This is a genomic window from Streptomyces sp. NPDC052773 (genome assembly GCF_044547145.1).
Taxonomy (GTDB): Bacteria; Actinomycetota; Actinomycetes; order Streptomycetales; family Streptomycetaceae; genus Streptomyces.
The window spans coordinates 107,957-164,992 of sequence record NZ_JBITZX010000014.1 but is presented as its reverse complement, the minus strand read 5'-3'; the positions used below and the strand labels follow the sequence as shown (position 1 = coordinate 164,992).

The window sequence follows — 57,036 nt, the reverse complement described above, 5'->3', positions numbered from 1 at the left end:
CTGACGGTCAGCCATGCCTTCCACTCGCTGCTGATGGACCCGATGCTGGAGGAGTTCCGGCAGATCGCCGCCGGGCTGACGTACAACACCCCCCGTATCGGTGTCGTCTCGAACGTGACCGGCAAGCTGGCCACGGCCGAGGAGCTGACCTCCCCGGACTACTGGGTGCGGCACGTGCGTGACGCCGTCCGGTTCGCCGACGGGGTGGGCACGCTGCACGAACTCGGTGTGACCACCTTCCTGGAGGCGGGTCCCGACGGGGTCCTCACCGCCCTCGCCCAGGAGATCCTGGACGGTGCCGACATCCGGCTCGCCACGCTGCTGCGGCGCGGCCGGGACGAGGCGGAGACGCTGCTGTCGGCGCTCGGCACGGTGTACGCGGCCGGCCGCGCGGTGGACTGGAAGGCGCTGTTCGACGGCGCCGGCGCGCGCCGGGTGGAGCTGCCGACGTACGCCTTCCAGCGCGAGTGGTACTGGCCGCAGGTCTGGGGCGGAACCGGTGACGCCGCCTCCCTCGGGCTCACCGGCGCCGACCACCCGCTGGTCGGGGCGTGGGTGGCGCTGCCCGAGTCGGGCGGGGTGCTGGCGACCGGACTGCTGTCGGCGCGCACCCAGCCGTGGCTCGCCGACCATGTCGTCGGCGGCACGGTCCTGGTGCCCGGCGCGGCCCTGGTCGAGCTGGTGGTGCGGGCCGGTGACGAGGCCGGCAGCAGCGCGGTCGAGGAACTGGTCATCGAGGCTCCGCTGGTCCTGCCCGAGAAGGGCGGGGTCCGCATCCAGGTGTCGGTGGGCGCGCTCGACGAGCTGGGCCGGCGCGCGGTCGCCGTCCACTCCGCGCCGCAGGACGCCGGCCCGGAGGCCGCGTGGACGCGGCACGTCAGCGGCTTCCTCGGCGAGCAGACGCGGGACGCCGGGTTCGACTTCGGCAGCTGGCCGCCCGCCCAGGCCGAACCCGTCGACCTGGACGGCTTCTACGACCGTCAGCTCGCCGCCGGATACGGCTACGGCCCCGCCTTCCAGGGCGTCCAGGCCGTGTGGACCAGGGGCGACGAGGTGTACGCCGAGGTCGTACTGCCCGAGGGCCAGTCCCCGGACGGCTTCGGCATCCACCCGGCGCTGCTCGACGCGGCCCTCCAGACGACCAGCTTCCTGGGCGCCACGGAGGACGGCGTGACGAAGCTGCCGTTCGCCTGGAACCAGGTCGCCCTGTACGCGTCCGGCGCCTCCGCCCTCCGCGTCCGCGCGGTCCGGTCCGGCGGCGACGGTCTCGCGCTCGACCTCGCCGACCACACCGGCGCCCCGGTGGCCGCGATCGGCACGCTGGCCATGCGGGAGATCTCCGCCGACCAGCTCGGCGTGGCGGCCGACCCGGCCCACGACGCCCTGTACCGCGTCGACTGGACCCCGGTGATGCTGCCGACGCGGACCACGCCGACACCGGTCGAGGTCGCCGACGCGTCCGCCGTCCGGGCGCTGGCCGAGTCCGCGTCGGTGCCGGAGACGCTGGTCCTGGACGTCTCGGACACGGGCCGCGACGGCACGGCCGCCCACGAGGCGGTCGCCCGGACGCTGGCCGTGCTCCAGGCCTGGCTCGGCGAGCCCCGCTTCGACGGCTCCCGGCTCGCGGTCCGCACCGGCGGCGCCGTGCGGGACGTGACCGACCCGGCCGGTACCGCGGTGTGGGGTCTGGTGCGCACCGCCCAGTCGGAGAACCCGGGCCGGATCGTCCTCGTCGACACCGACGAGGCGTCCGCCGCGCTGCTGCCGGCCGCCCTCGCCACCGGCGAGCCGCAGCTGGCGCTGCGCGACGGCGAGGCCACCGCGCCGCGCCTGGCCCGCGAGACGCCCGCCTCCGCCACCGGCCTCGACCCCGAGGGCACGGTGCTGATCACCGGCGGCACGGGCACCCTGGGCTCCCTCCTGGCCCGCCACCTCGTCACCGAGCACGGCGTACGGCACCTGCTGCTCACCAGCCGCCGGGGTCCGGCGGCGGAGGGTGCGGCCGAACTCCGCTCGGAATTGGCCGAGTTGGGCGCCGAGGCCCGTATCGAGGCCTGCGACGCCGCGGACCGTACGGCCCTGGAGACGCTGCTCGCGTCCGTCGAGCACCCGCTGACGGCGGTCGTCCACACGGCCGGTGTCCTCGACGACGGCGTGATCACGGCGCTCACCCCCGAGCGGCTGGCCACGGTGCTGCGGCCCAAGGTGGACGCGGCGTGGAACCTGCACGAGCTGACCCAGGACCTGGACCTCGCCGCCTTCGTGCTCTACTCCTCGGCCGCCGGCGTCCTCGGCAACCCGGGCCAGGGCAACTACGCCGCCGCCAACGCCTTCCTCGACGGTCTCGCGACGCTGCGCCGGGACGCCGGACTGCCCGGCACCGCGCTCGCCTGGGGCCTGTGGGCCGAGGCGACCGGCATGACCGCCCACCTCGACGGCGACGACCGCGACCGCGGCAAGCGCGGCGGGATGCTCGGCCTGCCCGGCACGGAGGGCCTGGCCCTGTTCGACGCCGCGCTGGGCTCCGCCGAGGCCCTGCTCGTGCCCGCCAAGCTCGACCTCGCCGCACTGCGCGGCCAGGCCGCGGGCGGCGGCACCGTCCCGCCGATCCTGCACGGACTGGTCCGGCCCCCGGCCCGCCGCAGCGCCAAGTCGGCGGCGGCACCGGTGGGCGAGACCCTCGCCCAGCGGCTCGCCGGCCGCACCCCGCAGGAGCAGCGCCGGCTGCTGCTCGACGTGGTGCGGGTGCAGGTCGCCGGGGTGCTCGGGGTGGCCAACCCGGCCACGATCGACACCGGCCGGGCCTTCAAGGACGCGGGCTTCGACTCGCTCACCGCGGTCGAGTTCCGCAACCGGCTCACCGAGGCCACCGGCGTCCGGCTGCCCGCCACCCTCGTCTTCGACCACCCGACCCCCACGGCACTCGTCGAGCTGCTGCTCGAAGAACTGGAGCCGGAGATGGAGCAGACCGACGACGGACTCTCCGTCCTCACCGAACTCGACCGCCTGGAGCGGGCCATGTCCGCCCGCCCCGCCGGCGCCGCCGACGACCTGGTCGCCCAGGCCCACCTGGTCGCCCAGCGGCTGAAGGCGCTCACCGCGCAGTGGGAGAGCCGGCACCCCGCCCCGCAGGAGACGGAGCAGGACCAGGTCGACCTGGACACCGCCTCCGACGACGAGATGTTCGCCCTCCTCGACAACGAGCTCGGTCTGTCCTGAGCGGACGACGACACCGATTCTTCGAAAGGACACAGAGGCAGACATGAGCAACAGCACCGGAAACCCGGCGGGTTCCGCGAGCGGCCCCGGAACCACCGAGGAAAAGCTCCGCGGGTACCTGAAGAAGGCCCTCACCGACCTGCGCCGCGCCAACGGCCGGGTCCGCGAGATCGAGGACGAGCGGCACGAGCCGATCGCGATCGTCGCCATGGGATGCAGGCTGCCCGGCGGCGTCACCGGCCCCGACGACCTGTGGCGGCTGGTCGCGAACGGCACCGACGCCATCTCCGAGTTCCCCGACAACCGCGGCTGGGACCTCGACACCCTCTTCGACGACGACCCCGACCACACCGGCACCTCCTACGCCCGGCACGGCGGATTCCTGCACGACGCGGGTGAGTTCGACGCCGCCTTCTTCGGGATCTCCCCGCGCGAGGCCCTGGCGATGAACCCGCAGCAGCGGATCCTCCTGGAGACCTCCTGGGAGACCTTCGAGCGGGCCGGTATCGACCCGACCTCGCTGGGCGGTCAGAGCATCGGCATCTTCACCGGCGTCATGTACCACGACTACGCCCCCACCGGACGGCACATCCCGCCGGCCGTCGAGGGCATGCTGGGCATCGGCAACTCCGGCAGCGCGACGGCGGGCCGCGTCTCCTACACCCTCGGCCTCGAGGGCCCCGCGGTGACCGTGGAGACGGCCTGCTCGTCCTCGCTCGTCGCCATCCACCTCGCCGCCCAGTCCCTGCGCAACGGCGAGTGCACCATGGCCCTCGCCGGCGGTGTCGCCGTCATGGCCACCCCGGACGGCTTCGTCGAGTTCTCCCGCCAGCGGGGCCTCGCCAAGGACGGCCGCGCCAAGGCCTTCGCCGCCTCCGCCGACGGCACCAACTGGTCCGAGGGCGCCGGACTGCTCCTCCTGGAGCGGCTGTCGGACGCCCGCCGCAACGGCCACCCGGTGCTCGCCGTCGTCCGCGGCTCCGCCGTGAACCAGGACGGCGCGTCCAACGGCCTCACCGCCCCCAACGGCCCCTCCCAGCAGCGCGTCATCAAGGCCGCCCTCGCCGGCGCCCGGCTCACCCCGGCCGACGTGGACACCGTGGAGGCCCACGGCACGGGCACCACCCTCGGCGACCCGATCGAGGCCCAGGCCGTCATCGCGACGTACGGCCGCAACCGGCCCGAGGACCGCCCCCTCTGGCTCGGCTCGCTGAAGTCGAACATCGGGCACGCCCAGGCCGCCGCCGGAGTCGCGGGCGTCATCAAGATGGTGATGGCGCTGCGCAACGAGGAGCTGCCGAAGACCCTCCACATCGACGAGCCGACGCCGAAGGTCGACTGGTCGGCGGGCGCGGTGGAGCTGCTGACGGAGGCCCGTCCCTGGCCGCAGGAGGAAGGGCGGGCCCGCCGCGCGGGCATCTCCTCCTTCGGCGTGAGCGGCACCAACGCCCACGTCGTCATCGAGGAGGCCCCGCCCGCCGAGGTAACGCCCGACGAGCGGCCCACGGTCACCGGCCCGCTGCCGATCGCCGTCTCCGGCCGCTCGGCACGCGCCCTGCGCGCCCAGGCGGCCCGCCTGGCCGACCATCTCACCGAGGACCCGGCGGCCGACCTGCGGGACGTGGCCTGGTCGCTGCTCACCGCCCGCGCCGCCCTCGAACACCGGGCGGTCGTGGCCGCCGCCGACCGCGACGAGGCCGTCACCGGCCTGCGCGCCCTCGCGGAGGGCCGGGACACCTCCTCCGCCGCGGGCGGCGGCCGGCTGGCGGTCCTGTTCACCGGCCAGGGCTCGCAACGGTTCGGCATGGGCCGGGAGTTGTACGACACGTATCCCGTCTTCGCGGAGGCGTATGACGCGGTGGTGGCGGAGCTGGACCGGCATCTGCGGAAGCCTCTGAAGGAGGTGGACGCGGAGGAGTTGAACCGGACGGAGTTCACTCAGCCGGCGTTGTTCGCGATCGAGGTGGCTCTCTACCGCCTTGCGGAGTCGTGGGGTGTGAAGCCGGACTTCGTCGCCGGTCACTCGATCGGTGAGCTGGCTGCCGCGCATGTGGCGGGGGTGTGGAGCCTGGAGGACGCGGCCAGGCTGGTGGCGGCGCGGGGCCGGCTGATGCAGGCCCTTCCCGCCGGGGGCGCGATGATCGCCGTGCAGGCGACGGAGTCCGAGGTGCTGCCGTTGCTGACCGAGGAGGTCGGTATCGCTGCCATCAACGGGCCGACGTCGGTGGTGGTTTCGGGTGAGGAGGCCGCCGCCGAGGCGGTTGCGGCCGTCTTCGAGGCGCAGGGCCGTAAGACCAAGCGCCTGACGGTCAGCCATGCCTTCCACTCCCTGCTGATGGACCCGATGCTGGACGACTTCCGGCAGATCGCCGCCGGGCTGACGTACAACACCCCCCGTATCGGCGTCGTCTCAAACGTCACCGGCAAGCTCGCGACCGCCGACGAGCTGACCTCACCGGACTACTGGGTGCGGCACGTCCGCCAGGCTGTCCGCTTCGCCGATGCGATACCCGCGCTCCAGGAGCAGGGCGTCACCGGGTTCCTCGAACTGGGCCCGGGCGGGGTGCTCACCGCGATGGGGCAGGAGTGCGTGACGGAGGACGCGGAGGCGCTGTTCGTGCCGTTCCTGCGGTCGGGTGTCGCCGAGCCGCACAGCGCGGTGGCGGCCCTCGGCCGGCTGTACGCCGCCGGGCTGCCGGCCGAGCCGGGCGCGCTGGCCGCGGGCGGGCGCCGGGTGGAGCTGCCGACGTACGCCTTCCAGCGCGACTGGTACTGGCTGCGCCCGCTGGAGACCCGCTCCGACGCGGCCTCGCTGGGTCTGACCGCCGCCGAGCACGCCGTCCTGGGCGCCTCGGTGGAGCTGCCGGACTCGGGCGGGGTGCTGGCCACCGGGGTGCTGTCGGTGCGGACGCACCCGTGGCTCGCCGACCACGCCGTCGGCGGCACCCTGCTGGTGCCGGGCGCCGCGCTGATCGAGCTGGTCGTGCGGGCCGGTGACGAGGCCGGGGCCGGTGCGGTCGACGAACTCGTCATGGAGGCGCCGCTGGTGCTGACCGAGCGGCAGGGCGTCCGTGTCCAGGTCGTCGTCGGCGGCCCGGCGGCGGACGGACGGCGGCCGGTCAGCCTGTACGCCACCCCGCAGGACGCCAGCCCGGAGACCCCGTGGACCCGGCACGTCAGCGGCTTCCTCAGCGAGCAGCCGCAGCCCCCGGCGTTCGACCTCTCCGTCTGGCCGCCCGCGCAGGCCGAACCGGTCGACCTGGACGGCTTCTACGAGGGCAAGGCCGCGGCGGGTTACGGCTACGGCCCCGCCTTCCAGGGCGTACGGCGGGTCTGGCGGCGCGGCGAGGAGCTGTACGCTGAGGTCGAGCTGCCCGAGGGCCAGTCCCCGGAGGGCTTCGGCATCCACCCGGCGCTGCTCGACGCCGCCCTGCAGGCGACCGGTTTCCTCGGCGGGACGGACGGGGAGACCCGGCTGCCGTTCGCCTGGAACCAGGTCGCCCTGTACGCCTCCGGCGCCTCCGCCCTGCGCCTGCGGGCGGTCCCGGCGGACGGCGACGGCATCACCCTGGAGCTGGCCGACCACACCGGCGCCCCGGTCGCCGCCGTCGGCGGCCTGGTGACCCGGCCGCTCTCCCCGGACGCCTTCGCGCAGGGCCGCGTCCTCGCCCAGGACGCGCTGTTCCGCGTCGAGCGGATCCCCGTCACGGTTCCGTCCGACGCCCCGTCCTTCGCCGAACTCGCAGCCGGTGCCGGGGAGTTCGTTGCGGCGGTGCGGGCCGGTGCCGAGGTGCCCGCCGTCGTGATCGCCGACCTCACCCGCGCGGAGGCCGCCGAGGGCCCGGAGCGGGCGCGTGAACTCGCCGCCCGCGCCCTGGACCTGGTGCAGACGTGGTCCGCCGTCCCCGAACTGGCGTCCGCGCGGCTCGTGCTGCGCACCCGCGGCGCCGTCGCCGGTGTCACCGACCCGGCCGCCGCGTCCGTGTGGGGTCTGGTGCGGTCCGCGCAGTCCGAGAATCCCGGGCAGTACGTCCTCGTCGACGCCGACGACAAGGCGACACCCGCCGAGATCGCCGCCGCGGCGGCCGGAACGGACGAACCCCAGCTGGTCGTCCGGGACTCGGCGGTCACCGCACTCCGCCTGACCCGCGCCGACGCCTCCCCGGCGGGCGACCTCACCGGCCTCGACCCCGAGGGCACGGTGCTGATCACCGGCGGCACGGGCACCCTGGGCTCCCTCCTGGCCCGCCACCTGGTCACCGAGCACGGCGTACGGCACCTGCTGCTGACCAGCCGCCGGGGCGCGGCGGCGGAAGGTGCCACCGAACTCCGCGCCGAACTGGCCGAGTCGGGCGCCGAGGTGCGGATCGAGGCGTGCGACGCGGCCGACCGTACGGCGCTGGAGGCGCTGCTGGCGTCCGTCGAGCACCCGCTGACGGCGGTCGTCCACACGGCCGGTGTCCTCGACGACGGAGTCGTCTCCGCGCTCACCCCCGAGCGGCTGGACACGGTCTTCCGCCCGAAGGTCGACGCGGCCTGGAACCTGCACGAGCTGACGCGGGACCTGAACCTGTCCGCGTTCGTGCTGTACTCCTCCATCGCCGGCACGGTCGGCAGCGCCGGCCAGGGCAACTACGCCGCCGCCAACGCCTTCCTCGACGCGCTCGCCGAGCGGCGCCGCGGCGAGGGGCTGCCCGCCGTCTCCCTCGCCTGGGGAGTCTGGGAGCAGGACGGCGGGATGCAGGACTCCCTCGCCCGCAGCGACCGGGAGCGGATGGCCCGCAGCGGGATGCGCCCGCTGACCGGCGCCGACGGCATGGCCGTCTTCGACGCCGCGCTGCACGGCCCGGAGGCGGTCCTGGTCGCCGCCCGGTTCGACTTCCCGGCCCTGCGCGGCCGTACGTCCCAGGCGGCCACGCCCGCCCTGCTGCGCGGTCTGGTGCGTCCGGCCCGCCGGGCGGCGCAGGCCGCGTCCGCCCCGGCCGCCGCCGAGTCGTTCGCGGAGCGGCTGGCCGCGCTGCCCGCCGAGGAGCGCCGGCAGGCCCTGCTGGAGCTGGTCGGCGAACAGGCCGCCGCGGTCCTCGGACTGGCGGGCGCGGACCAGGTGGAGGACGACCAGGCCTTCAAGGACCTGGGCTTCGACTCGCTGACCGCGGTCGAACTGCGCAACCAGCTCGCCGCCCGCACCGGCGTCCGGCTGCCGGTGACGCTCGTCTTCGACCACCCGACACCGGCCGCGCTGGCCCGGCGCCTCGACGAGGAACTGGCCCCGGCGCCCGCCCCGCAGGCCGAGGAAGCCCCTGCGACGGAGGCGGCGGAAGACGACCTGATCGCCGGCATGGACGTGGAGAGCCTCGTCGCCCGTGCCCTCAGCGGTGCGACCAACTGATTCGGTCTCGGACCGGGAGAGAAGATCATGACTGTTTCCGACGAAAAGCTCGTCGAGGCCCTGCGCGCCTCCCTCACCGAGAACGAGCGGCTGAAGCGGGAGAACGAGCGGATCACCGCCGCCGCCCAGGAACCCATCGCGATCGTGGGCATGTCCTGCCGGCTGCCCGGCGGGATCGGCTCGCCCGAGGAGCTGTGGTCGCTGGTGGCCGGCGGACGCGACGCCGTCTCCGGCTTCCCCACCGACCGCGGCTGGGACCTGGACAACCTCTACCACCCGGAGCCCGGCCACCCCGGCACCACCTATGTGAAGGAGGCCGGGGTCCTGCACGGCGCCGGTGCCTTCGACGCGGGCTTCTTCGGCCTCTCCGACCGGGAGGCCCTGGGCACCGACCCGCAGCAGCGGATCCTGCTGGAGCTGGTCTGGGAGGCGTTCGAGCGCGCCGGGATCGACCCGCACACCGTGCGCGGCAGCGACACGGGCGTCTTCGCGGGCCTCATGTACCACGACTACGCCAACGGGGTGCGCAAGCTGCCCGAGGGCGTCGACAGCTTCCTCGGCCTCGGCAAGTCCGGCAGCGTGCTGTCCGGCCGGGTCTCCTACCTGTACGACCTGACCGGGCCGTCCGTGACGGTCGACACGGCCTGCTCGTCCTCCCTCGTCACCCTGCACATGGCCGTGCAGGCGCTGCGCGGCGGCGAGTGCTCGATGGCGCTCGCGGGCGGTGTCGCGGTGATGGCCACGCCGGACGCCTACGTAGGGTTCGCCGCCCAGCGCGCGCTCGCCCCCGACGGACGTATCAAGGCGTTCTCGTCGTCCGCCGACGGCACCAACTGGGCCGAGGGCGCGGGCGTCCTGGTCCTGGAGCGGCTGTCGGACGCGCGCCGCAACGGCCACCGGGTGCTCGCGGTGGTGCGCGGCTCCGCCGTCAACCAGGACGGCGCGTCCAACGGGCTGACCGCGCCCAACGGCCCCTCGCAGGAACGCGTCATCAAGGCCGCTCTGGCCAGTGCCCGGCTGACCCCGGCCGACGTGGACACCGTGGAGGCCCACGGCACGGGCACCACCCTCGGCGACCCGATCGAGGCGCAGGCGCTGCTCGCGACGTACGGCCGCGACCGGCCGAAGGACCGGCCGCTGTGGCTGGGCTCGCTGAAGTCGAACATCGGGCACGCGCAGGCCGCCGCCGGTGTCGCGGGTGTCATCAAGATGGTGATGGCGCTGCGCAACGAGCAGCTGCCGAAGACGCTGCACGTCGAGGAGCCGACGCCGAAGGTCGACTGGTCGGCGGGTGCGGTGGAGCTGCTGACCGAGGCGCGGCCGTGGCCGCGTGAGGAGGGCCGTCCGCGCCGGGCCGGGGTCTCCTCGTTCGGCATCAGCGGCACCAACGCGCACGTCCTGATCGAGGAGGCCGACCCCGCGGACGAGGCCCCGGCCGAGCCCGCGACCGGCACCGGCCGCCCCGTCGCCTGGGTGCTGTCGGCCAAGTCCGCCGAGGCGCTGCGTGCCCAGGCCGCCCGCCTGGACGCCTTCCTCGCCGACGCGGGCGACGACGTCACCCCGTACGCCGTCGGCCGCTCCCTGGCGCTGACCCGCACCGCCTTCGACGAGCGGGCCGTGGTCGTCGGCGCCGGCCGGGACGCGCTGCGCGAGAAGGTCCGCGCCCTCGCCGACGGCGACGCCTCGGCGCCCGGCGTCGCGCGCGGCAGCCGTACGAAGGGACGGTCGGCGGTGCTGTTCACCGGGCAGGGTTCGCAACGGCCCGGCATGTGGCGGGAGTTGTACGACACCTTCCCCGTGTTCGCGGAGGCCTTCGACGCGGTGGTGGCGGAGCTGGACCGGCATCTGCCGAAGCCGCTGAAGGAGGTGGACGCGGACGAGCTGAACCGCACCGAGTTCACCCAGCCCGCCCTCTTCGCCGTCGAGGTGGCCCTCTACCGCCTCTACGAGGCGTGGGGCGTGCGCCCGCAGGCCCTCGCCGGGCACTCGGTCGGCGAGCTGGTCGCCGCGCACGTGGCGGGGGTGTGGAGCCTGGAGGACGCGGCGCGTCTGGTGGCGGCCCGGGGCCGGCTGATGCAGGCCCTGCCGGCCGGTGGCGCCATGGTCGCCGTGCAGGCCACCGAGGAGGAGGTGCTGCCGCTGCTCACCGACGGCGTCGGTATCGCCGCCGTCAACGGGCCGAAGTCCGTGGTGGTGTCCGGCGTCGAGGCGGAGGCCGAGGCGATCGGCGAGCGGCTGCGCGCCCAGGGCCGCCGCGTGAAGCGGCTCACCGTCAGCCACGCCTTCCACTCGCCGCTGATGGACCCGATGCTGGACGAGTTCCGGAAGGTCGCCGCCGGCCTCGCCTACCAGCCGCCGCGCCTGCCGGTCGTCTCCAACGTCACCGGCAGGATCGCCACACCGGCCGAGCTGACCACCCCCGACTACTGGGTGCGGCACGTCCGCGCCGCCGTCCGGTTCGCCGACGGCGTGCGCGCCCTGCACGACCACGGCACCACCACCTTCCTCGAGGTCGGCCCCGGCGCGGTGCTCTCCGCGCTCGGACCCGCCTGCCTGGGCGACGCCGCCGACGGTGTCGCCTTCATCCCCGCCCAGCGCGTCGACGCCCCCGACGCGCACACCGCGCTGGCCGCGGCGGGCGGGCTGTTCACCCGGGGCGTCCCCATCGACTGGACGGCGCTGTTCCCCGAGGAGGCGCGTCGGGTGGAGCTCCCGACGTACGCCTTCCAGCGCCGCGACTACTGGCTGGAGGCCGGCACCGTCATGACCGAAACCATCACCGCCGTCGAGGAAGCGACCGAGACGACCACGCCCGGCGCCGAGCCCGAGGAGGCGGCGCTGGCGGAGACCCGGCGGCGCCTGCTGGAGCGGCTGGCCGGACTGAACGCGGCCGAACAGACCGACGCCCTGATCGAACTGATCACCGCGGAGGCCGAGATCGCCCGCACCCAGCAGAACCCGGACGAGACCTTCGACGACGAACTCGACGGCGACAGCCCCTTCTTCGAGGTCGGCTTCAACTCCCTCAGCGCCGTCGAACTGCGCAACCGGCTCGTCGAGGCCACCGGCATCTCCCTGAGCCCCATGCTGCTGTTCGACTACCCGACCCCGGCCTACGTCGCCGAGTACCTGGTCGAGCAGCTCGCGGCCGAGACCGCGAACGGGGGTGCCTGAGATGACGCAGCCGCGCACCCACGCGGACGTCCTGATCGTCGGCTACGGGCCGGTCGGCCAGCTCCTCTCGCTGCTGCTGGCCGACCGGGGCCGCACCGTCACCGTCGTCGAACGCTGGCCGCAGGCCTACCCGATGCCGCGGGCCGTCGCCTTCGACGGCGAGGGCGCCCGCACCCTGTCCGCCGCCGGCATCGGCGGACTCGTCGACCGGATCGGCGAACCCTCCGGCGAGTACCTGTGGCAGAACGCCGACGGCCAGGTGCTGCTGCACATCGACGGCTCGGAGCGCAAACTCGCCGGCTGGCCGGAGTCCACCTCGATGTACCAGCCCGCGCTGGAAGCCGAGATGGAGGCGCGCGGCGCCCGGCTGGACAACATCACCGTGCACCGCGGCCACGAGGTCACCGCCCTCACCGAGGACGGCCACACCGTCGAGGTGACCGCCGTCGACCGGGACGGCAACGCCCGGCTGTTCACCGCGTCCTGGGTGGTCGGCTGCGACGGCGCCAACAGCTTCGTCCGCCGCGCCCTCGGCGCCGATCTGTCCGACCTCGGCTTCTCCCACGACTGGCTGGTCTGCGACGTCGTCCACCACGACGGCCGCACCTTCGAGCCCAACAACCTCCAGATCTGCGACCCGGCCCGGCCGCGCACCTCGGTCTCGGCCGGACCCGGCAACCGCCGCTACGAGTTCATGCGGGTCGCGGGCGAGACCATCGAGGGCCTGAACACCCCCGAGGCGTCCTGGGAACTGCTGAAGCTGTTCGACGCCACCCCCGAGAACTCCACGCTGCGCCGCCACCACGTGTACACCTTCAAGGCGGGCTACGCCGACCGCTGGCACGGCGGCCGGCTGGTGCTCGCGGGTGACGCCGCCCACCTCATGCCGCCGTTCGCCGGGCAGGGCATGTCCTCCGGGTTCCGGGACGCGGGCGCGCTCGCCTGGCGGCTGGACGCGCTGCTGTCCGGGGTGGCCGGGCCGCAGGTCCTCGACGACTACCAGGAGGAGCGCCGCACCCACGTCAAGTGGGCCATCACCATGTCGGTCAACCTCGGCCGGATCATCTGCCAGACCGACCCCAAGGCCGCCGCCGACCGCGACCTGGTGATGAAGGCCGCAGCCGAACGCGCCGCCGCCCGCGGCGAGACCCAGCAGCGCTCCCCGCTCCAGCCGCTCGCCAAGGGCTTCCTGAACCGCGCGGCGAACGGCAGGCCCGCCCGCCCGGCCGGCTCGCTCTCCCCGCAGGCCCGGGTCGCCCGGGGCGCGCGGACCGCGCTGTTCGACGATGGCGTCGGCCTCGGTTTCGTCCTGCTCACCGCCGAGGACCCGGCCGTCCTGCTCGGCGACGGCGAACGGGAGGTGCTGGACCGGCTCGGCGCGCACACCGTCCGCGTGCTGCCCGCCGGCACCGACCCGGAGACCGCCGGCCCGGGCGAGGTCGTCGACGTGGACGACGTCTACCTGCCGTACCTCACCGCAGCCGGCGCGACCACCGTGCTGATCCGGCCCGACTACTACGTCTACGGCGCCGCCACCGGCCCCGACGACGTACGCGCCCTGATCCACGAGGCGCACTCCGCGCTCACGGCCCCCCTGGCGGCGGCGACCGCCTGAGCCCCGAGACTCCCGAAACTCCGAAGGGAGGCGAGTCCGGCCGCCGAGCCCGGAGCGAGACACCCGGAGCGAGACGCCGGAGTGAGACAACCGGTGTGAGACGCCGGAGTGAGACACCCGGTGTCAGACGCCGGAGTGAGACACCCGGAACCGGAAGCCCGCGCAGACACCCTGCGCGGGCTTCCCGCATGTCCGCCCGTCCGCCCGTCCGCCCGTCCGCGTGACCGCGTGACCGCGTGTCTGCATGTCCGCGTGCCCGTATGTCCCCTTCTGTCCGTGGCGCGTTCCGTTCCGTCGCGAGCCGTCCTCGAGCGGTTCTCGAGCGGTCGTCGAACGCCCGGCGTCAGCCTCCCCGTGCGCCCCGGGCGCCCGGCCGACGACCGCCGGGCGCCCGTCCCGCACCGCCTGCCCCGGCACCGCCCGCGCACCGCCCCTCGCACCGACGAAAGGGACTCGTGTGACGACGTACTCCACCGAACCACCGCTCGGCATCGCCGAGTTCACCGCGCTCACCCCGGACGAACGGGTCCGTGCCGCGCGGTGCGGCCGGGGCACGGCCGGACCCGCCGAGACCGCGCGGATCCTGCTGATGCTGGGCCGCCCGCGCACCTGCGTCCCCGGGCTGCTGGCCTTCTCCCTCGGCTGGACCGTGGCCGGCCCCGCCTTCGACGGGCGGTATGTGCTCGGGCTCGCCCTCACCCTCGCCTACGGGCTGCTCGCCAACCTCTACAACGCCCACACCGACCTGGAGGAGGACAGCCGCAACCTGCCCGGCCGCGTCTGGCTGCTGCTGCGCGCCGGGGACCGCCGCGTGGTCGCCGCCGGACACCTGCTCAGCCTGACGATCCTGGCCAGCGCGCCGCTCTACGGGGCGGACTACCTCGTCGCGGCGGTGCTCGCCCTGATCGGCGCCCACCAGTACTCGTATCCGCCGCTGCGTCTCAAGGCCCGCCCCGTCGCCGGCCTGTTCGCCTTCAGCCTCGCCGTGATCGGGCCGTTCGCGCTCGGCTACCGCGCAGGACCGCACGGCGGGCGCGCCCCCGGCGGCGAGGTGTGGGCGCTCGCCGCCTTCCTGACCGTCTGGTTCGTCGCCAAGGGCATGGTCAAGAACCTCCCCGACCACGACGGCGACCGCGCGGCCGGCCTGCGCACCTCGGCCACCGTCTTCCCCGACCGCGCCGCCGCGGCCCGCGCCGCCACCGCAACCACCCTCGTCGGCTATCTGAGCCTGCCGCTGCTGGTGCTCGGCGGCGCGCTGCCCGCGCTCACGCTGCTCGCCCTGCCCTGGGCGGTCCTCGCGTACGCGCAGTGCCGCGCCATGGCCAAGGCGCCGGACGCGGCCACCGCCAACCAGGTCCTCAAGCGGGACATGCTGCTGTCCACCGCGTTCCTGGCCACCCTCCTGGTGCTGAACGAGCCCGGCTGGGCCACCGGCTTCGCCGTCGCCCTGGGCGCGGCCGTGCTGCTGGGCAGCGACCGCGTCGCCCTGGACTCCCGCCGCTCGGAGGACGTCCGCAACCGGCCGGCCGACGGCCCGGCCCCGACCACCCCCCGGAAGGAGAGCGCGGCATGATCCGCAGCCGCATCCCCGGACCGCGCACCCCGGCCGCGTACGCCCGCGCCCTGCGTGAGTTCCAGCGGTCCCTGCCGCACGGGCTCACCCACCTGGCGCGCACCTACGGCGACGTGTGCGCCTTCGGCTTCGGCCCCGCCCGTACGGTCTTCCTGTTCGGCCCGGCCGCCAACGAGCGGGTCCTCGGCGACCCGGACACCTTCGTGTTCACCGGCGCCTACGACATGCTGCTCCCCATCGCCGGCGACACCGCCCTCGTGGTCACCGACGGGGCGCCGCACGACCGGGTCCGGCGGGCCGCCCGCCCCGCGTTCGGGCGCGCCGCCGTCGAACGCGCCACCCGGCTCATCGTCGACCAGGTCGACGCCGCCGCGCGCGCCTGGACCCCGGGCCGCCGGATCGACGTCTACCAGGAGCTGCGCGAGGCCGTCCGGACCGCGATGATCCGCGCCTTCTGCGGCCCCGAACTCGCCCGCCGCCGCCCCGAACTGACCGCCCACCTCGACCGGATCCACGACCTGATGGACTACCCGCTGCCACGCCAGCTCCTCGCCTGGAAGCTGCCCGGCCGGGCCCGGCGGCGGGCGCTCGACGGGGTCGCGGGCGTGGAGTCCCTGGTGTACGCGGAGATCGCGCGCCGCCGCCGCGAGACGGCGCCCGGACAGACCCCGGACGGGGACGATCTGATCGGTGTGATGCTGCGCGCCCGCGCCGACGACGGCTCCGCGATGACCGACCAGGAGATCCGGGACATGGTGGTCAGCGCCCTGATCGCGGGCTACGACCCGGTCAGCTCCGGCGTCGGCTGGGCCGTCTACCACCTGGTGTCCGAGCCGGGCGTGTGGGAGACGGCCCGCGAGGAGACCGCCCGTGTCCTCGGCGACCGCCCCGCCACCCCGGCGGACGCCCGCCGCCTGCACTACCTGGGCCGGGTCGTGTACGAGTCGATGCGGCTGCACCCGCCGGTGACGATGAGCCCGCGCCGCGCCCTGCGCGCCTTCACCCACGACGGTCACACCGTGCCCGCCGGCAGCCTCGTCGCCGTCTCCCAGTACGTCACCCACCGGCTGCCGCACCTGTGGCCGGACCCGGACGCCTTCCGCCCCGAGCGCTGGGACCGCGAGCAGCCCGGCCACCGGATGCCCACCCCCTTCGAGTACTTCCCCTACGGATACGGCACCCGGCGCTGCATCGGCAGCGGCCTCGCCGCGCTCGTCGTACCCGCCGTGCTGTCCCGCCTGGTCCAGAGCACCTCGCTGGAACTCCTCACCACCGACCCGCAGCCCGCCGGCATCCCCGCCCTGTTCCCCCGGGACGGTCTGATCGCCCGGGTCACCACCCGCACCCCGGCGGTGCACTCGTGACCGCCGCGGCGGGGCCGGACACGGGCGCGTTGTCCGCCGTCCCGCTGCCGGACGCCGGACAGGCCGGCGAGGCGCTGCGGATGCGGCACCTGATCTACGGCCAGCTGCGCTCCCGCGCGGTGTGCGCGATGGCCGAGCTGGGCCTCGCCGACCTGCTCGCCGCCGAGGGCCCCCTGACCGCCGACACGCTCGCCGGACGCACCGGCGCGCACCCGGAGTCACTGGCCCGGCTGCTGCGCGCCCTCGCGGCGTTCGGGGTCCTCGAGGCGGACGGCGGGGAACCGGCGCGGTACGCGCTGACCCCCCTCGGCGCCACCCTCCGCTCCGACGCGCCCGGCTCCGCGCTGCCCACCGCGCTGCTCGCGCTCGCCGCCACCGGCCCCGCCTGGCAGCGGCTGCCCGAGGTGGTGCGGGACGGCCGCCCCGCGTACGGCGCCGCACACGGCCGTGACTTCTTCGCCCACCTCGACGAGGACCCCTGGCTGCGCACGGTCTTCGACCGCTCCCAGGAGACCGGCCTCGCCCTCGAACTGCGCGGAGTCCTCGACGCCCTGGACCTCACCGGCACGCGCGTCGTGGTCGACGTGGGCGGCGGCGACGGCGCCCTGCTCGCCGGGCTGCTGTCCGCCCGGCCCCGGCTGCGGGGCGTGCTGGTGGACCGGCCGGCCGCGCTGCCCGCCGCCCGCGCCCGGTTCGCCGCGGCCGGCCTCGGGGAGCGCTGCGAGGCCGTCGAAGGGGACTTCTTCGGCACCCTCCCGTCCGGCGGCGACCTCTACGTCCTGCGGCACATCCTGCACGACTGGGACGACGACGCTTGCGTCCGCCTGCTGCGCTCCTGCCGCGCGGCGATGGCGCCCGGCGCCCGGCTGGCCCTGGTGGACCACATGACCGACCCCGCCGACGGTCCCGAACGCGCCGAGTGGGGCGCCCTGATGGACCTGTACATGATGACGCTGTTCGGCGGTGGCCGGGAGCGCGGCCGGGCGGAGACCGAGGCCCTGCTGCGCCGGGCCGGGTTCACGGTCACCGCCGTGACCCGGCTGCCGGGCGGCTCGGCGGTCGTGGAGGCCCGCCCGGCCGCCGCCGGCGAGGGCGCCCTGGACGCCGTACTGCACTGGATGAGCGGCTATCTCGGCAACCCGCACCCGGAGCTGGGCCGCCCCGGCGCGGTCTGCCCGTTCGTCGAGCCCGCGCTGCGCGCCGGCACGGTCCGCACCCGGGTGGTGACCGGGGTGGCCCCCGCCCGCGCGCGGGAGGAACTGCGCGCCCTGGTCGGGGAGATCGCCGACGACCTGGAGACCGCCGAGTGGGCGCACTCCAACCGCACCCTGCACACGGTCGTCGCCGTCCTGCCCGAACTGCCGCGCCCCCTGTGGCCGCTGCTGGACGAGGTGCAGGCCGAGCTGAAGGCACGCCTCGCCCGGCGGGGCATGATGCTGGGCCAGTTCCACCCGGACTGCCCGGAACCGGCCGCCCGCAACCCGCGCTTCCGGGTCTCCCGCTCCCCGCTGCCGCTGCTGGCGATCCGCCGCATGGCCCTGCACGACGTGCTCTTCCTGCACCGGGACCCCGCGCTGTTCGCGGAGTACCGGCGCCGGTTCGGCGACCGCTACGCACGCGGCACCGCCGTCGATCCGCTGTTCCGACAGGTGTACGAGGAGGCCGCACAGGCCATGTCCGAGGGAAGTGGGGCAAGGTGAGGGACTTCGACGAGCGCTTCGAGGCCTACATGCTGGGCCATACCAGCGAGGCGAGCCGCTGGATGCACGTCGCCGGGATGGCGGCGGCCCTGGGCGCCGCGGCGGTCGCCGCCCGGCGGCGCCGCGCCCGTGACCTGTGGGCCGTACCGGGGCTGTTCTTCTCGTTCGCCTGGACCGGCCACCTGGTCTTCGAACGGAACCTGCCGGTCGGGGTGACCGATCCGGTGGCCGCGTTCTCCGGGGACCTGAAGATGATCTGGATGATGGCGACCGGCCGGAACGCGGAGCTGAGGGAACTGGTGGACCGGCTGCTCGCCGAACAGGAGAAGGCGGCGGCACCGGCCCGGTCCCTCAACGCCGTGCCCGGTCCGCGGACGGACCGCCGGGCCTCCGCCTGACCCGGACGCCGAAGGGCCGTCCCGGTCGCCGCAGCGACCGGGGCGGCCCCGAGCCGTGCCGGGTGCTCACTCCTCCCTGGGCATCCCCGCCAGCACGTCCAGGATCACCGACTCCGGTATCCCGCCGACCAGTTCGGGCCCGTCCGGACCGGACAGCACGAAGGCCAGCCCGGTCATCGCCTTCTTGTCCAGCCGCATCAGCTCCAGCAGCTCGGCGTCCGCCGGACCGGCCGGCAACCGGTACGGAAGCCCGTACGACCGCACCACCTCCAGATGTTCGGCGACCTTCGCCTCGTCGATCCGCCCCAGCGCCCCGGCCAGCCGCCCGGCGAACACGGTGCCGATCGCCACCGCCTCGCCGTGCCGCAGCGCGAAGTCGGTGGCCCGCTCCAGCGCGTGCCCGAGGGTGTGCCCGTAGTTCAGGATGTGCCGGATCGAGTCGTCCCGTTCGTCCGCGGCGACGATCTTCGCCTTGCACGCCACGCTCGCCGCGATCTGCTCCACCAGCGGAAGCCCGCGCAGATCACCGGTGCCGATGAAGTGCGCGCGGGCGATCTCCCCGTACCCGTTGCGCCACTCGCGCTCGGGGAGGGTGGCCAGGAAGTCGGTGTCGCAGAGCACCGCCGTCGGCTGCCAGTACTGCCCGACGAGGTTCTTGCCCTGCGGCAGGTTCACCGCCGTCTTGCCGCCGACGCTGGCGTCCACCTGGGCCAGCAGCGTCGTCGGCAGATGGATCACCGGCAGCCCGCGGTGGTACAGCGACGCGGCCAGCCCCACGGAGTCGGTCGTGGTGCCGCCGCCCACGGACACCACCGCGTCCGCGCGGGTCAGCCCGTACTCGGCGAAGGCCCGGCACATCCGGTCGACGGTGGCGAGCCGCTTGTCCTCCTCACCGTCCCGCGCCTGGAGGTGCAGCGCGGGCACCCCCGGATCCGGCAGCATGTCGCGCGGCCGGGCGGAGACCACGGCCACCTTCCGGGCACCGAGCTCGGCGACGACCCCGGCCAGCAGGTGGCGTACGCCCGGACCGATGTGGACGGGGTAGGAACGCTCGCCCAGTGCCACGTCGATCCGGTGTGCGGAACGCGTGTCCGCGGTCGTGACAGCAGTCATCTAGGAGTCCTTTCGGTCGTGGGGGAGATCGTGGAGCAGGTCGTGGGGGAGGTCCGGTACGCCTGTGAAGAAACGGTTCTTCGTCGGGTTCGCGGGGTTCGCGGGGTCCACGGGGTTCACGCCGACTGGAGCGCCGTCGCACCGGCCAGCGTCACCGGGACCGGCGTGCCCGCCGCGAGCGCGGTGCGCACCGCCCGCGCCGCACGGGCCCCGGTACGGGCGGCGACCCCCAGCCGGTCATGGGTGAGCAGAACGTGGTCGTAAAGGAGGAAGTTGACCGGGACCCCGTCCTCGCGGCCCGCCGCGATCAGATCGCGGACCTCCGTGACGTAGGCGTCCCACAGCCCCTCGCCGCCCGGCAGCCGCCCGCAGACCGGGGCCAGCGCCCACGCGTCCGCCTGCGCCGCCAGCTCCACCCGGTCCGCCGGGGCGAGCACGTCGGTGCCGAACTGCCAGAAGTGAAAGAGGAACGCGGCCCGCTCCTTCTCGGCGGTCAGCGCGCTCAGCCGCCACAGGTGCGCGGCGGCCAGCCACTGCCGCCGCTCCTCGTCCAGCCGGTTCCCGCGCAGCAGCTCCAACGCGAACGTGCTGGACACGGTGGCCAGCCGGTCGGCGAGCCGCAGCGTGCGGGGCGTGCGGTACTTGGCCGTCTCGGGAAGGTGCGCACCCGTGATCATCGGCCAGTTGTGCTCGGAGGTCTGGGCACGCAGCCGGCGCTCCAGCTCCTTCAGCACCGGCTCGGTCGAGTGGAACCACAACCCGAGGTCGGGGCCGGTGACCGGACCCGGGCGGCCGAACCGCCACAGCGCGTCCGGGTCCTCGGCGCGCAGATGGGCGACCAGATCGGCGGTCATCGTGGAGAGCACCCGCGCGGTGTGCTCCTCCGGGCGGCTGCGCATCGGGTTGGGGAGCCGGACGAAGAGCCATTGACGGTTCATCGCGGAAATCACCTCACGCGAGTCAGGGGGAAAAGGGCGGATTGCGGCTGAGATTAGGGTCCGCGCGGGGCCCTAACCCGGCGACGGGGCAGGCCGGTCCGCCCGCGCGGAAAGATAGGGAGGAGTTAGGGGGAGGGCAGGGTGGTGACACCCCGAGAGCACGGGTCCCGGGGGTCCGTGCTGGAGGGGCGATGGAGGCCGGGTTACCGGCGGATGGGTCGCGATCCGGACACTCGCCGCCATGAGTGGCATCACGGGTTTCCTCGGCATCGACGTCGGTGGCACCAAGGTCGCCGTCCGGGTGGAGGGCGCGGGCGCCGACCCGTACCGCACCACCTTCCGCTGGTCCGCCCACGGCGGCGTGGCCGACGACATGGCGGCCCTCGCCCGCACCCTCGCCGAGGTACGGCGCCACTGGCCCGGGCCGCTGCGCGCGGCGGGCGTGGCCATGCCGGCCACCCTGGACGCCGCGGGCCGCGTCACCACCTGGCCCAACCGGCCCTCCTGGGCGGGCCTCGACCTCGCCGCGGAACTTCGGGCGATGCTGCCCGGCACGGAGGTGGCCTGCGCCGACGACGGCGATCTCGCGGCGCTCGCCGAGGCGCGGGCGGCGGGCCTCGACGACCTCCTCTACCTCGGTATCGGCACCGGGATCGGCGGGGGAGCGGTGGTCGGCGGGAAGCTGTTCCCCGGGTCCGCACGCGGATCGTTCGAGATCGGGCACCTCGTCGTCGACCGCTGCGGCGCACGCTGCGACTGCGGCCGGGTCGGCTGCGTGCAGTCCCGGGCCTCCGGGCCGGCGATCCTGCGCCGCGCGGCCGAGCTGCGGGACGCGCCGGTCGAGCCCGGCGAGCTGCGCGAGGCCTGGTCGCGGCAGGAGTCGTGGGCCGTGGTCGCCGTCGACGAGGCGTGCGCGGTGCTCGCCGCGGCGGTGGTCGGCACCGCGGAGCTGCTGCATCCCTCGGCCGTCGTGGTCGGGGGCGGTTTCGGTGATGCCTTCCCCGAGGTGACGGCGCTGGTCGAACGGCACGCGCGGGCGCTCGCCCGTCCCGGCCGGCCGGCCCCGCCGCACCTGCCCGCCCGGCTCGGCGGCCTGTCCTCCCTGCACGGCGCCCTGCACCTGGCACGGACTCTGCCGATCCCCGTGTCCGCGACCTGATGGCACGTCAACTTGTCTTCGCTCGCCCAGAATTCCCTGTCCGACCTGCGGTTTCCTCCACCCCGGCCGACCCCGGACACCCAGTGGGTGCGGGATTCCCGGCGAGTGGACCGGGACCCGGATAGTGGTCACTGCTCAGGCCATGGATGCGAACCGCCCACCTGGCCCGCCTTCCGAAATCCCTTGCGTCCCAACGAACTTCCTTAGGAGTGCCGTGCACACCAGACGAACGATTCTCCGGGCCGGAGCCGGTGCGGGACTGGCGCTCACGGCATCCGCCGTCGCCGCCGGCGGTGTGACCGCGGCGCAGGCCTCGGCCGCCGGCGCCGCGGACTTCGGTGGTCTCGGCTCGCGGTTGCAGGGCGACCTCGTCCTCCCCGGAGACAGCCGCTACGCCCTCGCCAAGCAGAACCAGTTCGCGGAGTTCGACGCGGTCAACCCGACGGCCGTCGCCTACTGCGAGACCCCCGCCGACGTCCAGGCCTGCGTCAACTTCGCCCGCGAGAACGGCATATCCGTGCGCACCCGCAGCGGCGGCCACAACTACCGGGGCTGGTCCACCGGCGAGGGCCTGGTCGTCGACGTCTCCCGGCTGCGCCACGCGACCGTCGGCTCCACGACCGTCCGGGTCGGCCCGGGTCTGCAGTCCATCGACGCGTTGCACGCCCTCGCCCCGCACGGCAAGCAGGTCATCGCGGGCACCTGTCCGACGGTGTGCCCCGGCGGCTTCCTCTCCGGCGGCGGCATCGGCTACCAGACCCGCAAGTTCGGCATGGGCAGCGACCGGCTCCGCTCGGTCCAGCTGGTCCTCGCCGACGGCCGTCTGGTACGCGCCTCGGCCAACCAGTACTCCGACCTCTTCTGGGGTCTGCGCGGCGGTGGCGGCGGCAACTTCGGCATCGTCACCGAGTTCGAGGTCGCCCCGATCGCCGCCCCGACCATGGTGTTCTTCAACACCACCTGGTCGTGGGACAAGGCCGAGGAGGTGTTCGCCGCCTGGCAGACCTGGCAGCTGACCAGCTCCGTGAACCTCGGCTCCGCCCTGATCTTCATGCTCCCCGACGCCGCCCCCGGCGCCGTCCCGGAGATCATTGTCACGGGTGGCTACCACGGCCCCGAGTCCGAGGCGATCGCCGCGCTGGACCAGCTGACCGCCCTGGTCGGCGCCCAGCCCACCAGCCGCTTCCACAGCGACCTGCCCTACCACGAGGCGATGAAGACCGCCTACGGCTGCGGTGACCTCACCCAGGACCAGTGCCACCGCGAGGGCACCGGCCCGGACGCCCTGCTGCACCGCACCGGCTGGCTGCGCGAGGCGTACCGGTTCTTCGACCGGCCGTTCTCCGCGAGCGACCTGAACCGCATCATCACCGCCTGGGACGGCGACCGGGTGGCCGGCCAGCGCCGCTTCCTGCACTGCATGGCGGTCGGCGGCAACGCCAACCGGATCTCGCCCACGGCGACCGCGTTCCCGCACCGCACCGCGAACTTCATCGTCGGCTTCACCACCCAGCTCGACCAGCCGACCAACCCGGACGCGGAGGCCGCCGCCGAGGCGCTCGTCGCGAAGGGCGCGGCGCTGCTGGACCCGCTGGGCACCGGCGCCTACGTCAACTTCCCCGGCTCCGACCTGCCGGACTGGGCCACCCAGTACTACGGCGACAACTACCTGCGGCTGAAGGACGTCAAGCGCCGCTACGACCCGGCCAACTTCTTCCGCCACCCGCGCAGCATCGGCAGCACCTCGCAGTGACGTACCCATCCGACGGAACCGAGGGGAATCCATCATGAGCAAGTCGACCGGGCGCGGCACCGCGGTGGTGATCGGCGCCGGCATCGCGGGCCTGTCCGCGGCCAAGGCCCTGTCCGACGCGTTCCAGCAGGTCGTGGTCGTCGACCGGGACGAGCTGCCCCAGTCGGGCGAGCCGCGCCGCGGGGTGCCGCAGGGCCAGCACTCGCACGTGCTGCTGGTGGCCGGCCAGCGGGCCCTGGGGGAGCTGTTCCCCGGCCTGATGGACGAGCTGACCGAGCGCGGCGCGGTGATCTTCGACTCGGGTGAGGACCTGCACCTGTACCGGCTGGGCGCCGCCTGGGAGCCGGTCCACAGCGGGCAGCCGTTCGTGTCGATGACCCGGCCGCTGCTGGAGTACACGCTGCGTCAGCGGGTCGAGGCCCTGCCCAACGTGACGATCCGTCCGGGCACCTCGGTCTCCGGGCTCGCCGGCGCCGACGGCCGGGTCACCGGCGTCCTGCTGGACGGCGACGAGCGGCTGGCCGCCGACCTCGTGGTGGACTCCACCGGCCGCGGCAGCCGCAGCGACCGCTGGCTGTCCGCGCTGGGCTTCCCCACCCCCGAGGTGGAGGAGGTCAAGGTCAACGTCGGCTACGTCAGCCGGCTCTACCGGGCCAAGCCCGGCGACCTGCCGGTGCAGGCGGCGTTCGTGCAGCCCACCCCGCCCGCCGAGAAGCGCATCGGCGCCGCCCTGCTGGTCGAGGGCGACCGCTGGCTGGTGTCGGTCGGCGGCTGGCACCGCGACTACCCGAGCGCCGACGAGGACGGCTTCCGCCGGCACGCGGAGAGCCTCCCGGACCCGATCATCGCCAAGCTGATCACCCAGGCGGAACCGCTCACCGAGCCGGTCGCCTTCCAGTACCCGGCGAACCGCCGCCGCCACTTCGAGCAGCTGGAGACGGTCCCGAGCGGCTACCTCGCCCTCGGCGACTCCATCTGCAGCTTCAACCCCCTCTACGGGCAGGGCATGACCTGCGCCGCCCAGGAGGCACTGGCCCTCGGCAAGCTGCTCGACGAGCACGAGGGCGTCACGGCCGAACTGTCCAAGGCGTTCTACCAGGCCGCCGCGGGAGTGCTGTTCGTACCGTGGCAGGCCGCCATCGGCGGGGACTTCGACTACCCCGAGACGGCCGGCCGACGGCCCTCCGCCGCCGAGCTGTTCGGCCGCTACTCCATCCAGGTGCAGCTGGCCGCGCAGGTCTCCGGCGAGGTCAGAAAGCTCGTCCTCGCGGTGCAGCACCTGCTGGAGCCGCCGATGGCCCTGTGGGCGCCGTCGGTGATCGCCGAGGCGGTCCGCGCCGCCCGGCACGCCCCCGAGGGCACCGAGCCGGAGTTCGGGTACGGCGCCCACGGCCGCCCGCTGTGGACGGCGTACGACCGCGACGCCGAGACGATACGCGCCGCACTGCGCGCGGCGGGCTGCCGTGAGTTCAGCGACCGGCAGACCGGCTTCGCCGTCGAGGGCGGCGAGCCGATCCTGGTCGCCTGCCTCGACGGTGACCTGATCGCGGCCGGGGAGCTCGACCGCTACGCCGAGGCCATCGGCGCGGCCGGTTTCACCGCCACCCCGGACGCCGACGACCCGACCCTGCTGCGCGCGGTGCCCTCCCGGGCTCCGGGTGATGCGGGCTGACAGCCGCCGGACGCGGGCGGCCACCGGCTCACGCCGGACCGCCCGCCGGCTCTCCCTGGTCCTGCTCCGCCACCTGCGCCGCGTCGTATGCGGCGCGGGAGGCGCTGATCGCGGCGCGGTTGCGTTCCGCCCAGTCCATCAACGTGAGGAAGGCGTCATGCAGTTCACGGGCGCTGTCGGTCACGCTGTAGACGACCTTCGCCGGCACGGTGGGGTAGACGGTACGCACCAGCAGGCCGTCGCGTTCCAGGCTGCGCAGCGTCAGGGTGAGCATCCGGCGGCTGATGCCCGGGATGGAACGTTCGAGCTCGGTGAAGCGGACCGGCTTCTCGGCCGCCGCGAGGATGATCTGGATGCTCCACTTGCCGCTGATGCGGTCCAGCACCTCGCGCACGGCACACGGCTCCCCGACATTTTCGAGCTCCACGTCCGGGCTGACCTCGACGGTTACACCGCTGTTCCGTTGGGACATGAAAGTGCCTCCTTCCCTGGTCAGCCATCGTTACAGATGATGAGTCCAGTAACAAGCCGTAACCCGGGCTCACGAACAGGGACCTAGATAAACCCCCCTCAGAAAGGAAAACGGCATATGTCTGCCGAAGCTCTCGCCCGGCCCGGAGGACGGCCGGGGCCGAAGATGGCGCTGCTGGCGTTCTGCATGCTCATCTTCTCCATCGACTACAACATCGTGTACGTGGCGCTGCCCGAGATCGGCCGCGAGGTCGGCTTCTCCGCGCAGTCCCTGCAGTGGGTCGTCAGCGCCTACTCCGTCGGCCTCGGCGGCGCCCTGCTGCTCGGCGGCCGGGCGGTCGACCGGCTCGGCGCCCGCCGGATGCTGATCCTCTCCCTCGGCCTGTACGGGGTCGCCTCGATCGCCGGCGGTCTCGCCACCGACCCGGGCCTGCTCGTCGCCGCGCGCGTCGTCCAGGGCCTCGGCGGCGCCCTGCTCTTCCCGGCCACCCTCTCGCTGATCAACACCAGCTTCGAGGAGGGCCCGGTCCGCAACAAGGCGTACGCGGTCTGGGGCACGGCCGGCGCGTCCGGCGCCATCATCGGCTCCCTCGTCGGTGGTCTGCTCACCAACTACCTGGGCTGGGCCTGGGTGTTCTTCGTCAACGTGCCGCTGTGCGTGCTCGCCGTCGTCGGCTGCTACGCCTGGCTGGCGCCCGACGCCATCAGCGGTGACTCCCGCAAGTTCGACATCCCCGGCGCGCTGCTCGCCACCGCCGCGTCGACCCTGCTGGTCTTCGGCCTGATCAACGGCCCGGAGGCGGGCTGGGGCTCCACCCAGACCCTGACCACGATCGCGCTCGGCCTGGTCCTCGGTGCCGCGTTCTTCGTCATCGAGGCCAAGACCAACGACCCGCTGGCCCCGCCGCGCCTGTTCGGCTACCGCGGTCTGCTCACCGCGATCCTGATCATCTTCGTCTTCCAGGGCGCCATCAACACCCTGCACTACCTGTTCTTCATCCAGCTCCAGGACGTCCTCGGCTACAGCCCGCTGGAGGCCGGCCTCGCCTTCCTGCCGATGAGCGCGGTCGCCATGCTCGGCTCCAGCAAGCTGCTGCCGGCCGTCGTCAAGCGCTGGGGCGTCCGCGGGGCGCTGTTCTCCGGCCTGATCGGTGTCGGCGCCTCGATGATCGTCCTGTCGCTGACGATGTCCACCAACGCCAGCTTCTGGCCGCTGCTCCCCGGTGTCCTGCTGTGGGGTCTGTTCGCCGGCATGATCTACCCGGCGATGTTCATGGCCGCCGGTTCGGACGCCGCGCCGGACGAGCAGGGTGTCGCCTCCGGCCTCACCCAGACCTCGGCCCAGATCGGCGGCGCGGTCGGCATGGCCCTGCTCATCGCGGTCGCCAACGCCGGCCTGGACCTGAGCGAGGGCGCCTCCAACCCGATCGGCGACGTGGTCGACGGCCTCCAGCTGTCCGCCCTGGTCGGCGGTATCGCCGCCATCGCCGGTGCCTTCCTGGCCTTCCGCATCAAGTCCCAGAAGGCCGCGGAGCAGGCCGCCCCGGACGCCGTCACCGAGGCGACCCCGGAGCGCGAAACCGCCCACTCCGCGTAACCCACCCCGAACAGCCCGCCACCGACGCCTCCCCCGTCGTCGGTGGCGGGCCCTTTTCCCACCTGGCAAAGCATCGAGGGCCCCTCCCCGGAGGGGCCCTCCGCGTGTACGGGGACGGTTGCCGCGGTACGGCGGCGAGGGGGGGAGGACGCGGTAGGGCGTCGATGGGGACCGGTGTCGTAGCCCCCCGAGCGGGCCCCCGGCTGCCCCGGGCCCGCCGGGCGCCTGGCGCCCCAGGGCACCGGCACAGGTAACCGACGGCGGCCCGGGCAACGCCCGCGGGCACCGGCCGCCGCACCGGCGCAGGACCGCACGCGGCGCCTGACACCAGCCGTGCCCGCGGCACCGGCACCGGCACCGGCACCGGCGCCGAAGCTGCGGCACGGGCCTCTCGCGGCACCCGCCACGGCCCTGCTCGCGGCACCAGCTCCAGCATGGGCACCGCACGTGGCACCGGCATCGGCACGGACACCGCACGCAGCACCGACTCGGGCACCGCACGCAGCACCGACTCGGGCACCGGCACCGGCGGCGCCCCGCGCCCGAGCGGCGGACAGGGCGCGGCGGGCCCGCAGGGGCCGCCCCTGCCGGCTGCCGCCCCCTGCCGTACGACGACGTGCCGGCGGAGGCCTTCGCCGGCGCCCGCATGCGACGGTGCCCCACCCGGTCGGACCGGGTGGGGCACCGTCGTAGGGGGAGGGGGATCAGCCCTCGGGCACCAGGATCGTCTGGACCGCGTTCTCGTAGTCCGCCGGCTTCACCAGGACGCGGATCTCCTGCTTGCCGTCGACCACCTTGATCATGCGCTTGCCGATCAGGGTCAGCTGGCCGTTCTCCAGGGCGCGGCCCTTGATGAGGGTGACCGCGGAGTTCAGCTCGCGGGCGTACGCGCGCAGGCTGGGCTCGCCGCGCCACTCGGAGAGGTCGCGGGTGACGTCGTGGAAGCGGTAGATGACCTCCCAGGCGCCCTCCGCGGGGCGGCGGCCGAGGACCCACCAGTCGCCGTCCCGGTCGAGGCGGTACCCGCAGCCGTACTGCTCCTGCACCCCTTCGGCCAGCCGCAGCGGCTCGATGAACGACGGACCGGCGAACCCGACGTCCACCAGCCACCGCTCCTCGCCGAACCGCACGACGTGGAACATGTGCTCCAGCTCGGGGCCGAAGTCCCCGTTCGCCATCCGCACCCCGGCCGACATGATGGCCACGTCGAAGCCGAGCCGGCCCAGCAGCGTGCGGAACAGTCCGCTGATCTCGTGGCAGACCCCGCCCCGGCCCCCGGTGATGACCGCGGCGAACGTCGCGTCGACGTCGATGTCGACGTACTCCCAGATGTCCAGCCCCCGCTCGGAGTTGAGCGCGTTGTCGAACGGCACCCGCATCAGGTGCAGCTTGTGCAGCGTCCGCAGCAGCTCCGGAGTGGGTTCCAGCGGACCGTCGTAACCCAGTTTCTTCAGATAGGCGTCGACGTCGAACATGGTGGGCCTCCTTGGCTCGGCCTTGTCGATCAGTGGTGGAGGTGATGGTGGAGAGGGAGGTGGAGGTGGGGTGCGGGTGGAGGTGCGGGTGGTGGAGGTGGAGGTGCGGGTGGTGGAGGTGCGGGTGGTGGAGCGGGAGGGGGAGCGGGCCGGGTCAGCCCGCCTTCGAGGCGTTCGGCCACAGATCCGACGGCAGGTCCTGACGTCGCTGGATCTTCAACTTCCGGTAGACGCGGGTCAGATGCTGTTCCACCGTGCTCGGCGTGACGAAGAGCTTCGCCGCGATCTCCCGGTTGGTGTAACCCATGACCGCGAGCGAGGCGACCCGCATCTCCGAGCCGGTCAGCTCGTCGATGCGGGTGCGGTGGTGGTCCGGCATCGGCTCGGCACCGACCGGCGCGGAGCCCTCCGCCCCGGCCAGCAGCTCCTGGGTGAGCGGCTGCGCCTCGCACGCCTTGGCGACGTGCAGGCTCTGCCGGAACAGCATCCGCGCCCGGCGCTGCTCGCCCAGCGCGTTGTACAGCCGGCTCATGTCGGCCAGCACCCGCGCCTGTTCGAACCGGTCCCCGGCCGACTCCAGCAGCTCCAGCGCCTCGGCCAGCAGCTGGAGCCCCCGCCCGGGCGGGCAGGTCGCGGCGTACAGCCGCAGCGCGATGCCACGGGTACGGCCGCCGCTCGCGCCGGGCCGGGTCAGCTGCTCGTGGATGAGCTGCTTGGCCCGGTCGGTGTTGCCCAGCCGGATGCACGCCTCGGCGGCCCCGGCCCGCCACGGCACCGGCCCCAGCGCCTGGATGCCCCACTTGCGCTGAAGCTCCCCGCAGGACAGGAAGTCGCCGAGGGCGGCACGGTGGTGGTTGGTGGCCAGATGGTGCACGCCGCGCGCCTGGAGGAACGGCAGCCCGTACCAGCTCTCGTACATCGCCGTCGGCACCGCCTGCGACAGATGGCGCAGCGCCTCGTCGTAGCGGCCCATGCGGGTGGTGGCCACGATCAGGCTGGACAGCGGCAGCCCGATGGCCACCCCCCACGCCTTCGCGGGCAGCAGTGCCAGCGCCGCACGGGCCCGCTCGACCGCCGTGGTGAGGTCGCCCTGGCGGACCGCGACCTCGGCGCGCACCGCGAGGAAGACGGCCTGCCAGGCCGGAGTGGCGCGCTCGGCGGCGTCCAGCGCGAGCCGCTCGCACCACTCGGCGGCACTGTCGGCGCGGTCGCCGTGCAGCAGCGTGAGCAGCGCGAGGACGGCGGCCTCCTCGGACCAGTACGCGGACCGGCTCAGCCGCAGGTCCCACAGGCCCTGTTCGGCCCGCTCGACCGCCTCGGGGTGGTCGCGCACCAGCTGTCCGGCGAGTGCGGCGGCCCGCCCCAGCCACGGTTCGCTGCGCAGCATCGCCACCACCGCGCCCTCGCCCATCCGCCCGGCACCGGAACGGCGCGGTCCGGGAACGGCGGGGCGTGCGGGGCGGGCCAGCGGCGGGTGCGCCCAGGACAGCCACTGCTCCAGGTCGGCCACCTCGCCGGAGGCGTCGGCGCGGCCGGCCGGGCCGCTGCGGATGCGCTCCAGCGCGTCCACGGCCTCCTCGGTCCGCCCGTGCCACAGCAACTGCCGTACCAGCAGCGCCGATTCGGGGAACCGCAGTCGTCCGGCCCGGTCCGCTGCGATCAGCTGCGGCAGATGCCGGGCGGCGGCGGCCGGGTCGGACTGGAACTCGGTGTGGGCGAGCCGGGCCAGGATCTCGGCCCGCTCGGCGAGGTCGCCGCTGGAGCGCTGGGCGAGTTCCAGGCAGGCGGCGGCCGCGGCGGGCCGGTCGGCCAGCAGCTCGTGGTCGGCGGCCTCCACCAGGACCCGTACGGCCCAGGGTTCGTCCGCGCGGCCCGCCTGAAGCAGATGCCGGGCCACCCGGCCGGGCTGCGCCCCGGAGTCGTAGAGCAGCCGGGCGGCCCGCCGGTGCAGGGCGGACAGTTCGCGCGGGGCGAGGTCGTCGAGGACCGCCTGGCGCACCGCCGGGTGGCGGAAGCGGCCCTCCTCGCAGAGCAGCCCGCAGGCGGTCATGGCGCGCGCGGTCGCCTCGACGGGCACCCCGGCGAGCGCGGCGATGGTGGCGTCGTCGGCCTCGGCGTCCAGTACGGCCAGGGCGCGGGCCAGCGCCAGAGCGCCCTCGTCGCCGCGGTGCAGGCAGCTCAGCAGCGCCAGGCTGTAGGAGTGGCCGGCGCTCTCGTCGCCGTCGGATCCCTCCCAGTCGTCGGCGAGGGCGCCGAGCAGCAGTGGGTTGCCGCCGGTGGCGGTGTGGAAGTACGGGGTGAGGCGCCGCGCGGTCTCCGGTCCGAGGCGCGGGGTGAGGAAGGCGGTGATCCCGGCCTCGCCGAGCGGGCCGACGCGCAGCCGGGTCAGCCCGGTCTCGCGCAGCAGCTCGGCGCGGAGCGGCAGGCTGGCGGACGGGACGTCGGTGTTGTCGGTGAGCAGGATGACGATCCGCGCCGAGCGCAGCCGGCGGGAGAGGTGGAGCAGGAGGCGCAGAGACGGTTCGTCGGCGTGCTGGACGTCGTCGACGGCGATGAGCAGAGGCACTTCGGCGGAACGTTCCAGCAGGGCGGCGCACAGATCGTCGGCGGACTGCGCGTCGGGGCCGGGACCGCCAGGGGTGCCGTAGCCGGGGATCCCGGCGTAGCGGCACAGCTGGTGCATCACGCCGAGGGCGTGGGTGCGTTCGGGCCGGGCGCAGATCGCGTGCAGCAGCCGGAACCCGGCGGCCTCCGCGCGGTCCGCGACGGCGTGCAGCAGTTCGGTCTTCCCGGTGGCGGACGGACCGTCGACCAGGACCATCCGCCCTCTTCCGGCGAGCGCGGCTTCCTGGACGCGGAGCAGCCGTTCCAGATGTTCCTCACGTTCGACAAGCATGCCTGATCCCCCATTGGTGGTTGCCGCTTCGCGGCGCGATCCACTATCCGCAGGGGTGTGCCATCGGCCGGGAATCGCCCATCCACTCGAACGCAAAAGCCCATGAACGCACGCTCGAAGAGGGTGGTCCGGACCATGCGGGATGGCGTGAAAACGAGGGGCGCGCGGGCGCGCGAGGGGCGCCCGGCCGGTGAAGGGGGAGTCACCGGCCGGGCGCCCTGGCCCGCCGCGAAGTGCGCTCGATCCGTGCCGGGTTCAGCCGACCACCTCCGCCACCGTCGGGCACAGGGCCAGCAGGTCCGCGGGCCGGAACAGGGTCGCGTCCGGCGCCGCGCCCAGCAGCTCGACCGTGTCGCACTCACCCCACAGCGCTGCCACCGCGTCGACCCCCGCACCGCGCGCCGCCTGGATGTCGGTGACCGCGTCACCCACCATCAGCGCGTCCTCCGCCCGCGCGCCGAGCAGGTCCAGGGCGTGCAGCACGATGTCGGGAGCCGGCTTGGCGCGGGCCACCTCGTCGGAGCCGATGACGTGGTCGAAGTGGTGGATGACACCGAGCTTGTCGAGCAGGTGCCGGGCCCGGTCGCCGGCCTTGCCGGTGGCGATCGCGGTACGGAAGCCGCGCTGCCGCAGCTCCTCGAGCATCCCGGTCACGCCGTCGAACATCGGCACCCGGTCGGCGAGCCGGTAGCTCTCCCGGACGAACGGCTGCTCCATCTCCAGCGGCAGCCCCATGATCCTCATGATGTCCGGGAAATATCGGCCCAGATGGCGCTCGTACTCGTCGAACGGCGCCTGCCCGTCCCCGACGACTTCCGCGTAGGCGATGGTGAACGCCTCCCGCATCACGGGGAAACTGTCGACGATCACTCCGTCGAGATCGAAGACGACCACGCTCTTGGGCTGCTGGAACGGGCCGGTGGATGTGCCGGTGACGGTTCCGGAGGACAAGGCGGTACCAGTGTTCACGGGGATCTCCCTGAAGGTGTGCGCAGGCAGCTCGGGCTGCGGTGTCAGACCGCCGCCGCGACCGGCCGCGCGGGGGCGGACCGGGCCCGGCGGGCGGAGCCGTAGAGGCGTTCGATGACGGCGATGGTGCGCGCCGCGTCAGCGACGGCCCGTCCCCGCTGCGCGGGATCGGCGAGCAGGTCCGGCAGGCCGTCGAGCTGACGGTCGTACTCCGCGCCGATGGGCTCCTCGTCGAACGGCACCGGCTCGGTCGTGCCCGCCCGGGTCAGCAGCAGCTCGGAGCCGCCCGCCCGGTTGGGGCTGAAGCCGAAGGTGCACCGCAGCGACACCGCGCCCGCGCTGCCCTCGACCCGGATCGTGGTGGTGTCCAGCGCCTCGTGCGAGGCCCAGCTGGCGCGCAGCGCCACGGAGACGCCGCCCGGGGTGACGAGGAAGCCGCGCGCGGTGTCCTCGACGTCCCCGCCGCCCTCCCCGGCCGGCTCGCGCCCGCGCCAGGAGGTGCCGTGCGAGGCCGCGTTGATGAAGTCGCCGGAGACGGTGCCGAGGGCCTCGTCGTAGCCGACGGGGCCGAGCAGGGTGCCGACCGTGTCCAGCAGATGCCAGCCGAGGTCGACCAGGGCGCCGCCGCCGGCCAGGCTGCTGCGGGTGAACCAGCCGCCGGTGTCCGGGACGCCCTTGGCCCGGACCCAGGCGACCTCGACGTGCCGCACCTCGCCCACCTCGCGGTCCACCGCGGCGGCCAGCGCCGCCACGTCCGCGCGGTGCCGGGCCGCGCTGCCCGCCAGCAGCACCGCCCCGCCCTCGCGTTCGGCCGCCGCCAGCTCCTCGGCCTCGGCCGAGCTGAGGCAGACCGGCTTCTCCAGGAAGACGTTCACGCCCCGGCGCAGCAGTCCCGCCGCGACGGGGGTGTGCAGATGGTTGGGTACGGCGACCACGGCGAGGTCGGCGATCTCCGCGGTGAGGTCACCGACGTCGGCGAGGACCCGCACCCGGGGTCCGGCCGCCGCCGCTGCCTCCTGGGCCGTGGGGGCGGGGTCCACCACGGCGGTCACCCGGTAGCGGGGGTGGCGGGCCAGCCGGGACAGCCAGATCTCCCGGCCCGCCCAGCCGAGCCCCACCACGGCCACGCGGACGGGGGGCGTCACAGCGTGGCCAGGGTGTCGGCGACGATGTCCGCGATCACGTGCATCTGCTCCTCCTCGGCGAGCAGGGTCCGGTGGTGCAGCCAGATCGTGTCCGCGTACACCGCCTCGGTGTTGGGGCAGCGGGCGGCGATCGACTCCAGCGACTCCTCGGGCGCGGCGTACTCCCAGAAGCCGTCGGAGCGGTAGATCGCGCGGAAGGCGGCGAAGGCCGGCAGCCCGCGCTCGATCAGGGCGTCGACCAGCTCGTTGCGGCGCTCGGCGCTCATGCCCGGCATCCGGAACATCGCCATGTAGTGCGGGTTGCGGGTGACGCGCTCGTCGATGACCTGCGGCTGTACGCCGTCGATCTCGCCCAGCAGCCGCGACAGCACCGGCCAGTTGCGCTCCCGGGTGTCGATCTGGCCGCCGAGCCGGGCCAGCTGGGCGCGCAGCACGCTCGCCGAGAACTCGTTCATCCGGAAGTTGGAGCCGGAGGTCTTGTGGTAGTACAGCCGGTCCGTGCTGGGCCGGCCGCAGCTGTGCCGCAGGAACGCGGTCTCGCGCTGCTCGGCGTCCTCGAAGGTGACCAGACCGCCTTCGCCGGCCGTCATCAGCTTGCCGTTCTGGAAGCTGAACGCGGCGACCGCGCCCAGCTCGCCGACCTTCCTGCCGTCCCACTCGGCGCCGTGCGCGTGCGCGGCGTCCTGGATCAGCGGCACGCCGCTGTCCGCGGAGAGCTTGGCGAGGGCGTCCATGTCGCAGATCTGGCCGGCCATGTGGACCGGCATGATCGCGGCGGTGCGCGGGGTGATGGCGTTCGCGGCGGCGGTCGGGTCGATGTTGAAGGTGCCCGGGTCGATGTCGACGGGCACGGCCACGGCGCCGAGCCGCTGGGCGGCCTGCGACGAGGAGATGAAGGTGAACGCGGGCACGATGACCTCGGTGCCCGGGCCCACGCCCAGCACCTGGAGGGCCAGCTCCAGGGCGTGCGTGCCGTTGGTGACGGCCAGGGCGTGCGGGGTGCCGTGGTAGGCGCCGAACTCCTCCTCGAAGGTGTCGACCTCGCTGCCGCCCATGCGCCACCACTGGCCCTGCTCCAGGGCGCGGATGAGACCGACGCGTTCCTCGTCCCCGTACTGGGGCCACACGGGGAAGTTCGGCTTGGGCCGGGAATCCTGGGTCATTTTGTTTTCCGCTCCTTGTGGTCCTGCTGGGTCCGTACCCGCTGTCGAAAGCGAATGTAGGGCCTGAAAGCAGCACCAGTCATCCCCCTACCGGAACCCCTAACGCACCCTGCGAATGCACCTGCTGAAGCCCTCTCAATTACCGGCACGGGAAGCGTGCAATAGCCTTTTTCTTGGTGGAGTCACCTTGGAGGCGAGATGAGCGAACTGCTGCTGTTGAACGGTCCGAACCTGGGCATACTCGGGCATCGTGAGCCCGAGATCTACGGCACCGAGACCCTGGCCGACATCGCCGATTCGATCGCCGATGAGATCGCGGAGCGAGGCTGGAAAGTCAAGCAGGTGCAGCATGACGTGGAAGGAGAGCTGGTACGAGCCATTCAGGAAAGCTATGACACGGTCGGGGCCATTGTGAATCCCGGCGCCCTGATGATCGCGGGCTGGAGTCTGCGCGACGCGCTGGCGAATTACCCGCGGCCGTGGATCGAGGTCCACATTTCGAATATCTGGGCGCGGGAATCCTTCCGGCACGAATCCGTGATCGCCCCGATCGCGTCCGGCCTCATCGCCGGACTCGGCGCCGACGGCTACCGGCTGGCCGCCCGCGCGCTGATGGCGAAGACCCCGGCCGGCGTCCGATGACCGGCACCGCGCTCACCGAGGGCCGCCCGTCCGCGGGCGGCCCCCCGGCGGATCCCGAGGCCTGGATCCGCCGCTTCGTCCCGGCCCCCGAGGCGCCGGTACGACTGGTCTGCCTGCCGCACGCCGGCGGCTCGGCGGCGTTCTACCACCCGGTCGCCCGCGCGCTGGCCCCCGGCGTCGACGTCCTGGCGATCCAGTACCCCGGCCGCCAGGACCGCCGTCACGAACCCGGCATCACCCGGCTCGACCGCCTGGCCGACCTGGTCGCCGAGGTGCTGGCACCCTGGACCGACCGCCCGCTCGTCCTGTTCGGGCACAGCATGGGCGCTCTGCTCGGCTACGAGGTCACCGCCCGGCTGGAGGCCGCCGGCACCCCGCCCCGGGCACTGATCGCCTCCGCGCGGCGCGCCCCCTCGCGCTACCGCGACGAGTCCGTCCACCGCCGCCCCGACGTGGGTGTGGTCGAGGAACTGCGGCTGCTGGGCGGCGTCGAGCGGGCCTTCCTCGAGGACCCCGAACTGCGCGCGATGATCCTCCCGGCCATCCGCAGCGACTACGAGGCGATCGAGACCTACCGCCACCCGCCGCGCCCCCCGCTGCGGACCCCCGTCACCGTCCTCACCGGGGACACCGACCCCCAGGTCACCCCCGAGGAGGCCGCCGCCTGGGCCGCCCACACCAGCGCCGCCTTCACCCGGCACACCTTCACGGGCGGCCACTTCTACCTCACCGAGCACATCCCCGAGGTCCTCGACCTCATCCGCGCGGCCACCGGCCGACGGGACTGAGAGCCGGCCCCGCGGGCCGAGGGTGAGACGGAGCACCCCCGCGGGCCACCGAGCGGGGCGGACCGGGCACGACACCGGGTCCGCCCCGCTCTCCGTGTGCGGGGATGCCGCACGAACGGCGCGCCGAAGTCGCCCCCACTCTCTGTCGCGCACCGTGTCGCTGTTGGGCCGAACGGGTGACTTGGCGTAAGAATTGGCTGGTGCAGGCGATGAGTGCGAGTCAGATCGGGGGGAGCCGGTGAACAGTCACGGTCACGACGTCACCGATGAACAATGGGAAGGGCTCGCCCAGGTCGTGCCGCTCAGGGGCCGCGACGCGTGGCCGTCCGCGGTGAACCACCGCACCCTGCCCGAGGCGGAGACGGAGACGCGCCGCCGGTTCGTGGTGCTGCGGGTCAACGTCTTCGCGGACGCCCGTGAGGTCGCCGAGACCCTCATGTCCGGGATCCCCGTCCTCCTCGACCTCACCGGCGCGGAGACCGAGGTCGCCAAGCGCGTCCTCGACTTCAGCACCGGCGTCGTCTTCGGCCTCGCCAGCGGCATGCACCGCGTCGACCGCAACGTCTTCCTCCTCACCCCACCCGGCACCGAGGTCCAGGGCCTGATGGAGGGCGCGAGCCTCCCCGGCGTCTGAGCACGGACGGACACCACCCGATCGCCCGATCGTAGGAAGCCCCCCAAGCGGAACGGTTCACCCGAGAACCGGGGCCCTACGGTCCGCATATGGCTGTCTCTTCCGGGGCGTCCGCGCCCGGCACCCGCGCCCCGTCCTCAGAGGAACCCGGCGCACCGGGCCACCCGTGCCGCCCGCTCCGTCCCCACCTGACCGAGCTGCGGCTGTCCGCCTTCGCCGGGCATCGGCGGGCCGGGTTTCCGTTGGGGCCGGTGACGTTGTTCGCCGGGCCCAGCGGGGCGGGCAAGACGAGTGCGCTGCGGGCGTACGAGGCGCTGGCCCGGCTCGCGGGGGGTGTGCCGCTGCGTGAGGCGTTCCGGGAACCGGCGGCCTGTGTGCCCGAGCGGGCGCGGCCCGACGCGCAGGCGCGGCGCGGGTTCCGGATCGGCTGTACGGCCGACGGGCCCGAGGGACCGGTCCGGCTCGACCTCGCCGTCCAGGCCGAGCCGGAGCTGCGGATCGTGGGGGAGCGGTTGACCGGGCGCGGCGTGGTGCTGCTGGAGACCGCCCTGCGCGACCCGGCCCGGCGCGCGGTCCAGGCCGCCTGGCACACGGCCGGCCCGGCCCGCGTCACCCGCGCCCCGCTGCCCGACGACCGGCTCGGCACCGCTTTGCTGCCGCTGCGCGTCGCGGGCACGACCGACGGGCAGCGCCATGTGCTGGCCGCCGCCGAGCAGATGGTCGTCGCCCTGCGGTCCGTCTTCGCCTGCGATCCGCAGCCCGACCGGATGCGCGCCCCCGTGCCGGCCGGCTCCGGACGGCTGCTCGGCGGCTGCGACAACCTCGCCGACGTGCTGTTGCGCACCCGCGCCGAGTGCGCGCGGCGGCACGGCCGGTTCGTCCAGGAGGTGGCCGCCGGCTGCGCCGGACCCGTCGTGGACGTGCTCGCCGAACCGACCGGACACGGCACCGTGCGCGCCCTGCTCGACCGGGGCGACGGCTTCCGCACCGACTTCGCCCGGCTGGGCGACGGTGAACTGCGCTACATCGCCCTGGCGCTGGTGCTCCTCACCGGACCCGGCGTCCTGGAGGTCGACCCGCCCGGCGAGGTGCCCGCCGCGCTCCAGGCGCTGACCGTGCTCGCCGACGGCCTCGACCGGCAGGTGGACCCGGCGCAGCGGCGCGCGCTGCTGCGGCTCGCGGTGCGCTCCGCGCAGGACGGGCACATCCGCCTGCTCGGCGCGGTGAGCGACGCGTCCTGGGCGGCCGGGCAGCACGGGGTGACGGTGGTACATCTGAAGACGTGACCTCCCAAGAACCGCACGAGTCCCAGGAATCCCCGCGCGAGCCCCAGGGGTCCCCGCGCCAGTCCCAGGGATCCCCGCACCAGTCCCAGGAATCCCCGCAAGAGCCGCAAGAACCCCCGAGCGAGCCGCTGGACGTGGCCGGGCTGCAACGCCGGCTCGCCGAGTTCGCCGCGGCCCGCGACTGGCAGCCGTACCACACCCCCAAGAACCTGGTGGCCGCGCTCAGCGTGGAGGCCTCCGAACTGGTCGAGATCTTCCAGTGGTCGACGCCGGAGGAGTCGATGCGCGTGATGGCCGACCCGGACACCGCGCACCGGGTCAGGGACGAAGTCGCCGACGTCCTCGCCTATCTGCTCCGGCTGTGCGACGTGCTCGGCATCGACCCGCTCGCCGCGCTGGACGCGAAGATCGACCGCAACGAGCGCAGGTTCCCCGCACCGGAATGACCTGATCCGGTATCACTCTCCGGAGTCAAACTCTGTGGCGAATCCGAATTGTTGTCCACAGATTTCCGTCTTCCTCTGGCCTTTTGCCTCCCTGACCCTCACTCTGGGTAGTGAACCAGTGGAGGTTGGGCGGACGCGCCGTCGGCGCGTCGGGACAGACGGGGACAGCGCATGGACGCGGTGCGGCTCATCCTGACGAGCAGGCGCGCCCTCGCGGCGAGCGGCGAGGTGCCGAAGATCATGACGGAGGTGTGGCAGGCCCAGGCGCTGGCGCAGGCGATCGGCAGCCGCCTCGCCGTCTTCGGCCCGCCCGAACTACGCGGCGAGGCCCTGGGGTTGACGGAACTCGCGGGCCGCGGCTGCGGGGTCCTGGAGACCCCGGACCTCGCCCCGGGCGAACTGCGCGCGGCCCAGCTCACCGAACTGGGCGACGCCCGGCGGGCGCTGACCCACCTCGCCGGGCTGCTCGGCGAGGTCGGCATCGCCCTCGTCGGCATCGCCTGCGCGGCGCCCGACGAGGCGACGTACTGGCAGTGCATGGAAGCCATCGACGCGGCGGACGAGTCCCGGGACCGGGTCCGCGAGCTGCTGCGCAGACTGGCGGACAGAGAACAGGCGATACCCCAGCGGGAGGCGGGCTGAGCCCCGCGCTCCCGCGAATCGGCTCCCGCCGCCGGGTGCGGTCGGGCCCGCTCGCCATGGTGCTCCACGCTCTTTCGCGGGTGCGGGTGCGGGTGCGGGTGCGGGCAGTGTGGGGCTGGTCGCGCAGTTCCCCGCGCTCCTGACAAGGTTCCCGCGCCGCGGCGAGAACGGACCCCCTCTCACGCCACGGGAGGCTCCGCCCCCTGGCAGCCCCGTTCCTCGACGGCCCCCCCGGGCTCGCGGCCCGCCGCCTGGAGGTCCGCGTCCAGGGCGGACAGATCCGCGTTCAGGGCCGCCATCAGCTCCTCCATCTGCTGCAGCAGCCCCTTCGGCTGAGCGGCACCGCCCTGCTGCGGCACGGTTTCCTCGGACATGACGGCCTCCTCGGCCCGTGGCCCCGTGAGGGGCCGGTACGGGTGGCGCCCCGGCGACGACACGTCGGTGCGGGAGCCGGGCGGTCCGGCTCCGCCCGAGCCAACGATCACCACCAGACCGGGTCACTGGCCCGGGCAAGCCCCCGCACCGGGGTTGACGTTTTTCACCCGCCCGGGCACGACGGGCGCACGGCACGGCGCGGGGGCGCCCCACCGGACCCCGCACCACCCCGCCCGGACCCCGGCGAGGCAGGATGGAACCATGGATCTCCGAATCTTCACCGAACCCCAGCAGGGCGCCACCTACGAGACCCTGCTCACCGTGGCGAAGGCCACCGAGGATCTCGGGTTCGACGCGTTCTTCCGTTCCGACCACTACTTGAAGATGGGCTCCGTCGACGGCCTCCCGGGCCCCACGGACGCCTGGATCACCCTCGCCGGCCTCGCTCGCGAGACCAAGCGGATCCGTCTGGGCACGCTGATGACCGCCGCCACCTTCCGGCTGCCCGGTGTGCTCGCCATCCAGGTCGCCCAGGTCGACCAGATGTCCGGCGGCCGGGTGGAACTCGGGCTGGGCGCGGGCTGGTTCGAGGAGGAGCACACCGCGTACGGCATCCCCTTCCCGAAGGAGAAGTTCGGGCGCCTGGAGGAGCAGCTGGCCATCGTCACCGGCCTGTGGGCCACGGAGACGGGCAAGACCTTCGACTTCCACGGCAAGTACTACGACCTCACGTCCTCGCCCGCCCTCCCCAAGCCCGCCCAGCGCAAGCTCCCCGTCCTCATCGGCGGCCACGGCGCCACCCGCACCCCCCGCCTCGCCGCCCGGTACGCCGACGAGTTCAACATCCCCTTCGCCTCGATCGAGGACACCACCCGCCAGTTCGGCCGGGTGCGGGCCGCCGCCGAGGAGATCGGCCGCAAGGGCGACGACCTCGTCTACTCCAACGCCCTCGTCGTCTGCGTCGGCAAGGACGACGCCGAGGTCGCCCGCCGCGCCGCCGCCATCGGCCGCGAGGTCGACGAGCTGAAGCTCAACGGCCTGGCCGGCTCCCCGGCCGAGGTCGTCGACAAGATCGGCCGCTACGCCGAGGCCGGGTCGAGCCGGATCTACCTCCAGATCCTCGACCTCGACGACCTCGACCACCTGGAGCTGATCTCCTCGCAGGTGCAGTCGCAGCTGTCCTGACGGTGTGCCGGGCATACCGGGAATAACCGAAGGCGCAGGTCGGGTCGGCTGTGCGATCGTATGACGGTCGTCCTGCCGAAGCCCCCAGGATCACCACCCTGGGGGCTTTCGCGTACGGCACCCCATCCGACAACCGAAGACCGACCACCGGCCGGAGAGGCCCTTCGCATGTTCCTGACGATCAGTACCACCGGCACCCCGGAACGCCCGGCGACCGACCTCGGTTTCCTGCTGCACAAGCATCCCGACAAGGCGCAGGCGTTCTCCACCTCCTACGGCACCGCGCACGTCCTCTACCCCGAGGCGGACGAGCAGCACTGCACGGCGGCGCTGCTGCTGGAGGTCGACGCGGTGGCACTGGTCCGGCGCGGCAAGGGCAAGGGCCGCGGCGGCGCCCCCGACGCGGCGCTCGCGCAGTACGTCAACGACCGCCCGTACGCGGCCTCCTCACTGCTCGCGGTGGCGATCGGCGCCGTCTTCTCCAGCGCGATGCGCGGTGTGTGCAACGCCCGGCCGGAACTGCCGGAGCAGGCCCGCCCGCTGCGCGTCGAGGTGCCCGCGCTGCCCGCCCGCGGCGGTCCCGACCTCGTCCGCCGCCTCTTCGAGCCGCTGGGCTGGACGGTCACCGCCGAACCCGTGGCGCTGGACACCGAGTTCCCCGAGTGGGGCGACTCCCGGTACGTACGGCTGACCCTGGAGTCGGAGTCCCGCACGCTCGCCGAGGCGCTGCGCCATCTCTACGTCCTCCTGCCGGTCCTGGACGACGCCAAGCACTACTGGGTCTCCGCCGACGAGGTCGACAAGCTGCTGCGGGCCGGCGAGGGCTGGCTGCCCGAGCACCCCGAGCAGAAGCTGATCACCAGCCGCTATCTGACGCGCCGCTGGTCGCTGACCCGCGAGGCGATGAGCCGCCTGGAACTGGTCCGGCTGGCCGAGACGGACGACAGCGAGGTCGAGGCCATCGACAACGCCGTCGCCGCGGAGAGCGAGAGCGAGGCCGAGGAGGCGGCGGAGGGGGAGGTGACGGGCGCCGAGGTCATGGCGGGTGCCCGGACCGAGGCCGTGGCGCAGACCGGGGCCCCGCCGGAGACCGGGACCGAGGCCGCCACCGGCACAGGGACCGAGACCGAGGCCGGCACCGGGACCGAGACCGAGGCCGGCACCGGCACAGGCACCGATGCCGCCATCGAGCCCAAGCCCACCCCGCTCGCCGTACAGCGCCGCGAGGCGATCCTCACCGCCCTCACCGCCTCCGGCGCCGCCCGCGTCCTGGACCTGGGCTGCGGCGAGGGCCACCTGGTGCAGGCGCTGCTCAAGGACCCCCGGTTCACCGAGATCGTCGGTGTCGACGTGTCGACACGCGCCCTCACCATCGCCGCCCGCCGGCTGAGGCTGGACCGGATGGGGGAGCGGCAGGCCGCCCGCGTCAAGCTCTTCCAGGGCTCGCTCGCCTACACGGACAGCCGGCTCAAGGGCTACGACGCCGCCGTGCTCAGCGAGGTCGTCGAGCACGTGGACCCGCCCCGGCTGCCCGCCCTGGAGTACGCGGTGTTCGGCGCCGCCAGTCCCCGCACGGTCCTCGTGACCACCCCGAACGTCGAGTACAACGTCCGCTGGGAGAGCCTCCCGGCAGGCCACGTCCGCCACCGCGACCACCGCTTCGAGTGGACCCGCGAGGAGTTCCGCACGTGGGCCGCCGCGGTGGCCGAACGCTACGGCTACGGCGTGGAGTTCCTGCCCGTGGGGCCCGACGACCCCGAGGTCGGACCGCCCACCCAGATGGCCGTCTTCACCCTGACCACCACCACGAACACGAAGGAGGCGAAGGCAGCGTGACCGAGACCCCGAAGGGACGGGCCCTTCCCGTCACCGACCTCTCCCTCGTCGTGCTCGTCGGCGCCTCCGGCTCCGGCAAGTCGACCTTCGCCCGCAGGCACTTCAAGCCCACCGAGGTGATCTCCTCGGACTTCTGCCGCGGCCTGGTCTCCGACGACGAGAACGACCAGAGCGCGTCGAAGGACGCCTTCGACGTGCTGCACTACATCGCGGGCAAGCGGCTCGCCGCAGGCCGCCGTACCGTCGTGGACGCCACCAGCGTGCAGAAGGAGTCCCGGCGGCAGCTGATCGACCTGGCCCGGCAGCACGACGTGCTGCCGATCGCCATCGTCCTCGACGTGCCAGAGGAGGTGTGCGCCGAACGCAACGCGGCCCGCACCGACCGCGCCGACATGCCGCGCCGGGTCATCCAGCGCCACATCCGCGAACTCCGCCGTTCCATACGGCACCTGGAGCGCGAGGGTTTCCGCAAGGTGCACGTGCTGCGCGGCGTCGAGGAGGTCGAGCACGCCACCGTCGTCACCGAGAAGCGGTTCAACGACCTCACCCACCTCACCGGCCCGTTCGACATCATCGGCGACATCCACGGCTGCTCCGCCGAACTGGAGGCGCTGCTCGGCAAGCTGGGCTACGTCGACGGCGTGCACCCGCAGGGCCGTACCGCCGTCTTCGTCGGCGACCTGGTCGACCGCGGCCCGGACAGCCCGGGCGTGCTGCGCCGGGTGATGTCCATGGTCAAGTCCGGCAACGCGCTGTGCGTGCCGGGCAACCACGAGAACAAGTTCGGCCGCTATCTCAAGGGCCGGGGCGTCCAGCACACGCACGGCCTCGCCGAGACGATCGCCCAGATGGAGGGCGAGAGCGAGGAGTTCAGGCAGGAGGTGCGCGAGTTCATCGACGGACTCGTCAGCCACTACGTCCTCGACGGCGGCAGGCTGGTGGTCTGCCACGCCGGTCTGCCGGAGAAGTACCACGGCCGCACCTCGGGCCGGGTCCGCTCGCACGCCCTGTACGGCGAGACCACCGGCGAGACCGACGAGTTCGGGCTGCCGGTGCGCTACCCGTGGGCGGAGGACTACCGGGGCCGGGCGGCCGTGGTCTACGGCCACACCCCGGTGCCGGAGGCCACCTGGCTGAACAACACCATCTGGCACGACAATGCGCCGCTGCCACTCTCAAACACCCGACGCCGCCCGGCCAGACGATCTATCCCAGCCCTTTAGTGCTGCATAACCGCAGTTCAGGACGTCGCGGAAACCTCGCCGCCTGTCTCCTCCGCGTCCGCTTCAGGTGATGCAGCGGGTGACGGAACCGGAACCTTCGCACCTTGGGGAGCGACTGGGGAGATCTTTTTCGTCTCGCCCTCGAACCAGTTCTGCATCGCCGTCCGGCCGCGGCCATCCGCCTCGGGCATGAAGTGCGCGTAGATCCTGAGTGTGATCGACGGATCCGCGTGGCCCAGCCACTTCGAGACTGCCACGGGATTCTCCCGCGCGTCCAACTGCACCGACGCGAACGTGTGCCGTAGCGAGTGGAAGCCCATCTCCCGGTCCTCGGCGTACCGCTTCACCGTCCGGAACATCCCCGGCTTCCCGGCAATCGGCCGCTTCAACACCTTCGGCGGAGCGATGAGCCCCGCGGCCTCGAGCGCCGGCTTCCAGTAGCAGTCGTTGAAGTAGTCGCGCCGCCACGCCCCGCCCCTGGCCGCCGTCAGCAGTAGCGCGAAGGTCTGCGGTGCCCGCTCCTTCAGCTCCTTCTCAGTCTCACCCTGTTCAGGATCGCCCCACGGCAGGGTCACTACCTGGGCAGGCCACCGTTCCAGGTGCTCCGTGACACGCTGCAGCAGATGCGGCGGCACCGGCACGGAGCGCGTCTTGCGCCCCTTGGGGAGAGCGAACACGAGCTTGGATCCGACCTTCTTGACCTGCCTGCGGACGTGAATCACTTGGGCGTCGTGGTCGACGTCCTCGACGGACAGGCCGAACACCTCGCCCTGCCGCAGCCCGGCGCCCACACCGATGTCCAGGGCGAGCTGCACCCGCGGGTCGAGATGGGACCGCACGAGGAACACCCGTTCCCGCGACCATGCCGTAGCTCGCGGCTCAGGCCTGGCCGGAGGACGCACGGTCTTCTGAGACCGGCAGTAGTTCTTCGTGATCCGTTCGTCGTCGACCGCGGCCTGCAGGATGGCGGAGAGCGTGCCCCACACGTCGTTGACAGTGCCAGCGCTCAGCTTGGCGTTCAGTGTCTTGAGCCACACCCGGAGCTGAGGCGTCTTGATCGAGTTGAGCGGCTTGGAACCCAGGTGGGTGAGGATGTGGTTCCATACCTTGCTCTTGACCGTGCTCTTGGTGATCGGGTCGGGATAGCTCTGGCTGGGCCACCAGTGCTCCTCCACGTACTCGCGCAGCGGCATGGTGCCGTCGCGGGGGTCAATGAACTCGCCGCGAGCGGACTCGTGCTGAGCCTTCGCCAGCCACGCTTTGGCGCCGTCCAGGCCGGTGAGCTTGTCGAAGCTGCGGTTGCGGACTCCGGGGATGCCGGCGACCCGATAGCGCTTGCCTTGGTTGCACCGGTCGGTGGGGACAGTGCGCTTCCCGTCGGGGCCCTTCTTGTACCAGCGGTCCTCAATGTAGCCAGGCATGCAGTTACTCCTGGTGGTGCGGCTCAGGCCGCGGCGTTGCCCGGGGGGTCCATCGTGATGATCTCACCCTGCCAGAGTTGGAACCACTGCCCGCCGGCCAGGAAGCGCTCGGTGGAAGGGTTCATGGCCCTGGCGAAGTCGTCCGTCGACGCGTAGGGGCAGATGTGCACGCGGACTGTCCCGCGACGCTCGCGGACCTGTACGCAGGTACGCAGATCCACCTTGGGGTCGAGGACGTACCGGACGCTGAGCGGGCTGTCGGGGGAATCGGCGCAGATGATCCGTCCGCGCCAGATCTGGAACCAGCCGCAGTCGGACAGGAACTGTTCGAGTGCGGCGTTGAGCCCGTGGGTGATGTCTTCGATGTCTGCGTCGCGGCAGAGCTTGACGACTATCTGCCCACGGCCCTCCTCCATCTTGACCAGGCAGCCGGGGGCGAGATCTTCGACGGTTCGGTATTCAACGCGCAGCATGCACCCTCCCGTGGTCACGGTGCGCCTGAGGCGTGTCGGGCCGCAGGCGCACGGTTGTGGAAGGGTACGTCCCGTATGCATACAGCGACAATCCGTTCAATCGAATGTCTACATAGGGACTTTTTCAGTCAGTCTTAATGTCCGCCTCGGTTAGTCGTTCTCCCGGCGGGCGCGCTCGTCCGCCTCGATCATCGCACGCCAACGTCGCAGTTCAGACTCGGGCATACCGGTCAAGTGGCTGACGATGATGCGCACGTCGTCACCGTAGCCCGCCAGTTCGGTGGCTTCGTATTCAAGCCACTGCTCAGCGGCGGCAGCCTTGACGCGGCGCAGGCTCACGCTGAGCGCGTTGGCGACGGCCTTCAGTTGCTTGGGGCTGGGTGCGTTGGCCGGCGGATTGGTGACGAGGCGCTGGAGGTAGGCCTTGGACAGCTTCATGCCGGTGTCGGGGTCGACTGCTCGCTCGGACATCTTGGCGTAGGAGAGTCCTCGGTCGTTGGCATCCTGGATGAGCTGCGAGAGCGCACCTCGGGGGCCTACTTCGGCCGCGCCTTGGTCAGGGGCGGTGGCCGCTGCCTCCATGTCGTCTTCCTCTCGGGTCACTGTCGCACCGGCTGTCTCTATAGGTGTCGGCTGGCGCGGGAAAAATACCAGCTCAGTCCCTACAACCATCTGAGATCCGAGACGATCCGTCTACAGAAGCATGCTATCGAGCCAAGAACTTTGCCTGGACTCGCCCCCGATTCGTCTCCGGTTTGTAGACGAATCGGCTCCACTATGCTTAGCTCTGTTAGGCAAACAGCTCCGCACCACACGGGGGACACGTGAGCCGACGTGCACATCGACGCTGGACGCTTCGCAGCATCGAGATCTTCAGGCATTACATGCAGTTCCCGGGTCGAGGGAAGCCCTACTCGATCCGCAGTCTGGCTGATGAGTCAGGGGTGAGCGCGGGCGTCATAGACAAGCTCATCACTGGCAAACAGGACAACGTCGACGTGGACGACGCTACGGCCCTCGCGGAGGCCGTCGGTAGCGCAATCTTCCCCCTTTTCGCGCCTCCTACGTCTCCGAATCTGAATCGAACGTCTCGAACTCGGACCCCCATGAGCGAGGAATAGACCCCATGCCGAACAAGCCCAAGCCGCCGCCGAAGGGATGGCTCTGGAGTGCCGACGCCGCCGACTACCTCGGTGTCCACGTTGTCACCCTCTACCGCTGGCGCAGCGACGGGATCGGACCGAAAGCCAAGCGGCACGGACTCCGCCGTTACGCCTACAAGATCGCCGACCTCGACGCCTGGATGAACGGCGACACCGCCGACGACGAGCCGGCCCGCGCCGCTGCCTGAGCGGCACTCCCGCCCACCGTTCACCACCGCTCGAAGGAGGAGCTATGGACCGCCGCGACTTCAACCCGCTGTACACCCTCCGCTACGACACCGCGGACGGGGAGGTCGTGAAGACCCGGCTCCTGCGTAGCGAGGTGCTGCTCTTCGAGGGGCCGAAGGTGAACGCGATGGGTCTCGCCGGAGAGGCCTGGGACATCGCCGTGCTGAACGAGCAGGGCTGGGACGTCACCGGCCGCTTCGCCTGCTTCACCTGACCGCCGCCTGAGCGGCAAAGAGGCCGCCCCGTTGGCCCGGGAACGGCCTCGCGATCCACCCACACCATCCGCTGAACAGAGAGGTGGACCACCACCATGGTCTCATCCCGCACTCGACTCCCGGAGATCGTCCAACAGACCCCGGTCGTGACGGACACCAAGGATCTCCTCGTCTACACGGTCCGCGTCGGCGGCGGCTACTACGACACCGTCATCTTCGACGAGAGCGCCGACAAGCGGCACGCCGGGTTCTTCCTCGGCGGCTACGTGATCAACCACTCGTCGAAGAAGGCGGGCAGCCACGACGCGGCGCTGGCACAGCACCGCGAGGCCGTGCAGGCGGCCCACACAGAGGAGCCATTCCCGCCCAACGGCGGCCACGCCTCGACCTGCGCCTACGTCTCCGGCATGACCACCCGCTGCACCTGCTCCAGCGAGGCCGGAGGTGCCCGATGACGCGCCCGATCGACGCCGTGGACGTGCCGCTGCCGGTGGTGGAGGCCGGCGCCTGCTTCCTGGCCGCCGCGGCCCGTGCGACGGACCCGAAGGACCGGATGGTTTACCTGCTCGACGCGAAGCTCCTGCACCCCACCGCCCCGCTCGCCACCGACGCCGACTACCCGGGGTTCGCCGAGTGGGTCGCCGCCCGCGAAGCCGACAACCGCCGCGCCAGGAAGGCGACCCGATGACCGACTACCCGGAGATCGCGGCCCGGTTCGCCCGGGACACCGCCGGCCACCGCCTGATCGTCCTGCACGAGGACGGCCTGTACCGGCACCTGCGGTTCTCCAGCCGCCCGTCCGGATACAGCGAGTACTGGTTCGAGCTGATCACGACGCCCGGCCAGCTCGTCTTCTCCGGTGACGGCGAGAGCTACGTCTTCCGCCGCACCACGGACATGTTCGAGTTCTTCCGGTCCGGCATCTGGCGCGACGGGTCGACCCACATCAACCCCGGCTACTGGTCCGAGAAGCTGACCAGCCATCGCGACAGCGTCAAGGACTTCCAGGAAGACCTGTTCGTCAAGCTCATCTGGGAGCAGGCCAACCACCTGATCGAGCAGGAGTACGTGAAGCCGGGCCAGGCCGACCGGTTCCGGCAGGCGATCAAGGACGAAATCGTCGAGGGCGGCCTGTACGCGACCGCCGACGAGGCGTACCGCACCGTCGAGGAGTTCGAGTTCTACAACGACCCCTCGAAGGAGTTCGACTACCGGCACACGGCCGACGTCCGCTTCGAGGACGCCTGGGAGTGGTTCTCCGCGACCAAGGACTTCGACTGGTGGTTCCTGTGGGCCTGCCACGCGATCGTGTGGGGCATCGCCCGCTACGACCGGGTCCGCAAGTACGGCCTGCAGGCGCTCGCCGCTCCGAAGGCGGTGGCGGCATGACCGACTCGATGACCTCGGTTCCGGAGGCTGTGGCCGCGCTGGGTGCGCGGCCGGTGCCGGTCGGCAACCAGCCCCAGCCGCTCGACTTGGAGCGCGTCCGCAAGACCGCCGAGATCGCCACAACTGAGGCCGCGACGATGGCTGCATCGGGGGAGAGCCTGCCGCATGGCATCGCCGCTCTCGTCGACGACGTGCCCGCCCTGCTGGCGGAGGTCCAGCGCCTCAAGGCGGAACTGGCCAGTGCCCAGGAGGACAGCGCCTTCCTGCAGCGGAACACCCTGCCGGAACTCCGCCGCGCTGTTGAGCACCACCAGGACGGCAAGAAGCGCTGGCGCGAGCGGGCGCAGAGGGCCGAAGCTCGCGTCGCCGAGCTGGAGTCCGACCTCGCCAGGGCGGTCGCTGTCAGCGAGGCGCTGTACCGCCGGCTGTCGCAGGAGCAGCTCGCGGGTTCCGCACTCCACGCTGCGCTGACGATGCCGACCACGCCGGAGCAGCGGCAGGCCGCACTCGACAAGTTCCGGGCCGTTGCCCAGCAGGTGACCGCGCCCGCCGAGGAGGCGTGATGCTGCTCGACCTGCCGTCGACGCCGACCACCGCTGACCCGGTGATCGTGCCCGGCCTGCTGTCCGGCCTCGGCATCACCCCGCGCCGCGCACCCGCCTGGATCACCGACCCCGACCTCATCGCGTCCATCCAGGCCGGGCTCGTCGAGATCCCCGCCGACTTCGGCGGCGACACCCTCTGACCCGCCGCCCCGCCGGATGCCACCGGCCGGCGCGGGCGGCGCCCAAGCACGAACCCCGCCGGGGTCCAGCCGACGGGGGTCAACCACCAGCATCCCACGGAGCCCTCATGGAAACCGTCCGCTACACCTTCCGCAGCCGCGGAGAGACCGGAACCGTCGACGCTGTTCAGCCCGCGCCCGGCCTGTTCGTCTACCAGCTGCCCGAGCACCTGCAACACCCCTGGTACCCCTGGCTGATCGGCCACGCCTCGGGCCTGTGCATCGCCATGTACGAGCGGTACGGCCACGCGATGGCCGCCGTCGACGAGATCGCCGACTTCACCGACTGGACGCGCACCGCCGACGAGCTGCGCGCCACCGTCGACGCCTATCACCTGCGCGACGTCATCGAGTACCACACGGCCGGCGTGTTCATCAGCGCCGACCCGGCCTCCGCACAGCAAGCCGCCTGATCCACAACCCCACATCGGCCGCGTCGAGGACACCCCCAGCGCTCCGCGGCACCAGGGCGGCCCGCCCTACCACCCCCCGTCGGGCGGGCCGCCCCCAACTCGCACACCCTCAGGAGCCTCACATGAGCCCCAGCAGCCCCAGCATTCCCGCCGACGTCGCCGCGCACGTCCTCTTCCACTACGGCCTCGACGGCGGCTACCAGGCGGGCAGCTTCACCACCCACATCCTCAACGCCATGGGGACCGCCGACCCCGCCAACCTCGACCGGCTCGCGCTCGGCTTCCCCGAGTACGTCGCCGCCGTCACCGCCATCCAGTACGACCCTGCCGGCGCCGAGCGACTGCAGCGCATCGTCCGCGGCGAGGTGGCCGCATGACCACCGCGACCGCGCCCGACGGCGTCCTCCTCGGGTCCTTCACCCCCGGCACTCCCGAGTGGGACGAGGCCCGCAAGGGCCTGTGCATCACCGCAACCGAGATCGCCGCTGTCGTCGGCCTCTCCCCGTGGACCTCCAAGTTCACGCTGTGGCACAAGAAGGCCGGCCTGCCGACCGCGCCGTTCGAGCCGTCACCGGAGATGAAGTGGGGCAGCCGCTTCGAGGACGACGTCGCCGAGGAGTTCGCCGAGCGGCACCCCGAGCACCCGCTGCTGCACACCGGCACCTGGCGGCACCGCGACCGCCACTGGCAGCGCGCCACACCCGACCGGCTGTGGGACGACAGCATCGTCGAGATCAAGACGGCGGCCAACGCCGAAGGGTGGGGCCCGGACGGCAGCGACGAGTTCCCCGTGCACTACCGCTGCCAGGTCACCTGGCAGCAGGACACGTTGGGCCTGCACGAGCCCGCCCACCTGGCCGTGCTGATCCTGCCCTACGACTACCGCGAGTACGTCATCGAGTACGACCCGGACGACGCCCGCATCCTCCGCGACGCCGCCGAACGCTTCCTCGACGACGTCCGCCAGGGCAACCGGCCGCCGATCGACGGGGCCACCGACACCTACCAGACGATCCGCGCCCAGGCCGACGGGCTGGAAGACCGCGACGTCGAGATCCCCGCCGACCTCGTCGCCCGCTGGGACGACGCCTACGAAGCGCTCGCCAAGGCCAGCGCCGACCTCACCCAGGTCCGCGGCGAAGTCCTCGACCTGATGGGCAACGCCAAGCGGGCCGTCTGCGAAGGCCGCCGCATCGCCTACCGCACCGTCCGCGACGGCCACACCTACAGCCTCAACCCCTACCAGCAGAAGGAAGCAGCATGAGCGCCTGCAGCGTCACCACCTGCGACAAGCCGGCCGTCAAGCGGGGCTGGTGCAGCGCCCACTACTCGCGGTGGCGCAAGAAGGGCGACGTCCAAGCCCACATACCACTCCGCCCCTTCCTCGACCCGCACGCCCAAATCATGAGCAAGGTCGACAAGAACGGCCCTGGCGGCTGCTGGCTCTGGAAAGGCCACGTTCTGCCGACCGGCTACGGCACGGTCAACGCCTTCGGCACCGTCCTCCTCGCCCACCGGGCCGCGTACCGCCTGCTCGTCGGCCCCATCCCGGACGGCCTGACGCTCGACCACCTCTGCCGCGTGACGCACTGCGTCAACCCCGACCACCTCGAACCCGTGACCCGGCGAGAGAACATCCGCCGCCGTGACACCCACAGGAGCCAGAAGTGAGCCAGATCGGTAACGCCATCGCCACTCGCGACAACGGACCCGAGGCCATCGTCCGCGCCCACAAGGATGACCTCACCCTCGTCCTCCCCTCACACGTCAAGGGCGAGACGTGGATGCGCCTCGCCTACGGTGCCCTCCGTTCCAATAAGCAGCTCCTGCAGGCCGCCACCCGCAACCCCGGCAGCCTCATGAACGCCCTGCAGGAGTGCGCCCGCCTCGGCCACGAACCCGGGACAGAGAGTTTTTACCTGGTCCCGTTCGGCAACGAGGTGCAGGGCATCGAGGGATACCGCGGCGTTGTCGAGCGCATCTACCGGGCCGGCGCTGTAAAGGCCGTCAAGGCTGAAGTCGTCCACGCGAACGACCACTTCGAGTACAGCCCCGACATGGACCGACCGATCCACAAGCCCGACTACTTCGGGGACCGCGGCCCCATCGTCGGCGCCTACGCCTACGGCGTTTTCCAGGACGGCTCCACGTCGAAGGTCGTCGTCATCAACCGCGCTTACATCGACAAGGTCCGCAAGGAGTCCAAGGGCAGCAACAACCCCTCCAGCCCGTGGGTGAAGTGGGAGGACCAGATGGTCCTCAAGACCGTCGCCCGCCGCCTGGAGCCGTGGGTGCCGTCCTCCACCGAGTGGCGCAAGGAGCAGCTCCGCGCTGCCGCCGAGGTCCACGCGCAGACCGGACCCACCACCATCACCGCGCCCGCGCCGTCCCCGCAGAACCAGGACGACTACGACGAGGGCCCCATCGAGGGCGAACTCGTCGACTAGCCCGCGTCACAACAGGCCTCGATTCCCCCATCACCTGAGTACGCCGACGGGTCGGCCGCACCCGTAATGCGGCCGACCCGGCACTTCCCAAGGACACCACAGCCACGAGGAGCCCGCCATGGCCCGCCAGCTCACCCCCGCTGAACGCCTCGCCTCCGCCGAGAAGGACTTCCTCCTCGAGGAGATAGCCGACCAGTCCTCCTGGGACCAGTTCCTCGTCGAGCAGGCCGTCTTCCACTTCGGCCAGCGCCACGACGACTTCTCCTGCAACGACCTCCGCGACGTCCTGCCCGAGCTGGGCCACGGCTTCCTCGGCGCCGCCATCAACAGCCTCCGCTCGGGCGGCGTCATCGAGCACACCGGCCGCACCGTCCCGTCGACCCAGGCCAACACGCACGGGCACCGCATCGGGGTCTGGCGGCTGACCAGCAAGGGGCGGCAGATCGCCGCCCGCCGCCAGGCCGCCCGCGCCGAGCAGCGGAGGGCCGCATGAGCCTCGTCTGGCTGATCCCCGCCGCCCTCGCCCCCGGCGCCGCCATGGCCGCCCGCAGCCTCTGGCGCGAACGCCGCCGCGCCGCAGCCCTGCCCCCCACCAGCCGGAAGGAGAACCCGCAGCCGTGACCACCGCCAAGCCCTTGCCGCCGCACGGGACCACAGCGCGCGCCTACGGCAGCCCCGGTCGCCGGGCCCGATGCAACTGCCAGCCGTGCCGCACCGCCCGTAACCGCCACCAGAAGCAGCTGCGCGTCAACCGCGAACTCGGCCGCAGCCCCTTCACCAGCCCCGCCGCCGCCCAAGCCCACCTCATCGAACTCCACCGCACCATGAGCTGGGACACCCTCACCGCAGCGACCGGCGTGCACTTCAGCAACCTCGTCGCGATCTACCACGGGGCACGCAAGAAGATCCGCCACGAGACCGAGGCGAAGATCCTCGCCGTGAAGGCCCCCACCAAGGGCGCCGGCGGACAGTACATCGACGTCACCGGCAGCATGCGGCGCCTCCAAGCGCTCAGCTGGCTCGGCCACTCCTACGCCACGCTCGCGTCCGCCGCCGGCACGGAACCCAACCGGATCATGTCCATCGTCAACGGTCGACAGCCCACCATCCGCCGCGCCCTCGCCGACCGTATCGCCGCCATCTACCCGCAGCTCGTCACCAGCCCGCCGCCCTCCAACAAGTTCACCACCCGCACCCGCAACGTCGCCCGCGCCAAGGGCTGGCACGGCCCCCTCGCTTGGGATGCGATCGACGACCCGAACTGCGAGCCGGAGACGGAAGGCTGCATCGACTACCAGCGCCGCCAAAAGGCCGCCATCGACCTTGAGCTGGTCGTCCGCCGCACCTCCCAAGGCGCCACGGCTGAAGAGATCGCCCGAGAGATCGGCTGCCACAAGCGCAGCGTTGTCCGCGCGCGCCGCCGGGCCGAACTGGCGGTGGCCGCGTGAGCGCCGCCGACTACGCCTGGATGGCATCCGCCCTGTGCGCCCAGGCCGACCCCGACCTGTGGACCGAGCGTGGCCCCGGCACCACCCCCAAGCAGATCTGCCGCCGCTGCCCCGTCCGCACCCAGTGCGGGGAACCCGCCGCCGCCCTGGAGGACACCGTCGGCGCCGTGGCCGGTATCTGGGGCGGCGCCAGCCGCAAGCAGCGCAAGACCACCCGGCAGATGGGGGAGGCCGCGTGATCGTCGACCTGTTCGCTGGCCCCCGCGGCTGGTCCGAAGGCCTGCGCATGCTCGGCCTCCGTGACATTGGCCTTGAGTGGGACACCGCCGCCTGCCGCACCGCCCACGCTGCCGGGCACCCGGTCATCCAGACCGACGTCGCCCAGTACCCCACCGCGCCGTTCGCCGGCCGCATCACCGGGCTGATCGCGTCCCCGCCGTGCCAGGCGTGGTCGCGGGCGGGGAAGCGCGGCGGTCTCGCCGACCAGCCGCTGGTGCACCAGGCCGTCCACGACCTCGCGCACGGCCGCGACACTCGGCACCGGATGCAGTCGGTCATCGAGGCAGCGGTGACCAAGCGGTACGCCTGGGAGGAGGAGTGGCAGGCGGCCGCTGACCGGTTTGGCTGGTGGGAGGAAGACGAAGTCCAGGAGAGTGCCGCGATCCTGAACGGCCTCGTCCACGAGCCCAGTGACAAGCCGGGGCGCGTTCGCATTCGGGTCCTCTCGGAGGCCGGCAGGCGTGCCCGTGCGGAGATGTTCGGCGACCGGCCCGCGCTGCGTGACCCGCGGTCGCTACTGGCGGCGGAGCCGATGCGGTGGCTGTACGACCTGCGGCCCGAGTGGGTGTGCATGGAGGAAGTCCCCGACGTGCTGCCGCTGTGGAAGCAGTACGCCCTCTACCTCCAGCAGTGGGGCTACAGCACGTGGGTGGGCGTCCTCAACGCCGCCGACTACGGGGTGCCGCAGACCCGGAAGCGGGCCATCCTCATCGCCTCCCGCACCCGCAAGGTCACCGCGCCGGACCCGACGCACGCGAAGGCGCCGGAGTGGGACCTGTTCGGGGAGTGCCTCAAGCCGTGGGTGTCCATGGCCGAAGCGCTCGGCTGGGGCGCCACCGACCGCGTCGCGCCCACCGTCACCGCAGGCGGCGGCAAGACCGGCGGAGCGGAGCCGTTCCCATCGCAAGCCCGGCAGGCGCTGATCAACGCGCAGGAACGCGGGGCGTGGGTGCTGCACACCAACCGCGACCAGCGGCCCGACGGCAGCCGCCAGACTGCCGACCCCTACGCCGGACCGGCGCCCGCCTTCACCGCCAAGGCCGGTGGCCAGTGGGTCCTCCGCAACGGCAACCAGCCGAACGCGGCGATACGGGCGGCCGAGGAGCCCGCGCCGACCATGGCGTTCGGCAACAACTCGGCCCGCATCGAATGGGTGCAGCAGCGCCCGGCGACCACGGTCTGCGCCACGAACCGGATCGCCCCGCCAGGCCACCGCAACCGCGATACCGACGGCGAATCCCAGTTCGCCAGCCCCGACACCGTCCGCATCACCGTCGCCGAAGCCGCGATCCTCCAGTCATTCCGGCCCGACTACCCGTTCCACGGCACCAAGACCAAGCAGTTCGAGCAGGTCGGGAACGCCGTCCCGCCGCTGCTCGCCGCGCACATCGTGTCCGCCGCCACCGGCATCCCACTACCCCACGGCCAGCCGGACCAGGCCGCCGCGTGACCGCGGGCCGCCGGCCGCGCGACCGGCCCTGACCAGCAACACCCCAACCCACCCCGTAGCGCACCAGTCAGAGAGAGATCACGATGCCCTGGGTCCGCTTGGACGATCGCTTCCCGTCCCACCGCAAGGTGGCGCTGCTCTCCGATCGCGCGTTCCGGCTGTACGTCTCGGCGCTCTGCTGGGCCTCGGAGAACCTGACCGAAGGCGTCATCCGCGACGAAGAGCTGCGCCTTGTCGCGCACATTCGCGGCATGAAGTCGGCAGCAAAGGAGCTCGAAGACCGCCAACTTTGGGACCGCGTTGCGGACGGCTGGCAGATCCACGACTTCCTCGAATACAACCCCGACCGCGCCAAGGTCCAAGCCGAACGCAAGGCCAACGCCGCACGTCAGCAGGCATGGAGGGACCGAAAGAAGGCGCAGAGGGCAGCCAAGGAGGCCGCCGCCCAACCCAAGGAAAAGGCCGACCGTAACGGCGTTACGCACGGCGTTACTCACGGCGTTAGTAACGGCACCCCCGTCCCGCCCCCGTCCCCTACCCCTGCTTCTCCTACGGAGAAGCCTGCTAGCAAGGGCGCCGCCAGCCCGGCTCTCGGCCCTCAGATCCCCGACTTCGCCCGCGACCTTGTCGACCAGATGACCGCCGCCGGACTGATCGTCGGCTGGCGCCTCTCCGAACCCGAATGGTTCGCCGTCCACGCCCACATCAAGCGCTCCAGCGTCGAGGCGATGGTCGCCTTCGCCCGCCGCCGCTGGAACCCGGCCGACCCACCGCAGACCGCCCGGTACCTCACCCGGATCTGGTCAGACATGCCGAGCCTGCCCGACGGCGTGGCCGCCCTGCCCTCCGCCGTCGGCGCCGACGTCCTGCCTCTCACAGCCAGCCGCCAGCAGCAGGAAACCAACGACCTCTTCGACCGCGCCATGCAGCGCGCCAAGACCCGCATGCAGGAGGACCAGTGACCCCCGACGAAACCGTGGTGCTCGCCCGCTACGTGCGGGCCCTCTGCCCCGGCCAGAAGTTCGACGAATACACCCCCGACGCCTGGCACGACGTCCTCGCCGACTTCTCCCTCGCCGACGCCCGCGCCGCAGCCGCCGCAGTGGCACGCAAACAGCCCTTCGTCAGCCCCGCCGAGATCATCGACGAGATCCGCAAGATCCGCGACGACCGGGCCGCGAACTACCAGGGACCCGGCCTGTCCGCCGAGATCCCCGACGCCGACCCCGACGACGTCCAGGCCTACCTGTCCGCCCTCCGCGGCCTGCGCACCCGAGCCGCCGACGGCCTGGAGATGAAGCCCCGGCCGGTCGCCCAGCTGCTGGCCGGCGTCGGCCGAGAGGTGCCCGGCGAGGTCGCAGCCGTCAAGCGGCCCGGCCCGCTCGGCAAGCAGTGCCCGAACTGCGGCGCCGCCATAGGCCGACCGTGCCGCACTCCGGGAGGCGCCGAGCGAGCCCCCCACGCCGCCCGTTCCGGCGACACGGAC

50 protein-coding genes and 2 pseudogenes (2 of these 52 only partly in view) are annotated in these 57,036 nt (G+C 72.8%); 40 read left to right on the top strand and 12 right to left on the bottom strand.

What is annotated here, in order from left to right:
- The 8 genes and pseudogenes from ACIG0D_RS27740 to ACIG0D_RS27705 form a co-directional block, all read left to right on the top strand.
- Positions 1-3,219, top strand: the final stretch of a protein-coding gene (locus ACIG0D_RS27740; RefSeq protein WP_399806055.1) for an SDR family NAD(P)-dependent oxidoreductase. The gene continues 11,676 nt to the left of window position 1, outside the view; 3,219 of the gene's 14,895 nt are visible here — the last part of the coding sequence; the start codon falls outside the window, past its left edge; the stop codon is at positions 3,217-3,219.
- 16 nt (positions 3,220-3,235) lie between these two features.
- On the top strand, positions 3,236-8,608 hold the full coding sequence (locus ACIG0D_RS27735) for a type I polyketide synthase (protein ID WP_399806103.1): 5,373 nt from the start codon (positions 3,236-3,238) through the stop codon (positions 8,606-8,608).
- 72 nt (positions 8,609-8,680) lie between these two features.
- A pseudogene (locus ACIG0D_RS27730) lies at positions 8,681-11,782 on the top strand (type I polyketide synthase); the annotation flags it as partial.
- 1 nt (position 11,783) lies between these two features.
- Positions 11,784-13,397 carry a bifunctional 3-(3-hydroxy-phenyl)propionate/3-hydroxycinnamic acid hydroxylase gene (locus ACIG0D_RS27725; RefSeq protein ID WP_399806053.1) on the top strand — a complete coding sequence of 538 codons (1,614 nt, stop codon included), beginning with the start codon at positions 11,784-11,786 and terminating at the stop codon, positions 13,395-13,397.
- Between the two features lie 457 nt (positions 13,398-13,854).
- The gene (locus ACIG0D_RS27720; protein ID WP_399806051.1) at positions 13,855-14,970 is read left to right on the top strand and encodes a UbiA family prenyltransferase; all 1,116 of its coding nucleotides are present in this window, start codon (positions 13,855-13,857) and stop codon (positions 14,968-14,970) included.
- Positions 14,967-16,334: a cytochrome P450 gene (locus ACIG0D_RS27715; RefSeq protein WP_399806049.1), complete on the top strand. Its 1,368-nt coding sequence runs from the start codon at positions 14,967-14,969 to the stop codon at positions 16,332-16,334. Before ACIG0D_RS27720 ends, ACIG0D_RS27715 begins: the two co-directional genes overlap by 4 nt.
- Positions 16,331-18,034: a DUF6875 domain-containing protein gene (locus tag ACIG0D_RS27710; RefSeq protein WP_399806047.1), complete on the top strand. Its 1,704-nt coding sequence runs from the start codon at positions 16,331-16,333 to the stop codon at positions 18,032-18,034. Before ACIG0D_RS27715 ends, ACIG0D_RS27710 begins: the two co-directional genes overlap by 4 nt.
- Positions 18,031-18,432 carry an Mpo1-like protein gene (locus ACIG0D_RS27705; protein WP_399806045.1) on the top strand — a complete coding sequence of 134 codons (402 nt, stop codon included), beginning with the start codon at positions 18,031-18,033 and terminating at the stop codon, positions 18,430-18,432. Before ACIG0D_RS27710 ends, ACIG0D_RS27705 begins: the two co-directional genes overlap by 4 nt.
- A gap of 66 nt (positions 18,433-18,498) precedes the next feature.
- On the opposite strand, the gene ACIG0D_RS27700 is transcribed toward ACIG0D_RS27705, so the two are convergent.
- Together ACIG0D_RS27700 and ACIG0D_RS27695 are read right to left on the bottom strand one after the other, a co-directional pair.
- The gene (locus ACIG0D_RS27700) at positions 18,499-19,545 is read right to left on the bottom strand and encodes a 3-dehydroquinate synthase family protein (protein ID WP_399806043.1); all 1,047 of its coding nucleotides are present in this window, start codon (positions 19,543-19,545) and stop codon (positions 18,499-18,501) included.
- Between the two features lie 116 nt (positions 19,546-19,661).
- Entirely contained in the window at positions 19,662-20,483 is an 822-nt protein-coding gene (locus ACIG0D_RS27695) for a lantibiotic dehydratase C-terminal domain-containing protein (RefSeq protein ID WP_399806040.1), read from the bottom strand.
- A gap of 241 nt (positions 20,484-20,724) precedes the next feature.
- On the opposite strand from ACIG0D_RS27695, the gene ACIG0D_RS27690 reads away from it, so the two are divergent.
- From ACIG0D_RS27690 to ACIG0D_RS27680, 3 genes are all read left to right on the top strand, one after another.
- A complete protein-coding gene (locus tag ACIG0D_RS27690) occupies positions 20,725-21,642 on the top strand; it encodes an ROK family protein (RefSeq protein WP_399806038.1) in 918 nt (305 codons plus the stop codon).
- A gap of 214 nt (positions 21,643-21,856) precedes the next feature.
- Positions 21,857-23,395 (top strand): FAD-binding oxidoreductase, encoded by a 1,539-nt coding sequence (locus ACIG0D_RS27685; protein ID WP_399806036.1) that lies wholly within the window; start codon positions 21,857-21,859, stop codon positions 23,393-23,395.
- A gap of 34 nt (positions 23,396-23,429) precedes the next feature.
- A complete protein-coding gene (locus ACIG0D_RS27680) occupies positions 23,430-25,067 on the top strand; it encodes an FAD-dependent oxidoreductase (protein ID WP_399806033.1) in 1,638 nt (545 codons plus the stop codon).
- Positions 25,068-25,095: 28 nt separating this feature from the next.
- Here ACIG0D_RS27680 and ACIG0D_RS27675 read toward each other — a convergent pair whose 3' ends face one another.
- Positions 25,096-25,539 (bottom strand): winged helix-turn-helix transcriptional regulator, encoded by a 444-nt coding sequence (locus ACIG0D_RS27675; protein WP_399806031.1) that lies wholly within the window; start codon positions 25,537-25,539, stop codon positions 25,096-25,098.
- A gap of 117 nt (positions 25,540-25,656) precedes the next feature.
- Here ACIG0D_RS27675 and ACIG0D_RS27670 point away from each other — a divergent pair, with 117 nt between their 5' ends.
- Positions 25,657-27,135 (top strand): MFS transporter, encoded by a 1,479-nt coding sequence (locus ACIG0D_RS27670; protein ID WP_399806029.1) that lies wholly within the window; start codon positions 25,657-25,659, stop codon positions 27,133-27,135.
- A gap of 704 nt (positions 27,136-27,839) precedes the next feature.
- On the opposite strand, the gene ACIG0D_RS27665 is transcribed toward ACIG0D_RS27670, so the two are convergent.
- The 5 genes from ACIG0D_RS27665 to ACIG0D_RS27645 all read right to left on the bottom strand — a co-directional run bounded on the left by ACIG0D_RS27665 (position 27,840) and on the right by ACIG0D_RS27645 (position 34,783).
- The gene (locus ACIG0D_RS27665; RefSeq protein ID WP_399806027.1) at positions 27,840-28,610 is read right to left on the bottom strand and encodes an arylamine N-acetyltransferase; all 771 of its coding nucleotides are present in this window, start codon (positions 28,608-28,610) and stop codon (positions 27,840-27,842) included.
- A 154-nt stretch (positions 28,611-28,764) separates the two neighbouring features.
- A complete protein-coding gene (locus ACIG0D_RS27660) occupies positions 28,765-31,506 on the bottom strand; it encodes an AAA family ATPase (RefSeq protein ID WP_399806025.1) in 2,742 nt (913 codons plus the stop codon).
- 255 nt (positions 31,507-31,761) lie between these two features.
- Entirely contained in the window at positions 31,762-32,475 is a 714-nt protein-coding gene (locus ACIG0D_RS27655) for an HAD-IA family hydrolase (protein WP_399806023.1), read from the bottom strand.
- A 44-nt stretch (positions 32,476-32,519) separates the two neighbouring features.
- Positions 32,520-33,620: a Gfo/Idh/MocA family protein gene (locus ACIG0D_RS27650; RefSeq protein ID WP_399806021.1), complete on the bottom strand. Its 1,101-nt coding sequence runs from the start codon at positions 33,618-33,620 to the stop codon at positions 32,520-32,522.
- Positions 33,617-34,783, bottom strand: coding sequence for a DegT/DnrJ/EryC1/StrS family aminotransferase (locus ACIG0D_RS27645; protein WP_399806019.1), 1,167 nt, complete (start codon positions 34,781-34,783; stop codon positions 33,617-33,619). Before ACIG0D_RS27645 ends, ACIG0D_RS27650 begins: the two co-directional genes overlap by 4 nt.
- Positions 34,784-34,981: 198 nt before the next feature.
- On the opposite strand from ACIG0D_RS27645, the gene ACIG0D_RS27640 reads away from it, so the two are divergent.
- The 6 genes from ACIG0D_RS27640 to ACIG0D_RS27615 all read left to right on the top strand — a co-directional run bounded on the left by ACIG0D_RS27640 (position 34,982) and on the right by ACIG0D_RS27615 (position 39,221).
- Positions 34,982-35,425 (top strand): type II 3-dehydroquinate dehydratase, encoded by a 444-nt coding sequence (locus tag ACIG0D_RS27640; protein ID WP_365765379.1) that lies wholly within the window; start codon positions 34,982-34,984, stop codon positions 35,423-35,425.
- The gene (locus ACIG0D_RS27635) at positions 35,422-36,213 is read left to right on the top strand and encodes a thioesterase II family protein (protein ID WP_399806016.1); all 792 of its coding nucleotides are present in this window, start codon (positions 35,422-35,424) and stop codon (positions 36,211-36,213) included. The genes ACIG0D_RS27640 and ACIG0D_RS27635 overlap by 4 nt, the downstream gene beginning before the upstream one ends.
- Before the next feature lie 238 nt (positions 36,214-36,451).
- Complete coding sequence (locus tag ACIG0D_RS27630; RefSeq protein WP_365765383.1) at positions 36,452-36,847, top strand: cell division protein SepF; 396 nt, start codon at positions 36,452-36,454, stop codon at positions 36,845-36,847.
- An 89-nt stretch (positions 36,848-36,936) separates the two neighbouring features.
- Positions 36,937-38,133, top strand: coding sequence for an AAA family ATPase (locus tag ACIG0D_RS27625; RefSeq protein ID WP_399806014.1), 1,197 nt, complete (start codon positions 36,937-36,939; stop codon positions 38,131-38,133).
- A gap of 128 nt (positions 38,134-38,261) precedes the next feature.
- The gene (locus tag ACIG0D_RS27620) at positions 38,262-38,579 is read left to right on the top strand and encodes a nucleotide pyrophosphohydrolase (protein WP_399806101.1); all 318 of its coding nucleotides are present in this window, start codon (positions 38,262-38,264) and stop codon (positions 38,577-38,579) included.
- Between the two features lie 171 nt (positions 38,580-38,750).
- Complete coding sequence (locus ACIG0D_RS27615; protein ID WP_365767104.1) at positions 38,751-39,221, top strand: DUF6099 family protein; 471 nt, start codon at positions 38,751-38,753, stop codon at positions 39,219-39,221.
- Between the two features lie 179 nt (positions 39,222-39,400).
- Here the strand turns inward: ACIG0D_RS27615 and ACIG0D_RS27610 are convergent, their stop codons facing one another.
- Entirely contained in the window at positions 39,401-39,595 is a 195-nt protein-coding gene (locus ACIG0D_RS27610; RefSeq protein WP_399806011.1) for a hypothetical protein, read from the bottom strand.
- Between the two features lie 262 nt (positions 39,596-39,857).
- Here ACIG0D_RS27610 and ACIG0D_RS27605 point away from each other — a divergent pair, with 262 nt between their 5' ends.
- The 3 genes and pseudogenes from ACIG0D_RS27605 to ACIG0D_RS27595 all read left to right on the top strand — a co-directional run.
- Positions 39,858-40,781: an LLM class F420-dependent oxidoreductase gene (locus ACIG0D_RS27605; RefSeq protein WP_399806009.1), complete on the top strand. Its 924-nt coding sequence runs from the start codon at positions 39,858-39,860 to the stop codon at positions 40,779-40,781.
- Between the two features lie 168 nt (positions 40,782-40,949).
- Positions 40,950-42,617: a 3' terminal RNA ribose 2'-O-methyltransferase Hen1 gene (locus ACIG0D_RS27600; protein WP_399806007.1), complete on the top strand. Its 1,668-nt coding sequence runs from the start codon at positions 40,950-40,952 to the stop codon at positions 42,615-42,617.
- Positions 42,614-43,774: pseudogene (locus ACIG0D_RS27595) on the top strand (AAA family ATPase); the annotation flags it as partial. The gene ACIG0D_RS27600 and the pseudogene ACIG0D_RS27595, both read left to right, overlap by 4 nt.
- An 83-nt stretch (positions 43,775-43,857) precedes the next feature.
- Here ACIG0D_RS27595 and ACIG0D_RS27590 read toward each other — a convergent pair.
- The 3 genes from ACIG0D_RS27590 to ACIG0D_RS27580 all read right to left on the bottom strand — a co-directional run bounded on the left by ACIG0D_RS27590 (position 43,858) and on the right by ACIG0D_RS27580 (position 46,316).
- Positions 43,858-45,261, bottom strand: coding sequence for a tyrosine-type recombinase/integrase (locus ACIG0D_RS27590; RefSeq protein WP_399806005.1), 1,404 nt, complete (start codon positions 45,259-45,261; stop codon positions 43,858-43,860).
- A 23-nt stretch (positions 45,262-45,284) separates the two neighbouring features.
- Positions 45,285-45,734 carry a hypothetical protein gene (locus ACIG0D_RS27585; protein ID WP_399806004.1) on the bottom strand — a complete coding sequence of 150 codons (450 nt, stop codon included), beginning with the start codon at positions 45,732-45,734 and terminating at the stop codon, positions 45,285-45,287.
- Positions 45,735-45,884: 150 nt separating this feature from the next.
- Positions 45,885-46,316: a hypothetical protein gene (locus ACIG0D_RS27580; RefSeq protein ID WP_399806002.1), complete on the bottom strand. Its 432-nt coding sequence runs from the start codon at positions 46,314-46,316 to the stop codon at positions 45,885-45,887.
- 544 nt (positions 46,317-46,860) lie between these two features.
- Between ACIG0D_RS27580 and ACIG0D_RS27575 the strand changes: the two genes are divergently transcribed.
- The 19 genes from ACIG0D_RS27575 to ACIG0D_RS27485 all read left to right on the top strand — a co-directional run.
- The gene (locus ACIG0D_RS27575) at positions 46,861-47,085 is read left to right on the top strand and encodes a helix-turn-helix transcriptional regulator (protein ID WP_399805999.1); all 225 of its coding nucleotides are present in this window, start codon (positions 46,861-46,863) and stop codon (positions 47,083-47,085) included.
- A gap of 44 nt (positions 47,086-47,129) precedes the next feature.
- The gene (locus ACIG0D_RS27570) at positions 47,130-47,339 is read left to right on the top strand and encodes a hypothetical protein (protein ID WP_399805997.1); all 210 of its coding nucleotides are present in this window, start codon (positions 47,130-47,132) and stop codon (positions 47,337-47,339) included.
- Positions 47,340-47,435: 96 nt separating this feature from the next.
- Entirely contained in the window at positions 47,436-47,795 is a 360-nt protein-coding gene (locus ACIG0D_RS27565) for a hypothetical protein (RefSeq protein WP_399805995.1), read from the top strand.
- Positions 47,792-48,028 carry a hypothetical protein gene (locus ACIG0D_RS27560; protein ID WP_399805994.1) on the top strand — a complete coding sequence of 79 codons (237 nt, stop codon included), beginning with the start codon at positions 47,792-47,794 and terminating at the stop codon, positions 48,026-48,028. Before ACIG0D_RS27565 ends, ACIG0D_RS27560 begins: the two co-directional genes overlap by 4 nt.
- Positions 48,025-48,729 carry a hypothetical protein gene (locus ACIG0D_RS27555; RefSeq protein WP_399805992.1) on the top strand — a complete coding sequence of 235 codons (705 nt, stop codon included), beginning with the start codon at positions 48,025-48,027 and terminating at the stop codon, positions 48,727-48,729. Before ACIG0D_RS27560 ends, ACIG0D_RS27555 begins: the two co-directional genes overlap by 4 nt.
- Positions 48,726-49,292 carry a hypothetical protein gene (locus ACIG0D_RS27550; RefSeq protein ID WP_399805990.1) on the top strand — a complete coding sequence of 189 codons (567 nt, stop codon included), beginning with the start codon at positions 48,726-48,728 and terminating at the stop codon, positions 49,290-49,292. Before ACIG0D_RS27555 ends, ACIG0D_RS27550 begins: the two co-directional genes overlap by 4 nt.
- Positions 49,292-49,474, top strand: coding sequence for a hypothetical protein (locus ACIG0D_RS27545; protein ID WP_399805988.1), 183 nt, complete (start codon positions 49,292-49,294; stop codon positions 49,472-49,474). The genes ACIG0D_RS27550 and ACIG0D_RS27545 overlap by 1 nt, the downstream gene beginning before the upstream one ends.
- Before the next feature lie 107 nt (positions 49,475-49,581).
- Positions 49,582-49,926, top strand: a complete 345-nt coding sequence (locus tag ACIG0D_RS27540) for a hypothetical protein (RefSeq protein ID WP_399805986.1) — start codon at positions 49,582-49,584, stop codon at positions 49,924-49,926.
- A 122-nt stretch (positions 49,927-50,048) separates the two neighbouring features.
- Entirely contained in the window at positions 50,049-50,303 is a 255-nt protein-coding gene (locus tag ACIG0D_RS27535) for a hypothetical protein (RefSeq protein ID WP_399805984.1), read from the top strand.
- Positions 50,300-51,190 (top strand): YqaJ viral recombinase family protein, encoded by an 891-nt coding sequence (locus ACIG0D_RS27530; protein ID WP_399805982.1) that lies wholly within the window; start codon positions 50,300-50,302, stop codon positions 51,188-51,190. Before ACIG0D_RS27535 ends, ACIG0D_RS27530 begins: the two co-directional genes overlap by 4 nt.
- Positions 51,187-51,597 carry an HNH endonuclease signature motif containing protein gene (locus tag ACIG0D_RS27525; RefSeq protein ID WP_399805980.1) on the top strand — a complete coding sequence of 137 codons (411 nt, stop codon included), beginning with the start codon at positions 51,187-51,189 and terminating at the stop codon, positions 51,595-51,597. Before ACIG0D_RS27530 ends, ACIG0D_RS27525 begins: the two co-directional genes overlap by 4 nt.
- On the top strand, positions 51,594-52,373 hold the full coding sequence (locus ACIG0D_RS27520) for a recombinase RecT (protein WP_399805978.1): 780 nt from the start codon (positions 51,594-51,596) through the stop codon (positions 52,371-52,373). The genes ACIG0D_RS27525 and ACIG0D_RS27520 overlap by 4 nt, the downstream gene beginning before the upstream one ends.
- Positions 52,374-52,491: 118 nt before the next feature.
- Positions 52,492-52,866 (top strand): hypothetical protein, encoded by a 375-nt coding sequence (locus ACIG0D_RS27515; protein ID WP_399805976.1) that lies wholly within the window; start codon positions 52,492-52,494, stop codon positions 52,864-52,866.
- Positions 52,863-52,994, top strand: a complete 132-nt coding sequence (locus tag ACIG0D_RS27510) for a hypothetical protein (protein WP_399805974.1) — start codon at positions 52,863-52,865, stop codon at positions 52,992-52,994. The genes ACIG0D_RS27515 and ACIG0D_RS27510 overlap by 4 nt, the downstream gene beginning before the upstream one ends.
- Positions 52,991-53,821, top strand: a complete 831-nt coding sequence (locus ACIG0D_RS27505; protein ID WP_399805972.1) for a hypothetical protein — start codon at positions 52,991-52,993, stop codon at positions 53,819-53,821. The genes ACIG0D_RS27510 and ACIG0D_RS27505 overlap by 4 nt, the downstream gene beginning before the upstream one ends.
- On the top strand, positions 53,818-54,060 hold the full coding sequence (locus ACIG0D_RS27500; RefSeq protein ID WP_399805970.1) for a WhiB family transcriptional regulator: 243 nt from the start codon (positions 53,818-53,820) through the stop codon (positions 54,058-54,060). The genes ACIG0D_RS27505 and ACIG0D_RS27500 overlap by 4 nt, the downstream gene beginning before the upstream one ends.
- Complete coding sequence (locus tag ACIG0D_RS27495) at positions 54,057-55,550, top strand: DNA cytosine methyltransferase (protein WP_399805968.1); 1,494 nt, start codon at positions 54,057-54,059, stop codon at positions 55,548-55,550. Before ACIG0D_RS27500 ends, ACIG0D_RS27495 begins: the two co-directional genes overlap by 4 nt.
- A 98-nt stretch (positions 55,551-55,648) precedes the next feature.
- The gene (locus tag ACIG0D_RS27490; protein ID WP_399805966.1) at positions 55,649-56,512 is read left to right on the top strand and encodes a hypothetical protein; all 864 of its coding nucleotides are present in this window, start codon (positions 55,649-55,651) and stop codon (positions 56,510-56,512) included.
- Positions 56,509-57,036, top strand: the 5' portion of a protein-coding gene (locus tag ACIG0D_RS27485) for a hypothetical protein (protein ID WP_399805964.1). It continues 93 nt past the right edge of the window; 528 of the gene's 621 nt are visible here — the first part of the coding sequence; it begins with the start codon at positions 56,509-56,511; its stop codon lies off the right edge, out of view. The genes ACIG0D_RS27490 and ACIG0D_RS27485 overlap by 4 nt, the downstream gene beginning before the upstream one ends.

Bases quoted from the DNA above. Each gene is read 5' to 3' on its own strand.
- ACIG0D_RS27725 (WP_399806053.1), top strand. From the start codon at position 11,784: ATGACGCAGCCGCGCACCCACGCGGACGTCCTGATCGTCGGCTACGGG.
- ACIG0D_RS27715 (WP_399806049.1), top strand. From the start codon at position 14,967: ATGATCCGCAGCCGCATCCCCGGACCGCGCACCCCGGCCGCGTACGCC.
- ACIG0D_RS27700 (WP_399806043.1), bottom strand. From the start codon at position 19,545: ATGACTGCTGTCACGACCGCGGACACGCGTTCCGCACACCGGATCGAC.
- ACIG0D_RS27695 (WP_399806040.1), bottom strand. From the start codon at position 20,483: ATGAACCGTCAATGGCTCTTCGTCCGGCTCCCCAACCCGATGCGCAGC.
- ACIG0D_RS27690 (WP_399806038.1), top strand. From the start codon at position 20,725: ATGAGTGGCATCACGGGTTTCCTCGGCATCGACGTCGGTGGCACCAAG.
- ACIG0D_RS27680 (WP_399806033.1), top strand. From the start codon at position 23,430: ATGAGCAAGTCGACCGGGCGCGGCACCGCGGTGGTGATCGGCGCCGGC.
- ACIG0D_RS27675 (WP_399806031.1), bottom strand. From the start codon at position 25,539: ATGTCCCAACGGAACAGCGGTGTAACCGTCGAGGTCAGCCCGGACGTG.
- ACIG0D_RS27670 (WP_399806029.1), top strand. From the start codon at position 25,657: ATGTCTGCCGAAGCTCTCGCCCGGCCCGGAGGACGGCCGGGGCCGAAG.
- ACIG0D_RS27665 (WP_399806027.1), bottom strand. From the start codon at position 28,610: ATGTTCGACGTCGACGCCTATCTGAAGAAACTGGGTTACGACGGTCCG.
- ACIG0D_RS27660 (WP_399806025.1), bottom strand. From the start codon at position 31,506: ATGCTTGTCGAACGTGAGGAACATCTGGAACGGCTGCTCCGCGTCCAG.
- ACIG0D_RS27645 (WP_399806019.1), bottom strand. From the start codon at position 34,783: ATGACCCAGGATTCCCGGCCCAAGCCGAACTTCCCCGTGTGGCCCCAG.
- ACIG0D_RS27640 (WP_365765379.1), top strand. From the start codon at position 34,982: ATGAGCGAACTGCTGCTGTTGAACGGTCCGAACCTGGGCATACTCGGG.
- ACIG0D_RS27635 (WP_399806016.1), top strand. From the start codon at position 35,422: ATGACCGGCACCGCGCTCACCGAGGGCCGCCCGTCCGCGGGCGGCCCC.
- ACIG0D_RS27625 (WP_399806014.1), top strand. From the start codon at position 36,937: ATGGCTGTCTCTTCCGGGGCGTCCGCGCCCGGCACCCGCGCCCCGTCC.
- ACIG0D_RS27615 (WP_365767104.1), top strand. From the start codon at position 38,751: ATGGACGCGGTGCGGCTCATCCTGACGAGCAGGCGCGCCCTCGCGGCG.
- ACIG0D_RS27610 (WP_399806011.1), bottom strand. From the start codon at position 39,595: ATGTCCGAGGAAACCGTGCCGCAGCAGGGCGGTGCCGCTCAGCCGAAG.
- ACIG0D_RS27605 (WP_399806009.1), top strand. From the start codon at position 39,858: ATGGATCTCCGAATCTTCACCGAACCCCAGCAGGGCGCCACCTACGAG.
- ACIG0D_RS27600 (WP_399806007.1), top strand. From the start codon at position 40,950: ATGTTCCTGACGATCAGTACCACCGGCACCCCGGAACGCCCGGCGACC.
- ACIG0D_RS27590 (WP_399806005.1), bottom strand. From the start codon at position 45,261: ATGCCTGGCTACATTGAGGACCGCTGGTACAAGAAGGGCCCCGACGGG.
- ACIG0D_RS27585 (WP_399806004.1), bottom strand. From the start codon at position 45,734: ATGCTGCGCGTTGAATACCGAACCGTCGAAGATCTCGCCCCCGGCTGC.
- ACIG0D_RS27580 (WP_399806002.1), bottom strand. From the start codon at position 46,316: ATGGAGGCAGCGGCCACCGCCCCTGACCAAGGCGCGGCCGAAGTAGGC.
- ACIG0D_RS27575 (WP_399805999.1), top strand. From the start codon at position 46,861: ATGCCGAACAAGCCCAAGCCGCCGCCGAAGGGATGGCTCTGGAGTGCC.
- ACIG0D_RS27570 (WP_399805997.1), top strand. From the start codon at position 47,130: ATGGACCGCCGCGACTTCAACCCGCTGTACACCCTCCGCTACGACACC.
- ACIG0D_RS27565 (WP_399805995.1), top strand. From the start codon at position 47,436: ATGGTCTCATCCCGCACTCGACTCCCGGAGATCGTCCAACAGACCCCG.
- ACIG0D_RS27560 (WP_399805994.1), top strand. From the start codon at position 47,792: ATGACGCGCCCGATCGACGCCGTGGACGTGCCGCTGCCGGTGGTGGAG.
- ACIG0D_RS27555 (WP_399805992.1), top strand. From the start codon at position 48,025: ATGACCGACTACCCGGAGATCGCGGCCCGGTTCGCCCGGGACACCGCC.
- ACIG0D_RS27550 (WP_399805990.1), top strand. From the start codon at position 48,726: ATGACCGACTCGATGACCTCGGTTCCGGAGGCTGTGGCCGCGCTGGGT.
- ACIG0D_RS27545 (WP_399805988.1), top strand. From the start codon at position 49,292: ATGCTGCTCGACCTGCCGTCGACGCCGACCACCGCTGACCCGGTGATC.
- ACIG0D_RS27540 (WP_399805986.1), top strand. From the start codon at position 49,582: ATGGAAACCGTCCGCTACACCTTCCGCAGCCGCGGAGAGACCGGAACC.
- ACIG0D_RS27535 (WP_399805984.1), top strand. From the start codon at position 50,049: ATGAGCCCCAGCAGCCCCAGCATTCCCGCCGACGTCGCCGCGCACGTC.
- ACIG0D_RS27530 (WP_399805982.1), top strand. From the start codon at position 50,300: ATGACCACCGCGACCGCGCCCGACGGCGTCCTCCTCGGGTCCTTCACC.
- ACIG0D_RS27525 (WP_399805980.1), top strand. From the start codon at position 51,187: ATGAGCGCCTGCAGCGTCACCACCTGCGACAAGCCGGCCGTCAAGCGG.
- ACIG0D_RS27515 (WP_399805976.1), top strand. From the start codon at position 52,492: ATGGCCCGCCAGCTCACCCCCGCTGAACGCCTCGCCTCCGCCGAGAAG.
- ACIG0D_RS27510 (WP_399805974.1), top strand. From the start codon at position 52,863: ATGAGCCTCGTCTGGCTGATCCCCGCCGCCCTCGCCCCCGGCGCCGCC.